Origin of the sequence: Egicoccus sp. AB-alg2 (assembly GCF_041821065.1) — a bacterium.
Lineage (GTDB): Bacteria > Actinomycetota > Nitriliruptoria > Nitriliruptorales > Nitriliruptoraceae > Egicoccus.
Genome location: NZ_JBGUAX010000002.1, coordinates 227,338 through 283,119 on the forward strand (window position 1 = coordinate 227,338; position 55,782 = coordinate 283,119).

Below are 55,782 nucleotides of genomic sequence, written 5' to 3' on the forward strand. Positions count from 1 at the left end.
GACGTCACCGAACGTCTCCGGGTCCGCGGACACGACCGGCAGGTTCGGATGCCGCTCGCGAACCTCGTCGCGTATCCGTGCGACGGCGACCTTGCCCATCGCCATCGCCTCGAGCGACAACACGCCAGCGTCGCCGCCCAGCACCTTCTCGACGACGATGTCCGCGTCCGCCATCGCCTCGAGCAGTTGGCCGTGCGAGGCATTCTCGACCAGGCGGAACTCGAACCGACCCGATCGGCGGGCGACCTCGACGCCCTGTTCGATGAAGGCGGTCCCCTTGGTGGCCCGCCGCCGGGTCGCATGGAGGACCACTGGCCGACGTCGCCGCCGCAACCCGACATGCCGGTAGGCGTCCGGATCGACCGGCTTCGGCACGTAGATCGCGTCGGGCGCGTAGGGCAGGTCGAGCACGCTGCCGACGGTCATGTGGTCGGCGTAGGCGGACACCAACTCGAGCCGGGCCTTGATCCGGGCTTCGTCACACGGGATGTCGGCGTGGTTGTAGAACGACCAACGATCATCCGCGGCGTGGTGGCTGGCGAGCCGGATGTCGGAACCGTGGAACGTGAAGACGAGCCGTTTCCCGAGGCTGCTGAGCAGCGGCAGGTCCCACATCGCGGGTAGCTGGCGCCGGCCGGCGACCAGCGTCCTCGGACCATGGAAGTGGAAGATCTCGAAGCCGGCTTCGAGCGCCTCGTTCAGGCAGTCGAGGTAGGGGCCGGGCTCGCGTCCGACGTCGAAGACCCGGTCGAGCGGGAACCCATTCGGGCTCGGCCCGTGGTTCCACACCTCGACGTGGTGCCCCCGACCGCGCAGACCTCGAGCCATGGCCCAGGCGATGTTGGCGATGTTGCTCGGGGCCTGGAGCACCCGCATCGGCTTTCCCTCACGCCTCTCCGCCGCCGCAGCGTAGTCGCGCCCAACGCGAGTGCGTGGGCGCTGCGGCGAACGGTGAGCGCCGCCAGGGTCGCACCCGACCGCTGCAAGCCCTACCACTCACGACAGCGCTGGAGCCTCGTCGGGCGAAACCGATGGTCTGTCGTCGCGGTCACCGCGTTGCTGACGGCCGTCGCCGGGCTGGACCTCGAAGACGGCTTTCGTCGACGTTTCTCCACAGCTCACGAGCAACCCATCCGGGCCATGTCACACGCATCGCCGATACTGGGCCGATGCTTCGCACCGTCCCCACTCCGTCGCTGTCGGCCGCTCCGGCCGGCCGCTACCGGGCTGCCGGTGGGGCCGCGCGTCGGGGGGCGCGGCCGCACACGGTCGGGCGGGTGCTGGCGGCCGATCACGGTGCCGGCTACTCCACCGCGACCGACGGCTCGGCGCCTGCCACCCGCCCCGCACCCGTCGAGCCGGTGGACGTCGCCGACGGTGCGGATGCGTTTCCGGTGTTGGCGGAGGTGCCGGGGCTGGCCGGGATGCTCGACGAGCTGCGCCTGGTCGATCGGCTGCTCGCGTCGGTGCTGGACACGATCATCCAGCTCCAGGACAGCTCCGCAGTCGAAACCGTCACCGGGGTGCCGTTGGAGCAGTGGCTGCTGAGCGAGGCCCGCCGCACGTCCGCGGATCGGCGGATGCTGCTGACCGCCGCCGACGTCCTGCGCCGGCTGCCCGGCCTCAAGGCCGCATTCGACCAAGCCCGGATCTCGTGGGCACAGCTGCGCATCATCGCGCTCGAAGTGCAGCGGCTGCCCCGCCGGCTCGACCCCCAGCTGGACGCTGCCGTCGACGAGCTGGTCGACCGGCTGGACCGCACGGACCCGGATGCCGTATCGGGGCTGGTTCGGTGGCTGGCCGCCGACCTCACCGCCGCCGACACCCCCGACGAGCCTGACGAGGAACCGGCGGAGATGCTGGTGCTCCAGCCGCGGCTCGACGGCACCGGCGGGAAGTTCTTCGGACAGGCCAACGCGGCCAACTTCGCGCTGCTCGAGGCCGCCACCGACCCGGGAAAGGCCGGCCCGGCCACCAAACCCGGGATCGGGCATGACCCGGATCCCAAGACGGTCCGACAGGCCGCCAAGGATCGTGGGCAGCGCCGGTTCGCCAAGCTCATCGACCTGCTCGACACCGCCGCCGGCGGTCAAGACGGGCGGGCGGGGGTCAAGGTGCTGGTCCGCATCCCGTTCGACACGCTGCTGGAGGCGGGCAGGTTGCCGGCCGAGGTGTTGACCCGGTTGGCTGGCGGCAAGCTGCGGCTCACGTCTGGGGCGGCGCGGCGGCTGCTCGACGAACGCGGCGCCGACCTGCGGACCGTGATCGTCGACGACGCCGGCCAGGTGCTCGGGGTCGGCCGTGCCCGCCGGTTCCCGCCCGGTTGGCTGTCCGACGCCGTGCTCGCAGTCCACGACACCTGTAGCGAACCCGGCTGCCACACCGCCGCGCTGGCCTGCGACATCGACCACGCCCGCCCCTGGCGCCCCGTCCGGCCCGGTGACCTACCGGGACGGACGGATATCGACCAGCTCGCGCCGCTGTGCCGGCCCACCAACCACACCAAAGATGCTGCCGGCTGGACCGTCACCCAGACCGCCGACGGCATCCGGGTCTGGCACCACCCCCGCAGCGGACTGCGGATCCGGACCCTGCCCGGCACCACCCGCATCCCGCTCCCACCCACAACTGTCGACCGCAGCGCGTCCGGCGGCACAGACCCGCCCACCCCACCTCGCGGCGGGCCAGCCGGCGGTGCCGACCCGCCCGCCGTGCCCGGTGGTACGGACCCGCCGGCCCCATCTGGCAAGCCGCGCATCGGCGGTGCCGACCCGCCCGCCGTGCCCGGCGACACGCCCAGCGCCGGCTGCGATCCACCCGCCGTTTCCGGGCTCACGCCGGTCGTCGATGACTCTGGCGACACCATCCCGTTCTGACGCGTGCCAACCGCAGCGCGGCCAGAACCGCATCTCCTACGTCGACTGCCCACCACGCCGAACCCGCCTCCAGCGGGACGTCGCGTGGTGGGCTCGACGTGCGCCCACCGGGTCACCACCCCGGGCGTCCTCGCCGGCTGCCACGCGCGCGCCCGCCGGGCTGCGACGGCGGACGAGGCGCCATCGTCAGCTCGTCGTGGCACGGACTAGCCGCCAGCGCTTGTGCGCCTCGCTCACCAGGATCACCAGCACCGCCACCAGCACGATCCGCGGCCACCCGGCGCCCGGGACGGGGGCGATCTGCAGCAGACGCTGCGTCGGGCCCCAGTACGTCGCGGCGAGATGGACCACCAGCGCGACGGCGGTCGCGACGAGCAGGAACGGGTTGCCGCGCAGGCCGCTGCGCAGGATCGATCGACGTTCCGACCGCACGTTGTAGACGTGGGCCGCCATCGCGACCACCAGAGCGGTCAAGGCCGCGCCCCGCGCGGCGTCCGGCTCGGCCGCGATGCCTCGTGCCCACGTGAACACCCAGAGGCTGCCGGCCGCCATCGTGACCCCGGTCAACACGGTGCGTACCCACAGCACCCGCGTGACCAGCCCCTCGGCCCGCGGGCGTGGTGGCCGGTCGAGCACGTCCGGCTCCCCGGGCTCGAATGCCAGCGCGACGTCCTGGACGCCGTTGGTGACGAGGTTCAGCCACAGCAGCGCGGCCGGCGCGTACGGCAGCGGCAGCCCGAGTGCGATGGAGGTGATGATGGCCACGATGGCCGCCACACCGGTCGACAGCAAGAAGTAGGTCACCTTGCGCAGGTTGTCGAAGACGACGCGCCCCTCTTCGACGGCATCGGCGATCGACACGAAGTCGTCGTCGGTCAGCACCATGTCGCTGGCCTCTCGCGCCACGTCCGTGCCGCTACGGCCCATCGCCACCCCGATGTCGGCCGCCTTCAGGGCCGGGCCGTCGTTCACCCCATCACCGGTGACGGCGACCACGTGACCGTGCGAACGCAGCGCTCGCACCACCCGCAGCTTGTGCTCCGGCGTGACACGGGCGAACACGTCGACGTCGCCGACACGAGCCGCGAGCGTGTCGTCGTCCATCACCGCGAGCTCCTGGCCGGTGACCACCTCGACGGCCGGAGTCATCTCGGCTGCGGGCGCGTCGCCGGCCCCGAGCGCGCCATCGACCGGCCGCGCCCGGCCGGCCGGGGTCGCGCCGCCGATTCCGACGTCCGCAGCGATGGCACGAGCCGTGGCCGCATGGTCGCCGGTCACCATGACGACGCGGACACCGGCCTGCCGGCAACGCGCGACGGCTTCGCGGACACCGTCACGCGGCGGATCCTGCATGCCCACCAGGCCGGTGAGCAGGAGTTCCTCGGCGGCGGGAGGCGCGTCCGGGTCGATGGCCCCGGCATCGACGTCGAGGCGACGCTCTGCGGTGGCGAGCACCCGTAGCCCGCGGCGCGCCAGCGCGTCCGCAGCGGCGAGGACCTCCTCCGCCACGAGTGGCGCCACACCTCCGGCGGCCCGTACGCCCGCACACCGCTCCAGTACGCGCTCAGGCGCACCCTTGCAGCGCAGCACGGGTCCGTGCTCGTCGACCACCACGTAGGCGTACTGGCGATCGGGTTCGAAGGGAACCGTGGCGAGCAGCGGGGCGGTGGCCCGTACGTCCTCGGGCGGCAGACCGGCTACGAACGCTGCCTCGAGCAAGGCCGACTCGGTGGGGTCCCCGACGTGCTCGACGATCGCCGCGTCGTGGACGACGAGGTCGGCCTCGTTGCTCAGCACCGCGGTACGCAGCGCGGCGGCGAAGCTGCCGTCGGCCGCCTCGGCGACCACCTCTGCCGCGGTCCGGACCGCTGGGTCGTCACCGGCGTCCGCCGTTGTACCGGCCACCGTGACGGGATCATGCATGGCGGCGCCGCCGAAGACGACGGTGCCGTCGGCGGTCCAGGCCCGGAGGACCGTCATCCGGTTCTGTGTGAGCGTGCCGGTCTTGTCCGACCCGATCACGTCCGTGCTGCCCAACGTCTCCACGGCCGGGAGCGACCGGACGATCGCCCGGCGGCGGGCCATGCGCCGCACGCCGAGGGCCATGGCGACCGTGAAGGCGACGGGCAGCCCCTCGGGGACGACGGCCACGGCCAACGCGACGGCGGTCCGGAACATCGTCGTCGCTGGCTCACCGAGCGCCACCCCGAGGGCGAAGGCCACCGCCGTCGAGGCGAGGACGACGACGCCGATGAGGTTGGCGAATCGTCGCAGTCGGCGCTGCAACGGTGTCTGCGGCTCGGCCTCGTCACGGATGCTCTCCGCGATGGCGCCCAGCTGCGTCCCGCTACCGGTCGCCGTCACGAGTCCGCGGCCCCGCCCACTCGCGACGACGGTGCCCATGAACGCCATGCAGGTGCGATCGCCGGTCAGCGCCGCCCCGTCGACGACGTCCGGCCGCTTTCGGGCCGGCAGGCTCTCGCCGGTGAGGAGCGACTCGTCGACCTCCAGGGCTTCGGTCCGGACGAGGCGCAGGTCGGCGGGCACCCGGGTGCCCGAGGTCAACAGCACGACGTCGCCGGGGACGAGTTCGGCGGCGTCCACCTCGCGTGTCCTGCCGCCACGGACGACGGTGGACCGGGGAGCGGCCAGTTCCATCAGCGAGGTGACGGCGCGGTCGGCGCGGTACTCCTGCACGAACCCGATGACGGCGTTGATGATCAGCACCGCCGCGATGACGGCCGCGTCGGCGTACTCCTCGATGATCACGGTGACGATCGCGGCGACGACGAGGATCGCGATCAGCGGGCTGCGGAACTGGTCCGCCAGCAGGGCTGCGATGCTGCGCCCCTCGGCGGCGGGAAGTTCCTTGCGGCCGCCGCTGGCAAGACGTCGCCCGACCTCGTCGTCGTCGAGGCCGGCCGTCATGGACGTGGCCAGTGCGACCTCCACCTCTTCCGGTGACCGCGCGTGCCAGGTCGGTGCGGCGTCGTCCGGGCTCGTGGATGCGCGCCCGGTGGTCCCGGTGCCGGCGGTCACCATGGCTCGCCGACCGGCACCCGGCTGACGGGAGCGACGGTGACGGTGGCACCGTGCAGCAACGGCTCGGCCTCCGTGCGTACGGACTGCCGTTGGCTGCCGGCCGCGAAGGTGACCCTGGCATGCTCGAACACGGCCGGGTCGACGACCACGGGCACGTGCAGAAGCGACGGCAGGGCCGGCAATGCGCCGGGCTCGAACTCCGGGAAGTGTGCCAGGACCTCGTCCTCGCTGGCCAGGCGGGCGTGCTTCTCGTCCAGCGCGTCACGCACGAGGTCGAGGTCGAGGCGGCGGGTCGCGGGGATCACGGCCAGGGCCGGCCCGGTCTCCAGTTCGAGGACGAGCACCTTCAGGACCTCGTCGGCGTCCAGGGCGAGCGAGCGCGCCTCGGCGAGCGCGCTCGCGGCCGGCGCATGTGGGAGGAACTCGAACCGCACGCCCAGACGTTCCAGGTGTTCGGTCACCATCGACATCGCGGCACCTCCTCGGGGCTCGCCTCCCACGTTCCGGAGCGCACCGGAACCCACCCAGAGGCGAAGGTCATGGCCGCACCTGCAGGACGGCCGCGCCGGCGAACCGGTCGTTGGCGAGGTCGTCCAACGCGACGTCGGCAGCCTCGAAGGGGTACGGGCGCACGGTCGCGTGCACCCCGATGCGCTCCGCCAACGCGAGGAACGCCTCGCCATCGGCGCGGGTGTTCGCCGTCACGGAACGAAGCTCGCGTTCCTGGAACAGGTGCCGTTGATAGTCGAGCGGCGGGATTTCGGTGACGTGGATGCCAGCAAGGGAGAGCACCCCACCACGGTCGAGGCTGGCGAGCGCCTGGGGGACCAGGTCACCGGCCGGCGCGAAGGAGATCGCGGCGTCGAGCGACACCGGCGGGTGCTCCCCGGCCTCGCCGACCCAGATGGCGCCGAGCTCCGTGGCCAGCTGTCGCGCCGCCGCACCGCGGGTGACGACGTACAGCTCCGCGCCCATCGCCAGGGCGACCTGGGCGGTCAGGTGCGCGGAGCCGCCGAACCCCCACATCCCGAGGCGGTCACCGGGACGGAAGCCCGAACGCCGCAGTGCCCGGTAGCCGATGATGCCCGCACAGAGCAGCGGCGCCGTCTGCTCGTCCGGACGCTCACGCGACAACCGGTAGGCCCATCCCTGTGGGGCCAGCACCTGCTCGGCGTACCCGCCGTCATGGGTCCAACCGGTGAACTGCGGGACGACGCACAGGTTCTCCGCGCCGCGGCGGCAGGGCCGGCACGACCCGCACGTGTGGCGCAGCCACGCGACGCCGACGCGATCGCCGATCGCGAACCGCTCCGCTCCCGGTCCCAGCCGGTCGACGTGTCCGACGACCTCGTGCCCGGGCACGACGTGCGGATGCACGGTCGGCAGGTCGCCGTCGACGACGTGCAGGTCCGTGCGGCACACCCCGCACGCGTCGACGCGGACGCGCACCTGGCCGGGACCCGGCTCGGGGTCCGGCCGCTCGACCAGCCGCAACCCGCGGCGGGTGTCGGCCTCCTCGTGATCGACGATCCAGGCCCGCACGTCGCGTCCTTTCGCCGTGTCCACCGGCTCGACGGCCCCGGGACGCCGCTCCCCCGGGACGCCGGTTTCCCGGATCGGCGGCGATCAGCGACCGGTCGGCGGGGTGGCGTCGTGCCGGATCTCCGCGTCCGCTCCGGGCGAGATGATGCTCTCGTGTCCGTCGGACCAACGCACCAGGTAGGGCGGCTCGCCGTCGCGGCCATGGACCTCGAGGATCTCGGCCTCACGCACGACCCGGTGGGTGTGGTGGCCCTGGATCAGGAGTCGGTCGCCCACGTGCGCCTTCATCGTCCTCGCCTCCGACTCGTCGGCCGCAGCCACACATGACGGCGTCGCCGGTCGGCGGCCGCCGCATGGGGGGTCGTCCTCCTGCTGTCAGTACACCGCGGCCAGGGTCGGCCGGGAAGGGGCGATGGGCCTTCACCGTGGGGCGTTCGCCCCGTGCCCGGGGCGGGCGGCGCGGGTTGACTGCACGCATGTGCCTCGCCCGTCGAGGCACCGTGATCGACGATGAGCAACGAGGCCGACATGAAGGTCGACGAGGTACTGCACGCCGCCCAGGACACGCTGACCGTCCGCCGCGTCTACGGCGAGCCGCTCCAACAGGACGGGTTGACGGTGATCCCGGCTGCGGCCGTCGCCGGAGGTGGCGGCGGAGGCGGTGGCCACGACAACGAGGGTCAGGAGGGAGAAGGTGGCGGCTTCGGAATGGCTGCCAAGCCGGTCGGCGCCTTCGTGATCTCGCAGGGTCGGTTGACCTGGCAGCCCGCCGTGGACGTGAACCGACTGCTCGGCACCGTCGCCACCGTCCTCTGCATCGCGCTGCTCACCTCACGGCGCGGCCGTCGCCGCCGGCGCGAGGCGGGGAGCAGCGAGGCGGCGCGGTGGCGCCGTCGGGCCAGCTGAGACCCGGCCGGTGACGGGTGCGCGTGTCCGTCACCGGCCGACCAGCTCACCCACGACGTCGACCAGGCCGAGTACCTCCTCCTCGACCAGTTCCTCGCGGGTGGCGACCGTCCCGACCGCCCCCCGCGGCGGCCTCGCCGGTCAGGCGGGACTGGAGGCGGACGCCAGCCCCGACACGTCGGCGACCAGCAGCGCGCCCCAGGCCCGGGCGCGCTCGAGTTCGCCCTCGACCAGCGGCCCGCCGGTGCCCTCGACCCAGAAGCTCTCCGGCGGCTCCTGCAGCCGGAACTCCAGGGCCCGCAAGCGGCGCGCGGCCGCCCTGGCCGCCGAGCCGGGCAGACGCGGCCGCGCGATCCGGGTGTCGAACACGGCCACCGGCAGGCCCTTGGGCCCCGAGACGTCGGCCAGCCATTCGCGCAGGCCGCGGCGGCGGAGCGACGCACCCGCGGGAGCGCCCTGCTGCTGCGCCGACTCCCGCGTCGAGGGACGGGTCAGCCCGAACGCATGGGTCGGCCCGCCGACCACGACGAGGTCCCACGTGACCGCCAGGGCAGTGGGGGCCTCGACGACGTCCACCGTCTCCACACTCAGACGTCCCCGCGGCCCGTCGGCGATCGCGCCCGCCACCTCGCGGGTGTTGCCGAACAACGACTCGTACACCACCAGCGCTCGCATCGTGTCGCCCTCCATGTGAGGACCGTGTCGCTGGATCGCGACACTTCAGCGTGCGCCCGCGGGCCTGCAGCCGCCCGGGGCGTTCGGCCCCACCCGGTGGCGTCGTCGGACCCGGATGCGTCTCGCCCGTGCGCGTGACGGGACGGTGTGCGCGTTCCGGTCTGGTCGCGCGCGAGCCCGTTTGTCATGCTGTGAATCGCACGATGGGAGGTGTGCGATGGACAACGTCGCCGACCTGCACGCGCTCGTGCCCGCGGGCAGGCGCGATGCCTGCGAAGCGGCGCTGCGCGTCAGGATCTTCGCCAGGGATCTCGTCGTGCGCGACGCGCCACCCGGCACGTACCTCGTGCGCGACGACCGCTTCTACGACGACGCGACGGCCGCTCGGCGCGGCGCCGCGCTGGGTGCCCTCGTGGGTCTGGCGCTGGGTGTGCTCGCGGCCGTACTCGGCGTGTTCGCCGGCGGCGCGACGCTGCTGCTCGTGGCCGGGGCGGCGGTCTTCGCGGCGGGCGTCGGGGCGGTGATCGGCCTGCAACGCCACGAGGTGTTCGACGCCGACCCGGTCACGACCTTCGAGGTCGAGCCGGGCGCGTACAGCCTGTTCACCGTGCACACGGCCCACTGGGACAGCTTCGCCCACCGCACCGTCTGCCGGCACGGCGCCCGCCTCGTCGAGCAGGACCTGCCACTACCGGCCCCCAGCTGACCGCGAGCGGACCACGATCAGCCGGTCGCGCGGTCAGCGGCGCCGGACGGGCGGCGCGGCGGCGAAGGCGATCGGGTCGGCGCCGACGGCCACGGCGTCGGCCATGCGCTGCAGGGCGTCGACGGCCACGTGCCGAACGTGCGGTGCCGCCGCTTCACGTCGCCGCACGACCGATGGGTCGACGTGACCCAGCCGCACCACGATGCCACGCGGTGCCGAGGTGCTCTGGATGCGCAGGAAGCCGTGGGTGAGCGCCCGCTCGGGCTCCTGGCGGGCATCCACGACCGCGATCGCGACGTCGTCGGTCATAAGCAGGTCACCGTCGACCTGCACCGTGCGACCGCCGGCCTCCAGGATCGCACGCAGGACGTCGGTGACCCGGTCGGGCTCCCGGACGCGGGACCGGATCGCCGGCGACAGCTCGAGCCGGTCGGCCAGCGGCAGCGCGCTCACGCTGACGTCCTCACCGCCGTCGCCGACCGGGTGCGGGTGGTGCGGTTCGGGCCGCTGCACCACCGAGGGGCCGCGGCTGCGGCGCACGTGGGGCTCGTGCAGCTCCTCGGGGATGGCGACCTCATCCAGGGGTTTGGGCCGCTCCTCACGACCGAGCACGCGGCCGTCCCGGTCCACCACCTCGACGTGGTCCACGGACGCGTCCGCACGTAGCGCCCGCAGTGCGGCGTCGTGGACGAGACGTTCCACGGCCGGGTCGTCGGGGTCCACCCCGGTGACGTCCAGGACGACCCGCGCGCCGGTGGCCGTGGGCGTCGCGCTCCACGGCTCTCGGCGTGGGGGCGGGCGGTCCGGGCGCCGCCAGACGAAGATGCCGATGGCAGCCGCTGCCAGCACCATCAGCACCACGACGAAGATCGTCACCGCATCCATGCCACGAGGATGGCGACGGCGACGACCGACGTCCAGGGAACAACGACCCTGGCCTCGGGGCCGCTCAGACGCTCAGCACGGCGTCGGGCGCGTCGGCGTAGGCACCCGTGATCTGCTCGGCGTCCGGCTCGGTCAGCCATTGCCCGCCGTCGGCGAGGTACCGGAAGCGCAGCGACGTGCCCGCGGGGACCTCGACCACGGCAGACCGGGTGCCGTTGCTGCGGCGGCGCATCGGCGTCGCGTACGGGTCCCAGTCGTTGAAGTCGCCGACCACCGAGGTGGGCGGGGTGTCGGCGGGCAGGGCGAACGTGACCTTCACGGTGCCGGTCCGCGTCGGGATGGTCTTGAGCATGGCGAGGCACTCCGGACATGAAGAGGGCCGCTTCCGCGGCGGCCGCGCGAAGTCTCACACAGTCCGGCGCGGACGTGCCCTACCCGGCGCCCGAAGTGTCCGGTGTGCGCCTACGCGGTGGCCTCGTCGCGGCGTCGCGTGACCCAGCGCAGGGTGCCGAGTCCCGTGCCGACCAGCAGCGCTCCAAGACCGACCGCGAGGCCGCGCAACTGCAGCCCCAACGCGGCGTCGAGGGACCAGCGGCCCGGCCCGGTCACGGCCAGGCCGAACGCGACGGCCATCAGGTAGTAGTTGAGCTCCCAGCCGTTGCGTACCGACCAGAACCCCTTCTCGCGGGCGTTGACGTGTGCCGCGACGGTCATCACCCCGATGACGCCGGCGGCGGCGAACGGCGTCAACAGGCCGGCGGCGAGCCCGAGGCCGCCGCAGATCTCCGTCGTACCGGCCATCGCGGCGGCGACGCGCCCGTCGCCGAACCCCAGGGAGCGGAACCAGCCCGCGGTGCCCTCGAACCCGCCACCCCGGAACCAGCCGAACAGCTTCTGGAACCCGTGGGCGGCGAACACCACCCCGACGAGCACGCGGAGCAGGAGCAGGCCCGCGTCGACGGCGGCGGCATCGGCTTCCATCAGCGCAGCAAGCCGATCAGCCACCCGGCGATCAGCAGGGCGACCAGCACGATCGCGACGGCCGCGACCGGCCCGCCCTGGGCGATGCGGTTCATGAAGCCGCCGGCGTGGTCGACGTCGCGGTCCTCGGCGTTCGGGTCGGTCACGAGGCGAGCTCCTCACGGGTCGGGACCAGCGCCTCCACGGTCACCTCGTGGACGACGCGGTGGGCCTCGCGCAGGCTCGCCGGCTCGACGCCGTGACGCACGACGGCGACGGTGAACATGCCGGCCGCCCGACCCGCCGCCACCCCGACACCGGTGTCCTCCACGGCGGTGCAGGCGTCGGCCGGCAGCCCCAGGCCCCGGGCGGCGGCCACGTACGGGGTCGGATCCGGCTTGTGCAGCGGTACGTCGTCGGCGCCCACGATCACCGGCACCAGGTCGAGCAGGTCGCCGCGGCGCAGCACCTTCTCCACGTGCTCGTGGCTGGAGGACGAGGCCATCGCCAGCGCGACGCCTGCCGCCGCGAGTGCCCGCATCGTCGTCACCGTGTCGTCGTGGAGGTCGAGGTCCTCCTCGAACAGACGTTGGAAACGGCCCCGCAGGCGGCCGATGAAGTCGTCGCGGTCGCCGAGGTCGGCGCGCTGCGCGAAGTAGTCCCAGCACCAGGGGAACGGCCGGCCGATGACCGCGGCGAAGTCCGCACGGGTGGGTTCGTAGTCGTGCTCGCGCAGCGTCAGCTGCCAGGCCCGGTCGGCCAGGCGTTCGGTGTCGGCGAGGGTGCCGTCGCAGTCGAACACGACGGCGGTGGGCAGGTCGCGGGGCAGCTCGAGGTCCATGCCGCGAGTCTAGGAGCCGGCGACGTACCGACGGCCACCCCGACGGCCCGCCCGGTCGGGCACGACCCGGCGGGTGCGACGGGGGCTCAAACCGGCGGTCGCGGGTCGTACTGCATGTTGCGCCGGACCTCGCGGGCGCGGTCGCCGCCGGCGAAGCGTGCCACCAGGTGCAACGCCACGTCGATGCCGGCGGACACACCGGCGGCCGTGACGACGTCGCCGTCGTCGACGAACCGGTCGTCCGGGCGCACCTCGACGTCGCGGCCCAGCTCCGCCAGCAGATCCAGCGAGCGCCAGTGGGTGGTCGCCGGCCGCCCGTCCAGCAGGCCGGCGTCGGCGTACACCAGCGACCCGGTGCACACGCTGGCCATCGTCGTCCCGCCGGCGTGCAGATCACGGACCCAGCCGCGGACCGCCTCGTCGCCGAGGTGGTCCCGCGTGCCGCGACCGCCGGGGTAGACGAGCAGGTCGACCGTGCCGAGCTCGCGCCAGTCGGTGGCGGGCACGACCTCGACGCCCTTGGCGCAGCGCACGACCCCCGGCTCGCGGGCTACGGACACCAGCTCGACCTGCGGGTCGAGCAGGGACCACATGCCGAAGACCTCCCAGGGGCCGACCCAGTCGAGTTCCTCGACGCCGTCGAAGACGTGGATGCCGATCCTCATCGTGTCGTGTCCTGTCCCGCGCGGGCGTAGGCGCCGGGGCCGGCGAGGTCGAGGATCGCCTCGGCCACGGCCAGCGGTGCCTCCTCCTGCACGAAGTGACCGGCGCCCGGGATGCCGACCAGCGGGGCGTCGAGGTCGCGGGCCACGCCCTCGGCCAGGGAGATCGGGGTGACGGGATCGTCCTCGCCCCAGATCACGCTCGCGGGCACGCGGAGGCGGTTGGGCGGCTGCGGGTCGGGCAGGAATCCGGTGCGCCGCCGCACGCGCCGCACCGTCGCCTCCAGGACGGCACGCCGGGACAGCTCGCGGTAGTACGGCAGCCAGCCGCGCGGGTGGCCGGCGATCGCGCCCGCGTACTGGTCCACCACCTCGGAGGTGAACGCCTCGGGACGTGCCGACGCGTGCCGCAGGCCGGCGGCCACGAGTTGTCTCGGTGCCAGCTTGAAGGCCAGTTCCGGCACGAGCGGGAGGTTCAGCAAGGGGATGTGCCACGCCCGCCGCAGGTCGATCCGCCGGATCGGCGCCGACGCCACCACCAGCGCACGGACCATGCCCGGATGCCGGAACGCGGTGGCGACCGCCACGGGGCCGCCCCAGTCGTGCCCGACCAGCACGGCCTTGCGGGCGTGCAGGTTGCGGATCAGGCGGCTGATCTCGTCGCCGAGCGTCTCCGGGTCGTAGCGGGTGCCGCGCGGCGCCATCGTGCGTCCGAAGCCCTTGAGGTCCGGGCAGGCGACCCGGTAGCCGGCATCGGCCAGCACCGGCGCCACGTACCGCCAGCTCGTGCCGTCCTGCGGCCAGCCGTGCAACAGCACGATCAGTTCGTCGTCACGCTCCGCGGACGCCTCCCCGGGCGCCCAGCCGGGCGTGCCCAGCACACGCACGAAGAACCTGGTGCTGCCTCCGAGGACATAGCCCTCACGCCACACGTCGGCCTCCTGGTCCGGACGCCGAGACTACGGCCTCGCCGCGTCCGGACCGGCGTCGGCGACTCAGCGTGGCGGCCACCGCTCCGCCGTCGACCGTGCCGCCCGGGGCAGCGTCCCGCCGAGGCGGCCGGTGAGCGTCGTGGCCCGCGCGACCGCCAGGTCCGCCAGGTCGCGGCGGGAGGCGGCGTCGTGCTTGCGGTCGCGGAACGTCACCGCGAACGCGGCCACCGGCCGGCCCGCGTGGTCGAACGCGGCCGCCGCGACCGAGGCGAAACCGGCCGTCACCTCGCCGTCCTCCTCGGCCCAGCCGCGGGTGCGGTCGGCCGCCAGCAGGCGTCGCAGCGCGGTCAGCGAGGTCGGTCCGCGGTCGGTGCGGCGCGACAGCGACGCGGAGGTCGGGAACAGGGCCGTCAACTGCTGCCGCGGCAACCACGACAGCAGCGCCCGGCCGGACGCGGTCAGGTGTGCCGGCAGGCGTACGCCGACGTCGGTGACCAGCACGTCACCGACGGGTGAACGGTGCTCGAGCAGGTAGAGGGTCTCGCGCCCGTCCAGGACGCCGAGGTGCCCGGTCTCCCCCGCCTCGTCGACGAGCGTGGCCAGCAGCGGGCGGGCCAGCCGCTCGAGACCGTCGTGGCGCAGGTAGGCCGAGCCGATCTCGAACGCCGCCACCCCCAGCGCGTAGCGGCGCTCCTCGGGCAGATGGGTCACGAACCGTTCCCGTTCCAGCGCGGCCAGCAGGTGGTAGGTGGTCGACCGCGGCAGACCGAGCGCGCGTGTGATCGCCGACGCCGGCACCGGCCGCGGCTGGGAGGCGAGATAGCGCAGGACCGCGAGGGCGCGCGCGGCACCGGGAACCTGCTCGCCGGCCACCGCACCACCTCGAGGTCTCGTATGCCAGACATCGGAGCGTAGCTCCGGGCCGACGTCGACGGGTGCGCACCCGACTACCGTCGCCCGCCCCGATCCGTTCGAGGTGCCCATGCCCGCCGACGCCCGTGACGCACACCGTGGCGACCGTCGCCCCGTGGTCCTGACCGTCTGCCTCGGCAACATCTGCCGCTCGCCCACGGCCGAGGCCGCCATCCGCGAGGTCGCGGCCGAACGTGGCGTGGACCTCGAGGTGCGTTCCGCCGGGACCGGCGACTGGCACGTCGGTTCGCCCCCCGACGAGCGGATGCGGACGGCCGCCGCGGCCGTCGACCTGGTCCTCGACGGCGTGGCCGAGCAGGTCACCGCTCGCCACCTGGCCGACGCCGACCTGGTGGTCGCGATGGACCGCACGAACCTCGGCGACCTCGAGCGCCTGGCCGCGCGCGCCGGCGCCGACACCCCCATCCGCCTGTTCCGGGCGTTCGACGACGACAGCCTGGCGCGCGGCGACCTCGAGGTGCCCGACCCCTACTACGGCGGCGAACAGGGCTTCCACGAGGTGGTCGGCCTGTGCCGGGCCGCGGCCGCCGGGGTCGTGGCCTACCTCGCGGGCGAGCGCGACGACCCCGGACCCCGCTGACCGCCCTTGTCTCGCATCCCAGACGGACGGTCGTGGGTGAAGGTCCGTGGCCGGCCGCCGCTGTGCTCCGATGTGCCCATGGAGACCTTGGAGCTGGGAGCCCGCCCGCTGCGCCTCGACGACGTCGTGGCCGTCGCCCGCGGGATCACCGACGTGCAGCTGCACGCGGACGCGCGCGCACGTCTGAAGGCCGCACGCGCCCACGTCGACCGACTCGCCAGCCGGGACACGCCCGTCTACGGGGTGTCCACCGGCTTCGGTGCTCTGGCGACGCGCCACATCCCCGTCGACCGGCGCGCACAGCTGCAGCGCTCGCTGGTCCGCTCGCACGCCGCCGGCAGCGGGCCGGCGGTGGAGCGCGAGGTGGTCCGCGCGATGATGCTGCTGCGGCTGAAGACGCTCGCGTCCGGCCACACCGGCGTGCGCCCCGAGGTGGCGGAGACGCTGGCCGGGCTGCTGTCGGCCGGGATCACGCCGGTCGTGCACGAGTACGGCTCGCTGGGCTGCTCCGGCGACCTGGCGCCGCTGGCGGCCGTGGCGCTCGCGCTGATGGGCGAAGGCGAGGTCGACGACGCCGACGGCGCTCGCCGTCCCGCGGGCGAGGCGATGGCCGAGGCGGGCATCGCGCCGGTCGAGCTGGCGGAGAAGGAGGGACTGGCCCTCATCAACGGCACCGACGGGATGCTGGGGATGCTGGCGCTGGCGATCGCCGACCTGACCCGGCTGCTGCGGGTCGCCGACGTGGCCGCCGCCATGAGCGTCGAGGCGCTGCTGGGTACCGACCGGGTGTTCGCCGCCGACCTGCAGGCGCTGCGGCCACATCCCGGGCAGACCGCCAGCGCCGGGAACCTGCGCCGGCTGCTGGACGGCTCGGCCATCATGGACAGCCACCGCACGCCGGACTGCACCCGGGTGCAGGACGCCTACTCGCTGCGCTGTGCCCCGCAGGTCGCCGGCGCGGCCCGCGACACGCTCGACCACGCCCGGCTGGTGGCCGAGCGGGAACTGGCCGCCGCCATCGACAACCCGGTGCTGACCGACGACGGCCGGGTGGAGTCCAACGGCAACTTCCACGGCGCCCCGGTCGCCTACGTGCTGGACTTCCTCGCCATTCCGGTGGCGGACGTCGCGTCGATGTCCGAGCGGCGCACCGACCGCTTCCTCGACGTGGCCCGCAACGGCGGGCTGCCGCCCTTCCTGGCCGACGACCCGGGTGTCGACTCGGGCCACATGATCGCCCAGTACACCCAGGCCGGCATCGTGTCCGAGCTCAAGCGCCTGGCCGCGCCCGCGTCGGTCGACTCGATCCCGTCCTCGGCGATGCAGGAGGACCACGTGTCGATGGGCTGGTCGGCGGGCCGCAAGCTGCTGCGCGCCGTCGACGGGCTCGCGCGGGTGCTGGCCGTCGAGGTCCTGACCGCCGCCCGTGCCATCGACCTGCGCGCGCCGTTGACGCCCTCTCCCGCAACCGGCGCCGTCCGCGACCTGCTGCGCCGGCGGGTCGACGGGCCGGGGCCGGACCGCCACCTCGCCCCCGAGGTGGCGGCCGCGTACGAGCTGGTGCGCTCCGGCGCGCTGCTCGAGGCCGTACAGGCCGTGACCGGCCCGCTGGACTGAATCCGCTGCGGGCGCGACGCGCCCGACCCGACCCGCGAGGAAGCGCCATGACCACCACGTCCGGCCCCCGCCCCGTCCGCGCCGCCCGCGGCACCTCGCGGTCGGCCCGTGCCTGGCCGCAGGAAGCGGCGCTACGGATGCTGCACAACAACCTCGACCCCGAGGTCGCCGAGCATCCCGACGAGCTGGTCGTCTACGGCGGCACCGGCAAGGCCGCCCGCAACTGGGCCAGCTTCGACGCCATCGTGCGCACGCTGACCGACCTGCGTGACGACGAGACGCTGCTGGTGCAGTCCGGCAAGCCCGTCGGGGTGCTGCGCACCCACGAATGGGCACCACGCGTGCTGCTGGCCAACAGCAACCTGGTGCCGGACTGGGCGACGTGGGACGAGTTCCGGCGGCTGGACGCGCTCGGACTGACGATGTACGGCCAGATGACGGCCGGCTCCTGGATCTACATCGGCACCCAGGGGATCCTGCAAGGCACCTACGAGACGTTCGCGGCCGTCGCCGACAAGCGCTTCGGCGGGACGCTCGCCGGCACCCTGACCCTCACCGCGGGCCTCGGCGGCATGGGCGGCGCGCAGCCGCTGGCGGTGACGCTCAACGGCGGGGTGGCGCTGGTCGTGGAGTGCGACCCGTCGCGGATCCGCCGCCGGCTGGAGACGCGCTACCTCGACGTCGAGGCGAACGACCTCGACGACGCGCTGCGCCGGGCGGAGGCGGCCGTCGCCGAGCGGCGGGCGCTGTCGATCGGGCTGCTCGGCAACGCGGCCGAGGTGGTGCCCGAGATCCTGCGTCGCGGCGTGCACGTGGACGTCGTGACGGACCAGACCTCGGCGCACGACCCGCTGGCCTACCTGCCGGTGGACTGCGCGTTCGAGGACTGGCACAGCGAGCGCCAGGCCGACCCGGTCGGGTTCACCAAGCGCGCCCGCGCGTCGATGGCCCGGCACGTGGAGGGCATGGTCGGCTTCCTCGACGCGGGCGCCGAGGTGTTCGACTACGGCAACGCACTGCGGGGCGAGGCCGAGGCCGGCGGCTACGACCGCGCCTTCGCCTATCCCGGTTTCGTGCCCGCCTACATCCGACCGCTGTTCTGCGAGGGCAAGGGCCCGTTCCGGTGGGTGGCGCTGTCCGGCGACCCCGAGGACATCCGCGCCACCGACGAGGCCGTGCTGGAGCTGTTCCCCGACGACGACAAGCTGCAGCGCTGGATCCGCGCGGCCCAGGACCAGGTGGCGTTCCAGGGGCTGCCGGCCCGGATCTGCTGGCTCGGCTACGGCGAGCGCCACCTCGCCGGCGAACGGTTCAACGAGCTGGTGGCCGGCGGCGACGTCGAGGCACCGATCGTGATCGGCCGCGACCACCTCGACTGCGGTTCGGTCGCCTCGCCGCAGCGCGAGACCGAGGGCATGCTCGACGGCTCGGACGCGATCGCGGACTGGCCGCTGCTGAACGCGATGGTCAACGTGGCCTCCGGCGCCGCCTGGGTGTCCATCCACCACGGCGGCGGGGTCGGCATGGGCCGCTCGATCCACGCCGGGCAGGTCACGGTCGCGGACGGCAGCGACCTCGCCGCCCAGAAGCTCGAGCGGGTGCTGACCAACGACCCCGCGATGGGCGTGATCCGGCACGTCGACGCCGGCTACGACCGCGCCGCCGAGGTGGCCCGGGAACGCGACGTCCGCGTCCCCATGCAGGAGACCGGTCCCGCACCCGCCGCCGCGGAGCGCTGAGCCGGTGGCGCGACGCGGGCACACGTTCGAGGCGATGTGGGCCGACCTGGCCGGGATCGGCCGCGCCCCTGGCGACGCCGGCGGCTACCGCCGGTTCGTGTGGTCCGACGCCGACCTGACCCTGCGCGAGTGGTTCGTCGGCGAGGCCAACGCCCGCGGGCTCGGCGTCCACGAGGACCGGGCCGGCAACCTGTGGGCGTGGTGGGGCGATCCCACGGCCGGCGACGCCGTCGTGACCGGCAGCCACCTCGACTCCGTGCCCTCGGGTGGGGCGTTCGACGGTCCCCTGGGCGTGGTGTCGGGCTTGCTCGCCGTCGACCGGCTGCTCGAGACCGGCACCATGCCGGACCGGCCGATCGCGGTGGTGGCGTTCTCCGACGAGGAGGGCGGCCGCTACGGGATCGCCTGTGGCGGCTCGCGGGTGCTGACCGGGCTGCTGCCGGCGGAGCGCGCGCTCGCGCTGCGCGACGACGACGGGGTCACGCAGGCCGAGGCGTTGCGCGCGTCCGGCCGCGCGGAGGCGGCCTTCGGTGCCGATCCGGAGGTGCTGCGGACGGTCGGCACGTTCGTGGAACTGCACGTCGAGCAGGGCCGCGGCCTGGTCGACCTCGACGCGCCGGTCGGGGTGGCCTCGGCGATCCGCGGCCACGGCCGGTGGCGTTTCGACCTCGCCGGGCGGCCCGACCACGCCGGCACCACGCGGTTGGAGGACCGCGACGACCCGATGCTGACGCAGGCCCGGCTGGTGCTGGCGGCGCGCGACGCCGCCGCCCGCCACGACGCCGTGGCGACCGTCGGCAAGGTGCTGGTCGAACCCAACGCCGTCAACGCGGTCCCGGCGCGGGTGCAGGCGTGGCTGGACGCCCGCGCCGACGACGACGAGGTCGTGCGTGCCGTCGTGGCGGAGGTCGCCGGTGCGATCGGCGTGGAGGCGGTCGAGGAGTCCTGGACCCCACGCGTCGACTTCGCTGCCGGGCTGCGCGATCGGCTGGTCGAACGGTTGGGCGGCGTACCGGTCCTGCCCACCGGAGCAGGGCACGACGCGGGAATCCTGGCCAGCGTCGGCGTACCGTCGGCGATGGTGTTCGTGCGCAACCCGACCGGGGTGTCGCACGCCCCGGACGAGCACGCGGAGACCGCCGACTGCCTGGCCGGCGTGGACGCGCTGGCCACCGTGCTGGAGGAACTCGCGTGGGAATGACCGCCTACGTGTGCGACCTGGCGCTGCTCCCGGGCGGCAAGGTCGCGTCCGACGTCGTCGTCGAGGTGGCCGACGGGCGCTTCACCCGGGTCGCCGTCGGCGGGCACGCCCCCGCGCGGGCGCGTCGCCTGGCGGGCCTGGTCCTGCCCGGCCTGGCGGACGCGCACAGCCACGCGTTCCACCGGGCCCTGCGGGGGCGCACCCACACCGGCCGCGGGTCGTTCTGGACCTGGCGCGAGCAGATGTACGCGATCGCGGGCCGGCTCACCCCGGACACGTACCTGTCGTTGGCGCGCGCCGCCTTCGCCGAGGGCGTGCTGGCCGGCTTCACCACCGTTGGCGAGTTCCACTACCTGCACCACGCACCCGACGGCACGCCGTACGACGACGCGAACGCGATGGGCCACGCCCTGGTGCAGGCCGCCCGGGAGGCGGGCATCCGCCTCACGCTGCTCGACGCCTGCTACCTGACCGGCGGGGTGTCCGACGACCTGTCGCGAGGTGGGCTGGTCCAGCCCCTCACCGGCACGCAGGTCCGGTTCGGCGACGGTGACGCCGACGGCTGGGCGACGCGCGCCGAGGCGCTCGCGTCCGCCCATGCCGCCGCGGACGACGTGGTGGTCGGTGCCGCCGTGCACTCCGTACGGGCGGTCCCTGTCGACGCGCTGGGCGCCGTCGCGGGGTGGGCCGCGGACCATGGCGCGCCGGTGCACGCCCACGTGTCCGAGCAGCCGGCGGAGAACGAGGCCTGCCACGCCATCCACGCGACGACACCGAGCCAGCTGTTGTACGACCACGGCCTGCTGGGCGAGCGCTTCACGGCCGTGCACGCCACTCACGTCACGCCCGAGGACCTGACGGTCCTGGGGCAGACCCGCTCGACGGTGTGCCTGTGCCCCACGACCGAACGCGACCTCGCGGACGGGATCGGCCCGGCCCGCGCGATGCTGGAGGCCGGGATCCGTCTCGCGTTCGGCTCGGACAGCCGGGCGGTCGTGGACCCGTTCGAGGAGGCTCGCGCCGCAGAGCTGGACACGCGGCTGCTCACCCTGCAACGTGGGGTGCTGACCGTGGAGGACCTCGCCACCGCCCTGACCGTGGACGGCCACGCCTGCCTGGGGTGGGCGGACGCCGGCCGGATCGCCGAGGGCGCCCGCGCGGACCTGGTGGCGGTGCGCCTGGACTCGGTGCGCACGGCCGGCGCCGACGCCGCCAGCGCCCTCGACACGGCCCTGTACGCCGCCGCCGCCCCGGACGTCACCGACGTGGTCGTTGGCGGGCGCGAGGTCGTGCGTGACGGCCAGCACGTGCTGGGCGACGTCGGTCGCCTGCTGGCCGACGCGATCGCGTCGGTCGTCGAGGAGACCTGATGGGAAGCGTGCTGTACGACCGGATCGGTGAGCTGGTCACCAACGACCCGTCGCAGGGCGACGGGTCGCTTCTCGGACGGCTGCACGACGCCGCCGTCGTGGTCGAGCACGGCCGCGTGGCCTGGCTGGGTGCCAGCGCAGCGGCGCCCGCCACCGATCAGCGCGTCGACCTGGACGGACGGTGCGTACTGCCCGCGTTCGTCGACTGCCACACGCACCTGGTCTTCGCGGGCGACCGTTCCGAGGAGTTCGCCGCCAGGATGGCGGGTCGGCCGTACGCGGCGGGCGGGATCCGCACCACCGTGGCCGCGACGCGGGACGCCTCCGCCGACGCGCTGCTGAGCCGGGCCCGCCGGCGCCTGCACGAGGCGCGCCGGCAGGGCACCGGGCTGGTCGAGATCAAGTCCGGCTACGGCCTCGACGTCGCGGCCGAGGCCCGGATGCTGCAGGTCGCGCGGCAGCTCACGGACGAAACGACGTTCCTCGGCGCCCACGTCGTCCCCACGGAGTGGCAGCACGACCCGGACGGCTACGTCGACCTCGTGTGCGGTCATATGCTGGACGCCTGCGCCCCCCACGCCAGGTGGGTCGACGTGTTCGTCGAGGACGGCGCGTTCGGTGCCGAGGCGGCCCGCGAGATCCTGCTCGCCGGGCGGAAGAAGGGCCTGGGGTTGCGGGTCCACGCCAACCAGCTGCAGAACGGTCCGGGCGTGCAACTGGCCTGCGAGCTCGGCGCCGCCAGCGCCGACCATTGCACGCACCTGACCGACGACGACGTCACGGCGCTGGCGGACAGCGGCACCGTGGCGGCCCTGGTGCCGGGCGCGGACTTCTCGACCCGCTCCCCCGTCTACCCCGACGGTCGTCGCCTGTGGGACGCCGGCGCGACGGTCGCGCTGGCGACGGACTGCAACCCGGGCACCTCGTTCACGACCTCCATGCCGTTCTGCGTCGCGCTGGCCGTGCGCGAGTGCGGCCTGACCCCGGCCGAGGCGGTGTGGGCCGCCACCGCCGGGTCCGCCCGGGCACTGCAGCGCGACGACGCCGGTCACCTCGTCGTCGGGTCGCCGGCGGCCATGACGCTGCTCGACGCGCCCAGCCACGTCCACCTCGCGTACCGCCCCGGCGTGCCGCTGGCGGGCCCGCTCGTCGCACCGGACGCGGCGCCGTAGGCACGGCCGTCCGGCGCCCTCGCACGGCGTGCGCAGGCGGGACCGCCGTGTTCACGTGCGGCCCGCCGGGGGGTGACGGCTCAAGTCGGGCCGCCGTTCGGCCGTCAACCAGGGGCACGGGCCGGACGCCGACCGGCCGCCACCACGGGGTCGGCCGCCGCACGGTCGCCGCCGCCCACCGATCGACACCGCGAGGATGCCCGTGCTGCTCCGCCGGATGACCGTCTCCCTGCTCGCCGCCGCGCTCCTGGCCGCGCCGCTGACCGCCACGTCGGCGGCGGTCGCACCTGCCGAAGCCCACGCCGCCGCGAAGAACGGCTGCAAGGTCGTCGCCAAGCCCGAGGCGGCGTCGCGCGACTTCATCGCTGCCCAACGCAAGAAGGCCAAGGTCGGCGCGATCAAGCACGCCGGCGACCTTCGCGACGTGGCCCGCGACCACGCCATGCGCATGTGCACCAGGGACCGCCTGTACCACAACCCCAACCTGACCAAGGAGGTCAGGAACTGGCGCTCGGTCGGGGAGAACGTCGGTCGCGGCACGACCATCGACCGCCTCAACCGGGCGTTCATGGACTCGCCCGGACACCGGGCCAACGTGCTCGACAAGCGCTGGACCCAGTACGGCGTCGGGGTGGCCGTCAACGGCCAGGGCAAGGTCTACGTGGTGCAGGTCTACCGCCGCCACCGGTGACCATCACCGTTCGGCACGGAAGGGTCGCGCAACCCGCCACGCTCAACCGGCGAGCCGAGTGTGCCGACATCGACCGCGCCGCCCCCGCCGTCGGCGACCAGCGTGGAGCCGGTGACGAACGACGACTCGGGACCGGCGAGGAACCGCACGCACGCAGCGATCTCGTCGGGATCCGCGGCCCGCCCCAGTGGCAGCGGCGCGACCAGTCGCGTCCACAGCGCCTCGGCGGTCGTGCCCTGCTCGGCAGCGATCGCCGCCGTCTCGCGTTCGCTCATCTCGGTCCGGGTCCATCCCGGGCACAGGGCGTTGACGCGGATCCGGTCGGGGCCGAGGTCGACGGCCGCCGAGCGCACCAGGCCCAGCACGGCGGTCTTCGAGGTGACGTACGCCGCGTAGTCGGGGCCGGCGGTCAGCCCGGCCACCGACGACACGACGACGATGCTGCCGCCACCGCGCCGGCGCAGCAGGGGCGCGACGGCACGGATTCCCAGCAGCACTCCGTCGACGTTCGTGCGCTGGACGGCGTGCCAGTCGTCGAGCCGGACCGACTCCACCGACCCGAATGCCTCGACGCCCGCGTTGGCCACGAGCACGTCGGCGCCGCCGAAGCGGTCCTGCGCCGTCGCGGTGACGCGCGCCCAGTCGCCCGGCTCGGTGACGTCGGCGACCACGGCGATCCCGCCGCACGATGCCGCCACCGCCTCGAGCGGTGCCGGACGCCGGCCCGTCAGGATCACCGCGGCGCCGTCGGCCGCCAGCCGCCTGGCCGTCGCGGCGCCGATGCCGCTGCCTGCCCCGGTGACGATCGCGATCCGGCCTGCCAGCGGTGCCGTCATGCCATCAGCTCCTGCACACGGCTGACGACCCGGCGACAGAACGCCGGCAGCTGGCTCGGGTCGTCGAGGAACTGCGACGGTTTCACACAGATCGTCCCGAAGCCACGCGCGATCTGGACGGGCACCTGCTCGAGGGCCTCGTCGAGGTCGGCCGGCGCGTGCTCGTCGGGGAACCGGCCGCGGATGCCGCCGATCCACTCCAGCGACGCCGGGTCGCGGCCCGCCGCGCGCAGGGCGTCGCGCAGGTCGGCCAACGCGTCGTCGGACGGCTGACCGAGCGGGTGGAAGCCGTCGGCGTGCTCGACCAGTCGTCGTCGCACGGCCGGGTGGACCGAACTGCCGCCGATCCACAGCCACGGCCCGGTCGGTCGCGCGGGCTTGGGTTCGAGGTAGACGTCCTCGAAGCGGTAGTGGCGGCCGTGGAACGTGGCCGGCGACTCGCGCCACGACGCGCGCCAGGCGGCGAGATGCTCGTCCAGCCGCGCGCCGCGCTCCCGGAACGGCACGTCGAGAGCCCGGTACTCGTCCTCGTGCCAGCTCACGGTCGGCTGCACGACCAGGCGCCCGCCACTGAGCAGGTCCAGGGTCGCGAGCTGCTTGGCGAGCAGGAGCGGGTGGCGAAGCGGCGCGATGATGGCTGCCAGTGCGATCCGCAGGGTCGTGGTGGCGGCGGCGACGGCGCTCGCGACCACCAACGAGTCGGGCCACGGCATCGCCGGGTCCTGGTTGCCGGGCAGCGCGTAGTCGCGCGGGTTGCCCATCACGCCGGCGGCCCCGGCGGACGGTCCGAGCACGACGTGTTCGGACAGCATCACGGTGTCGATGCCGGCGTCCTCGGCGATGCGAGCCACCTCGACCAGTCGTCGCGGCTCACGCGGGTCGATCAGGGTCCAGTTCTCGGACAGGACCAGGACGACGCGCGGCGATGTGGGGATCATGGGCCACCAGCCTGCGGGAGACGCCCGAACTCTACGGCCGGCGCCGTTCGGCGACGTCCGGGGCGCGCGATGGCGCCGCGCTCGCGAGTTCTCCGCCGGCCGGACCGGGCTGCTTTCCTCGGTCGCGGACGGCGTGCGTCCGGCACGTCGGACCGGACACGAGGAGTGCCCATGGACGGGCTGGAGACGATCCGCTACGAGCGTGACGGCCACGTGGCGCGCATCACCCTGGACCGTCCGGAACGGGGCAACGGGCTGACCCGGCGACTGATCGACGAGTTGGCGGCCGCGGTCGAGTACGCCGACCTCGACCCCGAGGTGCGGGTCGTGCTGCTGGCGGGCAGCGGCAGCGGCTTCTGCGGTGGCTACGACCTCGTCGACGCCGCGGAAGAGCTCGGCGAGGACGCGCCCGACGATTCCGCCCTCCCCCGCGGTGCCCCGCCCGTCCCGGACGGCGCCCCCACCGACCCGCGGGTCATGGCCGCCAACCACGATCCGTCGCGGCCGTGGGACCCGATGGTCGACCACGGGATGATGAGCCGCAACGTGCGCGCCTTCATGACGCTGTTCCACGTCGCCACGCCGGTGATCTGCAAGGTGCACGGGTTCTGCGTGGCCGGCGGGACGGATTTGGCGCTGTGCTCCGACCTGCTCGTGATCGCCGAGGACGCCAAGATCGGCTACCCGCCGGCACGGGTGTGGGGCTCGCCGACGACCGCCATGTGGGCGGCGCGGCTGGGCCCCCAGCGCGCGAAGCGGCTCCTCTTCACCGGCGACTGCCTCTCGGGCGCCGAGGCGCTGGAGTGGGGACTGGCCATCGAGGCGCCGCCGGCCGACCGCCTCGACGAGCGTGCCGACGCCCTGGCGGCCCGGATCGCCCGGATGCCGCTGAACCAGCTGCAGATGATGAAGTTGCTGGTCAACCAGCAGGTGTACGGCCAGGGACTGCACGCCACCCAGCTGCTCGGCACGGTCTTCGACGGCATCACCCGCCACACGGCGGAGGGGTACGCGTTCCGCCGGCGCGCCGCCGAGGCCGGTTTCCGGCAGGCCGTCCGGGAACGCGACGAGCCGTTCGGTGACGCGGGACGCTCCACCTTCAAGGGCTGAGAAGCGGCGGCAACCCGCGTCGGCGCGGACGCAGCAGGGGCAGCGCACCCGGCGTGCGCTGCCCCTGCCGTCCGGGCACCGGGCTCAGGCGAGCGCGCGACCGATCGCCATCACCCCGTCGGGGTCGTAGCTGCGGATGGCGGCACGGATCCGCGCGAGGGCGCGCGCGTCGAACGCGTGGACCAGGTCGTCCGCGTCGAACGTGAAGTTCGGCATGCGGGGACCGCCGATCCATGGCGCCAGCGCGACCAGGACCTCGGTGGCATGGGCCGTCACGTCGGGCTCGTCGAGACCGACCGTGAGCAGGCAGTAGGCGGCGGAGCGCGACGAGAAGGCGGCTTCGTGGGCACCGCCGCGCGCCGTCGCGCCGCCCATCTGCCGGATCTCGACCAGCAGCTGCGGCGAGTCCGACCCCGGCCCGGTGGCGTCCAGCAGGGCCGCCGCCGCCTGCGCCGGGAAGTCGGTCAGCACCGCCGCGGCCTCGCGCACGGGCATCGGGTCCAGCGGGTCGGTGTGCACGGAGTCGATGGCCGTGAACGGCTTGTGGGCGACGTCGTCGAGGAGGACGGGTGCGGCGGCACGCATCGGTGCGAACCGGCGCGCGCCCTCCGCAGGGTCGCCGGTCCACACGTAGCGGATGGACAGCGTGAGGCGGCCGGCCAGCTGCGGCGGCGTGTCCGGGCCGTTCGGCAGGCGGAACAGCGCGAAGGAGGTCGTCGCCTCTTCCGGGAGCCGTGCGCACCACTCCCGCCAGCGGGCGATCACGGCGGCGGCGTCCTCACCATCGAACCAGAGCGAACCGCCGTAGAAGGTCGGCTGGTGGACGAGGTCGAACTCGACGGCGGTGACGATGCCGAGGCTGCCCTTGCCGCCGCGCAGGCCGAAGTACAGCTCGGGATGCTCTGACGGCGTCACGCGGCGCAGCACGCCGTCGCCCGTGACGACCTCGAAGGCACGCACGCGGTCGGCCGCCAGGCCGTAGGTGCGGGCCATGGGACCCAGGCCTCCGCCGGTGGTGTAGCCGACGATGCCGACGTCGGTGATCGAACCCGACAGCGGGGCCAGACCGTAGGGCGCCGCAGCCTCGACGACGCGGATCCACTTGACCCCGGCGCCCACCCGGGCCCAGCCCTCCGGGTGGACGGTGCACTCGTCGAGGTCCTTCGTCGTGACCAGGAGCTGCCCCACGAGGGCGGAGATCGCCCCGTGCCCGGTGGCCTGCGGGGTGACCAGCAGGCCGTGCTCGCCCGCGAAGCGGACGGCTTCGACGACGTCCTGTGCCGTCCGGGCCGCCAGCACGGCGGCCGGTTGCACGGCCACCGCCAGGTTCCACGGCGACACGAGTGCCTGGTAGGCGTCGTCGCCCGGCACGGCCAGCGTGCCCGTGGTACGTGCGTCGAGGTCATCGAAGGGCACGCGCGTCGGCGTGAGATCGCCCTGCGGCCGTTCCAGCAGTTGTCCGATGAAGCTCATCTCAGGTCCTCCGTGGTGATCGGTGCCGATGTGGGCGCACGATGCGACGGCGGACTTGCGAGGCGGTTGTGAGCGACCTGAGACGGGACTTGAGACCCGGCGTCGGGGCGAGCACGCGGCCGGCCCGTCTCCTCGGGTCGGTCAGGCGTCGGCGGGCTGCGCCGCCGAACCCTCGTGCGGGACGACGAAGCGGCCCTCGGGATCGGCGGCGGCACGGATGGCGGCCAGACGCTCCCAGGCCGTCGGCGACAAGCCCCGTCGCCCGTCGTTGGCCTGGTCGACCATCGGCAGGTAGAGCCCGCTGGAGGCCCACCGCGCCAGCGCGGCGAAGATGCGGGTCGTGTCCCGGCGCAGCGAGGCGAGCCCGGCCGGCTCGTCGGCGATGCCGACGCCCAGCACCAGGAAGGCGCCGTCGAGCCGGTCGAGAGCGCCGCCTCGCGGGGACGGACGGGCCAGGGCACCGCCGAGCTGGCGCACCTCGAGGTCCACCAGCCCGGAACCGGAGCGGGGACCGGCAGCCGCGACCAGCGCCTCGACGGCCTCCTCGGGCAGGTCGTCGAGGAGCACGCTGCTGGCGTGCGCGACGGTCGGCGCCTCCGGGTCGAGGTGCAACCGCGGCAGGGAATCGGCGCGGGCGACGTGGAAGGTGTCCAGCTCGGGCCGCAGCGCCCGCAGCGGTGCGAGGAGCTGGGCGGCCCGTCCCGGCGGGCCGAGGACGGCACCGTCCACCACGACCACCTGACGACCGCGCAGACCGGCCGGCAGGTCCGGCTGGTCGGGTGCCTGGAACAGGCGGGCGACCGTGGTCACGTCCTCGGGTGTCTCGCGGGTCCAGTCGGCCCACGCCCGCAGCACGCGCTCGGCATGCCGCCAGTCCCAGGCCAGCAGCCCCGCGAACGCCGTGGCGATCGGCAGCAGGTCGAACTCGACCGCCGTCACGACGCCGAAACCACCGCCCCCGCGGGCCGCCCACAGCAGGTCGTCGTGCCCGGTGGCACGCACGAAGCTGCCGTCGGCCAGGACGACCTCGATGGCGGTCAGCGCGCTGCACTGCAGCCCGTGGCGTCGCGCGTACCAGCTGATCCCCCCGCCGAGGGACGAACCGACGACCCCCACGCTGGGACTGGACATGTGGCGGGCGGCGAGCCCGACCTCCCCGGCCCGCTCGACCACGTCCCCCCACAGCACACCGGCGCCGACCCGTGCGGTCTGCCGGTCGGTGTCGACGTGCAGCTCGGTGAGGGCCGACGTGCGCAGCAGGACGGCGTCACCCAGGCGGCCGGACAGCGGCGGTGCGCCGTGTCCGGTCCCCATCGGCGCGACCCGGAGGCCCGCCGCCGCGGCGGCACGCACGACGGTCGCCACCTCGTCGGGGAACGCGGGATATGCGACGGCCGCGGGACGGGCGTCGACCTGCAGGTTCCACGGCAGGCGCGCACGGTCGTAGCCGGCATCGCCGGGCAGGTGCACGGCGCCCCCGCACAACCCCCGCAGCAGGTCCAGCCGGCTGCCACGCTCGGCGGTGGGTGGCGTCGCGGCCATCGCGGGTCCTGACGTCGACGAGGCGATCGTGCACCGGGAACTTGAGTTTCACTTGAGCCGTATTCGGGCCGGGGCCGGCACCTGAACGCGGCGATGGGTCACGGGCCTGCGGCGGTGGTCGGGGCGAGGACGGCCAGGACGGTTCCCGGGGTCAGCAGCAGGCGCTGCGCCACCTCGTTGATCCCGAGTCCCGCTGCGGCCAGCTCGCGGATCTGCTGGTCCCGCGCGCTGGTGCGGCGCACCGGGGCCCGTTCCGACGCGGCCGCGTCGCCCCGCGCCGCGAGGGCGGCGACGGTCTCACGGTGCACCCCGTCCGCACCGCAGGCGCTCGCCACCTGCAGCGCCTGCCGCAGCAGCGGCAGGGCCTCGGCGGTGGTGACGTCGTCGGCGCGCCCGAGCGCGAGGCGTGCACGGGCCAGTTCGAGCGGCGCGTGGCCGGACTGCAGGTGCTGCACCGCTTCCCGGAGGTGTCCCGTGCCGCCCGCGCCGACCAGTTCGCCGAGCCGGTGCAGGGACGCGCCCAGCGCCGACGGGGCACCCCAGCGCCGCAGCAGCGCGACCTCCTCCCGAGCCAGCGCCACCGCCGCGGCGTGGTCGCCGATGTCGGCGAGGGCGCGTGCCTTCAGCCCGCGCCAGGGCGCCCAGGCGGGGTTGCGGATCCCGAAGGGGTCGGTCGCCATGCCCAGCTCCGCCAGCGCGTCGGCGGGTCGGCCCTCGGCGAGCAGGAGGCGGACCGCGGATTCGTGCAGCAGCCGTGTCCCCTCGCCGACCGGCGGCAGCCGGCGCGCGGCGTCGATCACGTGGCGGGCCGCCCGGAGATCCCCCCGGTCGAGATGCGCGCCGGCCGTGAAGGCGGCGACGTAGGTCGCGCCGACCGGTGAGCCACCCCACATGTCGTTCTGATCGGCCGCGTCCGCGAAGGACTGCAAGGCGTCGTCCAGCACGCCGGTTCGCCACTGGAAGTAGCCCCGCCACAGGTTGGCCGACAGCGCGGCGAACAGACTGCCGGTGGCATAGGCGTGCTGGCGGGCGCGTTCCCAGAAGGCCCCCAGCCCCTCCCCCGGGCGAAGGTCGCGGCCGTGCCCGGTGAGGTCGCCATCGGCCACCAGCAGCACGGTCGCGGCGAACACCCAGAACAGGCCGTTGTCCACCTCGAGCAGACGATCGTCGGCCAGCGCGAACCGCGCCAGGTCGATCGTGCCGACGCGGTCCTCGCCGTCCAGGAGCCGCTCGTAGCTCGAGGTCGCCGCGAGCATCCTTGCGCCGTCGCCGTCACCACGCGGCGTCGGTGTCGGGCCGTCGCGGTACGACGACGGCGCGAGCCCGCCCATCGAGCCGCTGATGCGCTGCAGCGCCACCAGCGCCTGGCGTGCGTCGTCGACCTCGTCCGGCAGGCCGGCTGCCGCCTGGCCCGCGAAGGCGGTCGCGACGCCGGGCGGCGACGCGAACACGTGGGTCCGCGCCAGTGCGACCGCCACGCGGGCACGTGCGTCGGCATCCGGCAGGGCGCCGAAGGCCTCGGCCAGGTGCACGGTCGCCGCAGGGCCGTCCACGAACGTCTCCGCGAGTCCGAGCTCGACCAGCACGTCGACGGGCTCGGGTCCCTCGCCGGACTCGGCGAGCGCCCGGCGCAGCAGCTCGACCGCGCTGTCCGGGGCACCGCGGCGCAACGCCGTCCGCCCGGCCTCGCGCAGCGACGCGACACGGTCGGCCCGGCCACGACGCGGCGCACGCAACAGGTGTGCGGCGACCTGCTCGACCCCGCCGCCGCGACGCTGCAGGATCTCGGCGGCGTGCTCGTGGAGCAGCTGACGGTCGCCCAGCGGCAGGTCGTCGTACACGGCGTCGCGCACCAGCGGATGCGCGAACCCGAGGTCGTCGCGATCGGTGAGGACGTCACAGCGCAGCAGCGTGTCCATGGCGGCGGCAGCGGCGTCCTCGGTGAGGCCGGCCAGCTGCGCCACCGTCACCAGGTCGGCGCCCTCGCCCAGGACCGCCACCGCCCGCGCGACCGCGGTGGCGGTCGGCGGCAGACGCCGCAGCCGCAGAGCGACCAGGCCGGCGATGGCGCGCGACCCGACCGCGCGAACGGTGTCGACGTGGACCACGTCCGGCCGGATGCCGTCGGCTTCCAGCGCCCGCGACAGCTGATGCAGCAGCAGCGGATTGCCCGATGTCACCTGGTGGCACGCGGAGACGAAGGCGTCGTCCGCGTCGCTGCCCAGCCGGTCGCGCACGACGACGGCCGTCGCCTCCCTGGACAGCGGGCGCGGCCGCAGCACCGACACGGACGGCTCGAGCGCGAGTTCGCCGAGCAGCATCTCGTCCGCGTCGGCCTCACCCGTCCGCGACGCGAGCACGACCAGAGCCGGCACCGCCTCCAGGCGTCGCACCAGGTAGCCGAGGAAGCGCAGCGAGCCGGCGTCGCACCACTGGACGTCGTCGACGGTGATCAGCAGCGGGCTCTCGGCCGCCAGGTCGACCGTCAGCCAGTACAGGCCGTGCAGGACCGCGAAGGTGCCGTCGGCCCGCCGCTCCTCGGCGACGGTGTCGAACACGCCCGCGGCGCTGGCGGCGGCGCCGACCAGGAGGTCGGCGCGGCGGGCCGGGTCGAGGAGCGCCGGTTCGAACAGTTGGCGGACGGCCCCGAAGCCGAACGTCCGCTCCAGCCGACTGCAGCGCGCAGAAAGCAGCCGCACGCCGGCCTCGGCCGCGAGCCGTGCCGCCTCCGACAGCAGGCGGGTCTTGCCGATACCGGCCGGTCCCTCGACCAGCACGACGCCGCCCGTTCCCGTCCGGGCGGCGGACAGTGCGGCCGACAGTTCGGCGGCCTCCGTTGCCCGGTCCACGAGGTCGGCACGTGCGACGCGGACCGGCGACGTCGCCCGGTCGACGTCGGTCGCCCTGATCGCGGCATCGTCCGTGTCGCGTGAGGGCACGAGTGCGGGTGGCCGCGGCGGGTCCAACGTGGGCGACTGGGCGAGCACGTCGCGCTCCAGCATGCGCAGGCGCGGGCCGGGGTCGACCCCCAGCACCTCTGCGAGCGTCTCGCGCGCCCGGCGCAGCGCCGCCAGCGCGTCGGCCTGTCGCTGCGAGCGGTACAGGGCGAGCACCAGCAGCGCCCAGCGCTCCTCCCGCAACGGGTCCTCGGCCACGAGCGCCTCCAACTCGGACACGAGCAGCGGCGCGTCGCCGAGCTCGAGCCGGGCGCCGAGCAGCCGCTCACGGGCGACGGCCCGCAACGCGTTCAGGCGGACCACCTCGGCTCGGGCCCAGTCCTCGTCGGCGTACTCCGCATAGGCGGGTCCCCGCCACAGGCCCAGGGCGTCGTCCAGCACGGCGACGGCATCGACCGACGGCAGCGAGGCTCCCGACGCCACCGCACGCTCGAAGCGCCAGGCGTCGACGGCGTCCAGGCCGAGCCGGATGGCGTAGCCCGGACCGACCTTGGCGATGACCCCGTCACGGGTCCGTGCCGCGGCCTGCGGCTCCAGGCACCGACGGAGGTGGCTGACGTACGACTGCAACGCGCCAGTCGGGTTGCCGGGCGCGTGCTCGCCCCACACGCAGTCCGCCAGCCGGTCCGCGGGCACGGCCTCACCACGCGCGATCACGAGCGCGGCGAGCACCGCCCGCTGGCGCCGGCCACCGAGGCCGATGGGGCATCCGTTCAGCGAGCCGCTCAGCTCGCCCAGCACGCCCAGACGCAGGTCGCTGGCTTCGTCCACCCGGACCCTCCCGCCGTGCACGGCGGCGAATGGGCCAGCGTATACGGACGACCGCCCGCGACGGGGCGGAGCGCGCCCCCCGTCATGATGCCCGCCGGGTCAGCTGACGTCGGCCGCCTGCACCTCGGCCAGGACGATGGTGACGTCGTCGGGGAACCGGGCGGCCTCGACCATGCCGTACAGCTGCGAGACGGCCTGGTCCGCCGGGCCGCGGAGGGCCTGCGCGATCGTGTCGGCGTCGACCACGTCCGTCAGACCGTCGCTGGCCAGCAGCAGGCGATCCCCGGCGGTGAGGTCGACCGTGCGCACGTGGGGGGCGAGGTCGCCGGTCGCCCCCAGGCACTGGCCGATCTGTGAGCCGCCGATGCGGTCACTGACGGTGAGCGGCTCGAGTTGCGCGTCCGAGTACCGCCACGCCGTCGTGTCACCGACGTTGGCCGTGACGAGGTGGCCGTCCAGGACGGCGAGCATCGCGACGGTGGCGCCCATGCCGGTCAGGGCGGGGTCGGTCGCCGTCGCGTCGTGCAGGGTCTGGTCGGCGAGTTGCAGCAGGGCTTCGGCCGCGGGTTCGTCCCGGGGGACGTCGGAAGCCGCCAGCAGCTTCGCCGCGAGGTGGCTGGCGACGTTGCCGGCGCTGTGGCCGCCGAGGCCGTCCAGGGCCGCCAGCATGGTCGGCGCCGACAGCTGGTGGTGTTCGACGCTGGCTGCCTCGGCAAGGACCGTGTCCGCCACGACGGCCCGGTCCTCGTTCTCCGTGTGGGTCAGCGACGCATGCGTCACGACCCAGACGTCGAGATGCATGGTCACTCCTCCAGGTGGGGGTCTCGGTCGGCAGTCTCGTGGATTGCAGATCGGAAGCATCGCGGCATCCGAGACGTTCCGGCGGCGGCGACTGCCACCGCGCGCTGGTGGCAGTTCGTGCCATGGCCGCCGGACCCGTCCCCCGCCGGCCACCGGCGGGCGGCCACCCCGGGCGGCAGGACCGGCGCGGCCTGGCACTCGGGCATAGACTCGATCGGTGACCTGCGGAGGATCGACGACGACATCCGAGGGACGCGGACCTGCGCCCCTCTGCCGGCGATATGGGCCCGATCGCCGTCGTCTGGGCCGGTGACCTGGCTCCTGGTCGTCGCCATCGCCTTCGCCTTCGTCAACGGGGTGAACGACGGCGGGGCGCTGCTGTCGGTCGGCCTCTCGGTCCGGGGCCACCGGCCATTGACCGGGTTGTTCATCGCCGCCGGGGCGGTCGCCGTCGCCCCGCTCGTCGTCGGCACCGCGGTGGCGACCACGCTGGCGGACCGTCTGGTCACCTTCGACGGTCAGGACGGACAGGTCGCGCTCGGGGTCGCGGTGGTCGCGGCCGTCGCCGTCACCTGGCTGCTGGCCGCCCGCGGCCTGCCCACCAGCCTCACCCTGGCTGTCGTCGGCGCGATCGCCGGTGCCGGCGTCGGCGCCCGGTTACCGGTGACCTGGGGCACGGTCGCGCTGGTGCTGCTGCTGGCAGCGGTCGCGCCGGTGATCGGACTGCTCGTCGCCCGAGGGCTCGGCCGGGTGGTCACGGCCTGGCCGTCGCGTGGCGTGCTGCACCGTCGTGTCCGCCGCTGGCACCGGGCCGGATTCCTGCTCCAGTGCCTGGCCTACGGCGCCAACGACGGACAGAAGATGCTGGCGGTGCTGGCGGTCGCCGTCGGCACGGTCGGCGCATCGGGGGTGCCGGTCGTCGGCTGGCAGCTCACCGCAGTCGCCGTGGCGTTCCTCGTGGGGGCGATGGTGGGTCTGCCCCGGGTGGCGCGGACCATCGGCGCCGGCGTGGTGCCGTCGCGGCCGCACGAGGCCGTGGTGACCGAGATGTCGTCCGCGACCGTCGTCCTGGCCACGGGGGCGGTGGGCTCCCCGGTGTCGATGACGCAGGCCATCTCCGGCGGGTTGGTGGGTAGCGTGCTGGACCGCGGCAAAGGCAGCGTCCGGTGGCGCACGGTGGCCCAACTGGGGCTGGCCTGGGTCGCCACCCTGCCGTCGGCCTTCGTGGTCGCCGGTGCGGCGACCGGTGTCGCCCTCGCCGTCTCGTGACCTCGACGACAGGAGCGTCCCCGTGACCGAGCGGGTCCGCCGGTTCTTCCGCAACCTGACCGGGCGCAGCGACGCGGTCCTGGTGTCGCACCTGCTCGCCCAGTTCGACGCCACCACGAAGGCGGTCGACCTGGTCCGCGCGCTGGCCGGCGGCGAGATCGACGCCGCGGAGGGCGACCGGCGGATGGACGCCATCGAGAGCGAGGGCGACGACGCCCGCCGCGAACTGATCGTGGAGTTGCGCCAGACCCTGGCGGCACCCATGGACCGCGAGGACCTCAACCGCCTGTCACGGTCCGTGGACGACGTGCTCGACAACCTGCGCGATCTCGCGCGCGAGTTCCACCTGTACGGGTTCGCCGCGGAACCGCTGCTCCTCGAGGGGGTCGACAACCTGGCGACCGGCCTCGCGATGCTGCGGACGGCGACGGAAGTGCTGGTCGACCATCCCGAGGACACCGCCAGACATGCCGCCGAGTCGAAGAAGAACGACGTGCGGCGCAGCTACCAGCACGCCATGGCCCAACTGCTGACCGGGTGCGACGACGTCGACACGCTCCTGCTGCGGCGCCGGGAACTGTTGCGTCGCCTGGACATCACCGGGCTGCGACTGGCCGAGGCGGCGGACGCACTCGTCGACGGCGCCGTCAAACGCAGTCACTGACGGCCGCGGCAGGGCTCGCCGGCAGCCTGCTCGTCAGGCGCTGCTCACCGCGTCACGCCGGGCCAGGAGAAAGCGGCGCTCGGCAGCGTTGGTCGTGAGGGCGGCGGCGGTGGCGTAGGCCGCCGCCGCCTCGTCGGCTCGCCCGAGCCGACGCAGCAGGTCGGCCCGTGTGGCGTGGAAGAGGTGGTAGCCGTCGAGCGGCAGGCCCTCGATGGCGTGCAGGCCCGCACCGGGGCCGCGGACCTCGGCCAGCGCGACGGCCCGGTTGAGTTCCACGACCGGCGTGGGCGCGATCGCCAGGTGCTGGTCGTAGAGGGCGACGATCTGCCCCCAGTCGGTGTCGGCCGCCGTCGGCGCGGCGCTGTGTACGGCGTTGACGGCCGCCTGCAGTTGATAGGGACCGGGACGGTTCCGCCGCAGGCACGTCCGCACGAGCGCCTGCCCTTCGGCGATCATGGCCGCGTCCCAGCGGGACCGGTCCTGATCGGCCAGCAGGATCGGCGTCCCGCCCGGTCCGACCCGGGCCGGCCATCGCGCGGCGACCAGCAGCATCAGCGCCAGCAAGCCCATCACCTCGGGTTCGTCGGGCAGGAGCGCCGCGAGCAGGCGTCCGAGCCGGAGCGCCTCGTCGCACAGTCCCTCGCGGACCAGCGCGTCGCCGCCGGTGGCGATGTGGCCCTCGTTGAAGACGAGATAGACGACCGCGAGGACGCCGGCGAGGCGATCGGGCAGTTCGTGGTCCTCGGGGACGCGGTAGGGGATGTTGGCGGCGCGGATCTTGCGCTTGGCCCGGACGATCCGTTGGGCCAGCGTCGGCTCGGGGATCAGGAAGGCGCGTGCGATCTCGCCGGTGTCCAGGCCGCACAACAGCCGCAGGGTCAGCGCGATCTGTGCGTGGGTCGCCAGGGCCGGGTGGCAACACGTGAAGATCAGCCGCAAGCGGTCGTCCTGCACGGATCCCACGCGCTCCGGCGGCCCGGCCGGCGATTCGATCACGGCTGCCTGCGCCTGCCGCTCGTCACGCCGCTTCTCGCGGCGCAGGCGGTCGATCGCCCGGCGTCTGGCCGTGGTGGTGATCCACCCACCCGGGTTTGGCGGGATCCCCCGCTCGGGCCAGGTCCGCTGGGCGACCAGGAAGGCCTCCTGGACCGCGTCCTCGGCGACGTCGATCTCGCCGAACACGCGGACCAGGCTCGCCACGACCTGCCCGTACTCGCGCCGGAACACGCCGGCCACCGTGGTCTCGTCGGTCGGCGCCACGGACCGGTGCTGCCCGGGACCGACGGCGTGGAACACCACGTCACACCTCGGGCTCGTCCTGGAACGGGCGCACCTCGACCGGCCCGCGACACGCGCGAGTGGCCTTCCTCGCCCAGTCGAGTGCCTCCTCCTCGTCCGCGACCTTCAGCACCCAGAAGCCACCGAGGTGTTCCTTGGCTTCCGGGAAGGGGCCGTCGGTGGTGACGACCCGTCCGTCCTGTTCCCGTACGACGGTGGCGAGGTGGGGTTCCTCGAGTCCCCCGGCGAACACCCACGCGCCGGCGGAACGCATCTCGCCGTTCAGTTCCTCGACGTCGGCGTACATCTGCTTCATCGTGTCGGCGTCCGGTTCCGGCTCGCCCGCCACGTAGTGGACCGACAGCAGGTACTGCTTCATGGTCTCTCGCTCCTCACGTCGGGGCCGTGGCCCGGCCCTCACCATCCCCACGAACGACCGGTGGCGTTTTCGACAGGCCGTCGAGGCGTCCTCACGCCCGCCCCGGATCATTCCGTCGACACGTCCTGGAAGGGGCGGACCTCGATCGGGCAGGTGGTGGCCAGCGACACCTGCTCGCCCCACCGCAGGGCGGCGTCGAGATCCGGCACCTCGATGACGCTGAAGCCGCCGATCTGTTCCTTGGTCTCCACGAACGGCCCGTCGGTGATCAGCACGTCACCACCGCGGACCGTCACCACCGTGGCGGTACCGGGATCGTGCAGTGCGCCGCCGAACACCCACACGCCGGCCACGACCATGGCGTCGTGGACGCGTTCGGTGTCCGTCGCGATCCTCGACAGTTCCTCCGGGGCGGGCGGCAGGCGGTCGGCCGGATAGCAGACGGACAGCAGGTACCTCGTCATAACCGTGCTCCTCGTGTGGGACCGGCCCGGTGCCGGTCCTCGTCCTCCCCACGAACGACGGTGCGCCACTTCGACATTCTGGGTCACGTCCCCCGCCGGTCGACGCCGGGAGCGCCTGACGGACACCGCACCGCAGGGCCACCGGGATCCACCGTGTCGACCGCGTGCTAGAAGTGCTCGGCGGACACCGACCAGCGCACCCAGGAGCGTGCCGTGGAGAAGGACGCCATGACGGACTGGGACGGGGCCGACTACCAGCGGCGGGTGGAGGCTCAACTGGCCGGGAAGGACCCCCACGGTGAGGTCCGGTTCGTCCTGCGGTACGCGCCGTCGTCGGTGCTCGACGCCGGCTGCGGAACCGGCCGGGTCGCCACCGAACTGGCCAGACGCGGTGTCGAGGTGGTCGGCGCGGACGTCAACGAGTCCATGCTCGCGGTCGCGCGGGAGCACCAGCCCGGGCTCCGATGGGTCCTGTCCGACCTGGTCGAGCTCGACCTCGGCCGGACCTTCGACGTGGTCGTCATGGCCGGCAACGTGCCGCTGTTCACGCCGCCGGGCACGACCGGCCGGCTGGTGGCCGGCTGCGCACGTCACGTCGCGCCGGACGGCGTCCTGGTCGCCGGCTTCTCGCTCGACCGCGGCTATGGCATCGAGCACTACGACCAGGAGGCCGCCGCCGCGGGTCTGGAACTGCACGAGCGCTACGCCACGTGGGACCGTGCCCCCTTCGCGGCCGGCGCCGACTACGCCGTCAGCGTCCACCGGCCGCTGGACGCCGCACGACCGTGAGGTGGTGGCGTTCCCTGCGCCCGCTCAGCCGCCGCGTCGATACGGCGCGAACTCGTCCGGGTGAGCCAGCAGGTAGCGGATCAGGTGCTCGATGAGGACGTCGCCGCGGTCCTCCAGGGCGTAGTAGGCGGCGTCGAACGCCTCGAAGCGCTCTTCGTGCTCGAGCACGAAGTCGCACAGGCGTTCGCGATCGTCTCGCGCGTCGGCGGGGAGCACCTGCTCGACGCGGCGGAAGAGGGCGGCGTGGGCGGCGGCTCCCACGTGGGCGGCTGCCTCGACCAGTTCCTCGGCATCGAGGTCGAGGTCGAGGTAGATGGCGGGGAAGCCGTCGCCGTCCGCGGCGTTGGCGGCCAGGTAGAGCACGACGACGGCCCGGGGTCCTGACGGCAGCTCGGCGCGCCGCTCCCAGTAGTCGGGGCCGTGGGCCCGCGGGACGTCCTGGCGCACGATCGCGTCCAGTGCTCGGTGGTGCTGGCTTCGCAGCAGATCCATCGGCGCTCCTGCCGGTGGCCGGTGTCGAAGTCGACTCAGGCGTCGCCGTTCGCGATGCGTACGTCGACGGGGGTGCCGGCCTCGACCGTGCGGCTCACGGTGCAGGTGCGGTCGTGGGAGGTGCGCAGCGCCCGCGGAAGCACCTCGCGGGCACGGTCACCGTCCTCGCCGTCCGGGAAGGTGACGTGGAAGGTCATCCGGATGTCCTCGAGCAGGTTGCCGACGTCGTCACGGATCTTCTCGGCCTCGACGACGACCTCGAACCGCTCCGGCGTCGCCCGACGGCCGGTGACCACGTCGACGTCGACCGCCGAGCAGCCGCCGAGGGCCGCGAGGAGCAACTCGACCGGCGAGAAACCGGACTCGTCCATGCTGCCGAACGTCAGCTGGACACCGCGCGGATTGGTCGCCCGGTACACGCCGGTGTCCAAGCGCTCGAGGGTCACGCGGCGGTGGTCGGCCTCCGTCATCACGGCTCCAGGGTCGGGGATGGCGCACGACCCTACTCCCACGACCGGCGGCGCCCTGCGTGAGGGGGCCGCCGGCCCTTGCCCGGCGACGGCGACGCCGGTTCAGGCCTCGTCGAGTTCGCCGGGGTGCGGTCGGATACGCGTACCGGCGGTGCCTGCCATGTTGGGTCACGCGTCCGTGTGCGTGCGGTTCCAAGAACGCGCCTGTACCCACACGCACGGGCGGGGCGCCGGCGTTCGGGGGCGGCGTTCGTGGGCGGCGAGGGGCCGCGATGCCCGGCGGACGCCCTCGGGCGGCATCGTCGTCACCCCACCGCTCGACTGCTTCCCATCCCCGGGCACAGTTCAACGTCTCGGGACCCGCACGTCAGACCAACGTCGTCGACCAGGACTCGTCGAGCCACGCAGCGTGATCGATGATCGGCCGAAGCCGCACGGCAACGACCCGCGCCAGGACATCGCCAGCAGCCGCTGACGAGGTCACGCCTCGTCGAGGGCCGCCAGCCAGTCGCCCCAGAAGGCCTTCCAGTGGGCGACGTCGTCCGGCGAGAGCAACTTGGCGTGCGCGACCGTGACGGTCGCGCGTCGCTCCCCCTTCGCGCTGACCTGGATCTCCGCCACGCCGTCACCCATGCCGAGTCGGACGTTCTTCGAGGTCGGCCGGGACCGCAGCTCGACGTCCATGTCGGGGAACAGCGCCGCGCGGCCGTCGGCGTCGCGCAGCGTTTCCCGGAGCACGACCGGGTCGACGCCGATGGTCGCCGACCGGCCGGCCGTGAACGTGCCGTCGGCCATCTGGTTGGGCAGTCGGCGCCCGGTGATGCGCTCCCAGCTGACGGTGATGTTCTGCGCCCACCAGCCGGGAACGTCGTGCTGGTCCTGGAGCCAGGTGGCAACGGCGGCGTGACCGTCGGCGTGTCCGGGCCAGGCGTCGATCAGCTCGCGCCACTCGTCCCAGCCGCGGCCGGTCTGCCGGCGGATGACGTCGTCGGAGTGTTCAGGATCCGACGCCCAGTTCGGCGCGTCCCGGTCGGCCGCCTGCTCGAGCAGGACGCGGCGGGCCGCGCCGTACTTCTCGCCGGTCTTGGCCATGCGCGACCGGATGCGGCGCTTGAAGGATTCGTTGCGGGTCATGTGAGCAGCCTCGTGTGTCCGGCGGCCACGATCGGCGACCCGCGCTCGCCGTCGCGGACGCACCACACGACAGCCGTACCACCCGTGTCGAGCACTCGAGGTCCCCTCTGCCTCCCCGAACTCGGCAGCGCGGGCGCCGAGGTGGAGGTCGGGCGTGACACACCGCCTGCCTCGCACGGTACTGCGTCGGCGCGCCCTGGTCACGGAAGACGCCGCGTGTCGGCGCGGGCCGCCATCGCCCGGACAGGCTGGTGGCGCCACGACGGCCGTATCGTCCGATGCAGTCCGACCCGAGACACGGCATGCAGGCCCTGCTGATCGGCGCGATCGGATCGAGCGCACTCGTGATCGGCGGCACGCTCGGGGCGTTGTGGCGTCCGCCCATGCGCTGGACCGGTGTGCTGCTCGCGTTCGCCAGCGGCACGCTGCTGAGCGCGTTGGCGTTCGAACTGTTCCCGGACGCCGTCGAGGACGGGGGCCTGATGCCGGCCGGTCTCGGTCTCCTGGCCGGCGCACTCACGTTCGTCGTCGTGAACACGCTGCTGGACGCGCGGGTGGCGCGCTCGGCCGGCGATCCGCATCAAATGCCCGCCGTGCCCGACGAAGCGGCCGAACGCCTACGCGGTGCAGAGGCGCAGCAGACCGAACGCGTCGAGGACGCGGCCCGCGGTGGCAAGCCCCTGGCGGTCGGCCTCGCCCTCGTCGCCGCCGTGACGCTGGACGGCGTCCCGGAGAACGTCGCCCTGGGCGTCTCCATGGCAACGGACGCCGGCGGTGGATTCAGCCTCGCGCTGCTCGTCGCGATCTTCTCGTCGAATCTGCCCGAGTCCCTGGCCGGAGCGGTCTCCATGCGCCGAGGCGGCCGGTCCGCCGCGTTCGCGATCGCGGTGTGGACCGTCACCGCGGTGGTGCTGACCTTCGCGGTGGTGGCCGGCCGTGCGACCGCCCTCGGGCTCGGCGCAGCGCAGCTGGCCTTCGCGGCCGCCTTCGCCGGAGGCGCCGTGCTGGCGTCACTGGCGGACACATTGATGCCGGAGGCGTTCGAGCACGGCCGGCCGCTGAACGCGATGGCGACGACTGCGGGCTTCTTCCTGTCGTTCCTGCTCGCGCAGCCATGATGGCAGCCATCACGGGCGGCTGCTACGCGGAGGCCCGTCCGCGGCGCCCGGGTGTGACCAGGCGACGCGATCACGACGAGCAACTCGCCTGCCCGGACGACCGGGCATTGCGTGCTTTGCCCCTCGGGCCGGGGCCGGCATCATGCCGCGCCATGCCGACCGCGACCCGCACGCTCCCCCGCTCCAAGAGCGACGTCCGCCGCGCTGCGGCCGCGGTGTGTGTCCGTCGCAGGCGCGGGCGTGTGCAGGTCCTGCTGGTGTCCACGCGGGCCGGACGCGTCACGCTGCCCAAGGGACGCGTGGAGGCGCACGAGGACCCTGCCGCGGCTGCTCTGCGCGAGGCGCGTGAGGAGGCGGGCGTGCACGGCGCCGTGCAGGCGCACGTGGGCTCCTGGCGGCACGGCGACGCCCGCCAGCACGTCGACGCCTTCGTCGTGGCGGTGCGGCGGCGGGGCCGGCCGGTGCCGTCGGAGCGTTGGCGCACCGTCGCGTGGGTCGATCTCGAGCACGCAGCCGACCGGCTGGCACGTCGCTGTGCCACACGGCGCGACCGCGACGCCGTCCGTCGCGCGCTGACCGCCGCCGCCAGCCGGCTGGGCTGACCGGCTTCCGCCCGGGCTCCCGACCCACGCCCGCAGGTGTCAGACTCCACGGCGATGGCGGCGTACGGAACGGCGATGGACGCGCGGGCGGTGGCGGACGCGTTGGAGCGCGACCTGGCGGAGCACGGCACCCCGGAGCGGGCCGAGAAGGAACGCCGGTATCTGAAGAGCGAGCTTCGCCACCTCGGTGCGAGCGTGCCGGCGACCCGTGCGGCGGTGAAACGGCTGGTCGCGGGGCTCCCCGAGCTCACCCATGACGACGCGGTCGACCTCGCCGTGGCGCTGTGGGACGCGCCCGTGCACGAGCGCCGCGCTGCCGCCGTCGAACTGCTCGACCTGCGCAGCGACCTGCTCACCGCCGCCGACCTGCCGGTGCTGGAACGGCTGCTGCGGGAAGCGCGGACCTGGGCGCTGGTCGACGGGCTGGCGGCCAGCGTCGTCGGCGCGGTCCGCGAGCGCCACCCCGACGAGGCCGAACCGACGCTGCGGGCGTGGGCGGGTGACGAGGACTTCTGGCTGCGCCGCGCCAGCCTGCTGGCCTACCTCGTGGCACTGCGGGCGGGCGCCGGCGACTTCGACCGCTTCGCCGACAAGGCGGACCGGCTGCTCGAGGACCGCGAATGGTTCGTTCGCAAGGCGCTCGGCTGGGTACTGCGCGACACCGGCCGGCGGCGGCCGGCGATGGTGGTCGACTGGCTCGAACCCCGCGTCGCGCGCGCCGCGCCGCTCACCCTGCGCGAGGCCGTGAAGCACCTGCCGGACGACGACCGCGCCCGGTTGTCGCGGGCCGCCGACCGGTGACCGACCGCTCCCCGTGCACCGCCCTCCTCAGTGGGCGAGTGCCCGGTCCAGGTCCTCCTGCAGGTCGGCAGGGTCCTCGAGGCCGATCGAGACGCGGATCACGCCGTCGGTGACCCCCATCTGCGCCCGGACCTCCGGCCCGATCCGGTGGTGGGTGGTCGTGGCCGGGTGGGTGACCAGCGTCTTGGCGTCGCCGAGGTTGTTGGAGATGTCGATCAACCGCAGCGCGTCGATCACCTCGAACGCCCGTGCCGTACCGCCGGGTACCCAGAACGTGATGACGGACCCGCCCGCGCGCATCTGCGCCCGGGCGAGGTCGTGCTGGGGGTGGGACGCCAGCATCGGGTAGCGGACTCCCTCGATGGCCGGGTGCTGCTCGAGCCACCGTGCCAGGGCCGCCGCCGTCGCCGTCTGCCGTTCCACACGCAGCCGCAGGGTCTCCAGGCTCTTCAGCACGACCCAGGCGTTGAACGGGCTCATCGTCGGGCCCGTGTGGCGCATCAGCGGGCGCAGCTCCTCCTGCACGAACGCGGCGGAGCCGAGGATCGCGCCGCCCAGCGTCCGGCCGTGTCCGTCGAGGTGCTTGGTGGTCGAGTACACGACCACGTCGGCGCCCAGCTCCAGCGGCCGCTGCAGCACCGGTGTGGCGAAGATGTTGTCGACGACGACCCGGGCACCGGCCGCGTGGGCCAGCTCGCAGACCGCGGCGATGTCGACCAGTTCCTGCATCGGGTTCGACGGCGTCTCGAAGAACACCGCCCGGGCCGGCTCCGACAGGGCGTCCTTCCACTGAGCGAGGTCGGCGCCGTCGACGAAGTCGGTGCGGATCCCCCAGCGCGGCAGGATCTGGTCGAGCACCTGGAAGCACGAGCCGAACAGATCGCGGGCGGCGACGACCCGGTCCCCCGCCCGCAGCGTCGCCGCCAGCGCGTTGAACACCGCGGACATCCCGCTGGCGGTCGCCCACGCCGCCTCGGCGCCCTCGAGCCGGCGCAGCCGTTCTTCCAGCATGGTGACGGTCGGGTTGCCGAGGCGGCTGTAGATGTAGCGGTCCTCGTCGCCCGCGAAGGCCGCAGCGGCCTCGGCAGCCGACCCGTAGACGTAGCCGGAGGTCAGGAACAGCGCCTCGGAGGTCTCGCCGAAGGCACTGCGCTCCGTCCCGGCCCGCACGGCCAGCGTGTCGGGCCGCCACGTCGCCGAGGGATCCTCGGCCGACGGGATCGGCGCCTGCTCGTCCGACACGGAACTCTCCTGGCGGGGGTGGAGGGCTGGCGTGCCATCCTGCCGAGTCGTTCGCGGCTTGGCCAGCCGGCAGCGCGCCAGGGCTTTCGGTGGCTGGCGCGGGCAGACCATTGCCGCCGCCGTCGACCACCCGCTACCGTGGCTGGCATGCAGCGTCACCAGCACGTCGTCGTACCGGGTCTTCGCGAAGGCCTGGTTCCCTGATGCGCTGACACGCACACACGCGTTTCGCGTTCGGCCCCGGGCACCCGCCCGGGGCCGTCGTCGTTTCGAGGAGCATCCATGGACGGCTCGTCCGCCATCACGACGCCCACCGCGGCGCCACCGGCGCACCCCACGCTGGACGGTCTGGAGGAACGCTGGGTCCGCCGCTGGGACCAGCAGGGCATCTACGCGTTCGACCGCACGCGCCCGCGGGAAGCGGTGTTCTCCATCGACTCCCCGCCGCCGACGGTCAGTGGCGTGCTGCACGTCGGCCACTGCTTCTCCTACACCCACACCGACCTGGTGGCCCGCTACCGCCGGATGCGCGGCGACGAGGTCTTCTATCCCATGGGGTGGGACGACAACGGCCTGAACACCGAACGGCGGGTGCAACTGCTGCGCGGCATCACCTGTGACCCGTCGCTGCCCTACGACCCCGATTTCGTCGCACCCGGTCCGACCGACGCGCCAGTCGCCTGCTCGCGCCGCAACTTCGTGGAGATCTGCGAGGAGGTCGCCGAGGAGCTCGAGGCGGACTACCGGCGGCTGTGGACGCGGCTGGGCCTGTCCGTCGACTGGGACCAGCACTACCGCACCATGGGTCACCGTGCCCACCGCGTTTCGCAGTACGGGTTCGCCGAGCTGTACCGGGCCGGGCGCGCCTACCGGGCCGACGCGCCGACCCTGTGGGACGTGGAGTTCGGCACCGCGGTCGCCCAGGCCGAGGTCGAGGAGCGCGAGATCCCGGGTGCCCTCCATCGGCTGTGGTTCGACGCCGGTGACGGCACGGGCATCGAGGTGGACTCGACCCGACCGGAGCTGCTGGCCGCCTGCGTGGCCGTGGTCGTGCATCCGGACGACGACCGGTTCGCCGGCCGGCTGGGCACGACCGTGCGCACGCCCGGTTACCGGGTCCCCGTGCCCGTCCTGGCGCACCCACTGGCCGATCCTGCCATGGGCACGGGGGCGGTGATGGTCTGCACCTTCGGTGACGCGACGGACGTCGTCTGGTGGCGCGAACTGGATCTGCCGACCCGGACGATCCTGGGCGCGGACGGCACCCTCCTCGACGTCGAGTGGGGCAGCGAACGCTGGCCGAGCGAGGACCCCGACCGGGCACACGAGCTGCACGCACGGCTCGTCGGCGCCACACCGGAGCAGGCCCGCGAGGTGCTCGCGACCGCGCTGGCTGCGACGCGTGAGCTGCGCGGCGAACCGCGCCCCACCACGCACCCCGTTCGGTTCTGGGAGAACGGGCGTCGGCCGCTGGAGATCCTGGTGACCCGCCAGTGGTTCGTCCGCACGCTCGACGAGCGCGACGTGTGGCGTCGCCGCGGTCGCGAGCTGCGGTGGCACCCGGCCGCGATGCGCCAGCGCTACGACAACTGGGTCGACGGCCTCAACGCGGACTGGAACGTCTCGCGGCAGCGCTACTTCGGGGTGCCCTTCCCGATCTGGTACCCGATCGACGCCGACGGCACGGTCCGCCACGACGAGCCGATCCTGGCCGCCGACGACCGGTTGCCGGTCGACCCGGCCACGGACCTGCCCGCGGGCTACCGCGCCGACCAGCGCGGCGCGCCGGGTGGCTTCGTCGCCGAATCCGACGTGATGGACACGTGGGCGACCTCGTCCCTGTCGCCCCAGATCGCCGGCGGCTGGCCCGACGATCCCGACCTGTTCGCGCGGGTGTTCCCGTTCGACCTGCGCCCCCAGGCACACGAGATCATCCGCACGTGGCTGTTCACCACGGTGGTCCGCGCTCACGCCCACCACGGCGTGCTGCCGTGGCGGCACGCCGCCATCTCCGGCTTCGTGGTCGATCCCGACCGCAAGAAGCTGTCCAAGTCGAAGGCCAACGCGCCGGACGAGCCGATGGCGCTGCTGGCCCGCTACGGCGCGGACGCCGTGCGCTACTGGGCCGCCGGCGCTCGGCTGGGCAACGACACCAGTCTGGACCACAACCGGCTGAAGATGGGTCGGCGGCTGGCCACCAAGCTGCTGAACGTCTCCCGCTTCGTGCACAGCGCCGTCACGCGCGCGGGCGGCCTCGTCGAGGCCCCCACCGTCGACGAGTCGCTCGACCGCGCCTGGCTGGCGCAGCTGGCCGCCGACGTCGACGACGCCACCCGGCACTTGGACGCACTCGAGCATGCCGCCGCGCTGCGCACGATCGAGGACGTGTTCTGGACTTTCTGCGACGACGTCGTGGAGCTGCTCAAGGGCCGGGCCTACGGCGACCTGGGCCCGGAGCGCGCCACCTCGGCGCACGCGACGCTGACGCGGTCGCTGTCCGTGCTCCAGCGGCTGCTGGCGCCCTACCTGCCGTTCGCGGCCGAGGAAGCCTGGTCGTGGTCCCGACCCGGGTCGGTCCACCGCGCGGCCTGGCCGACGGTCGACGAGCTCCGGGTGGCCGGTGCGGCCGGGGGCGCGGCCGGCATCGACGCCGTCCGGCACGTGCTCGCGGACGTCCGCCGCCGCAAGTCGGACGCCTCGGTGCCGCTGCGGACACCGGTCACGACCCTCGCGATCGTCGCACCCGACGCCCAGCTGGACGTGCTGCGGGAGGCGGCCGACGACCTCGCGGCAGCCGCGCGGGCGTCCGACGTCGTCGTGAGCGCTGGCGAGCGGCTGGCCGTCGAGGTGGAGCTGGCACGGACGTGACCGACGGCGTCGTCGCGGGTTCGTCCTGCACGGGCCGATGGCGGGCCGGAGGGCGCCGCCGGCAGGCGTCTACCTCGACGTCGGCGGCGGTGCAGCGTGGCGCAGGATGCCGGCGACGACCCCACTGACGGCCGCGCCCAGCAGGAAGGCCACGGCCAGGACGCCGCCGCCCAGAGCGACCATCGCCTCGGTCGTGCCACCCCCCGTGAACACCACCAGCGAGGCCAGCAGGGCCACGACCCCGGCGACGGTCGCGGCCACGCTGGCCCAGGCGAAGGGCCGCCAACGCCGGTCGGCCGGTAGCCGGCGCACGCCGACCACGAAGGCGGCGCCGGCGGGCCAGATCGCACCGGCCGCGCCGAGCAGCAGGAAGCCGTTGTCCACGTCGGACCTGCGGGTCGGGCCGGTGACGGGGACTACACCCGGTTCCCGAGGGCGCGCAGCAAAAGGTGCTCGCACAGTTCGGCGTGCGCGAGGCCGGCGGCTCGCGCCGAGATCGCGAAGCCGCTGGTGGGGGTGATCCCGGGCAGCGGGTTGACCTCGAGGAACTGGAAGCGACCGTCGGGACCCAGGCGGAAGTCGGACCGTGACGAGGTGTCACCGATCCCGAGGCATCGGTGGACCTCACCGGCCAGCCGCTGGATCTCGGCCGTCTGCTGCGGCGTCAGGTCGGCCGGCGCCTGCTTGCGGGACGCCCCAGGCGCGTACTTGGCCTCGTAGTCGTACAGACCGCGGTCGGTCACGAGTTCGACGGCGGCGAGGACCCGATCGCCCAGCGTCCCGACCGTGAGGTCCCGGCCTGGGACGTACTCCTCGACGAGCGCGTCCTCGCCGGCGGCGCCCGCTCGCGCCACGGCCGCGGGGAGCTCGCCGGCGTCCGTGACGTACGAGAGCCCGATGGTCGAACCACCGCGCACGGGCTTGACGATCCACGGCGGCGACAGCGCGAGCGCGGCCAGGTCGGACGACTCCCGGCCGCGGCGGACCCGGTGCCAGGCCGGTGTGCTGATGCCGTGGTCGACCAGCACGCGCTTGGTGGCCTCCTTGTCGAAGGTCAGCGCGCACACCTCGGCGCTCGGTCCGGTGTAGCGGATCCCGTGCGCGTCCAGTAGGCGCTGCGTCGCGCCCGCCTCGCCCTCGTCGCCGTAGACGGTCAGGAAGACCACGTCGGCGGCGGCCAGGAGCGGGAGCAGTTCCGGCGCGAGCACCCCGCCGTCCTGCCTGGCACGCAGGACCGCCAGCATCTCCGGATCGGGCGGTGCGCCGTGTCCGTCGCCGACCGGCGGGGTGGCGAGATCGGGGCCATCGGGGTCGCTGTGGAAGGCCCCGTCGACACGCCCGTCCCACCCGTCGGGCACCGCGGCGGAGTCGACTCCGGCCACCCGGTGCCCACGCGCTCGCAGGGCGCGTACGACGGCGACGCCACATGCCAGCGAGACGTGCCGCTCGCTGTTGGCACCACCCATCAGCACCGCCACGCGCAGCCGGCTCGCACTCGAAGCCGGGGCCACCCCGGGCGTGCTCATCGGCGCTCCGTCCACTGGTCGACTCCGTGTTCGAGAAGAAGGCGGAGTTTGTCGAGCCCGGCCCGCAGGTCTGCCACCTCGGCCCGCAGGCGGCTCGCCAGGTCGGGGCCGCGCAACCGGTCGCGCACCACGCGACACACGGTCGGGGCGCCGATCGCCAACCGCAGGGCCGCGCCGCCGTGCCCTCGCGGGCCGAGCGCGACGGGTTGGCCGAACTCGAAGCGTCGGCCCAGGGTGGCACGCGCGGCGGCTGCGACGCCTGGCGGGGCCTGTGCGGCGAGGTCCGTCCGCAGCAGCCGGTCGACGGTCCGCAGCGCCGTGAGCTCCAGTGGCTCCCCGTCGGCCAAGACGCGGAAGGTGAAGATGCTCGGTGCCTCCTCCAACGGCACCGGCCGCGCCGCTCCCGCGCCGGCGCCGGACGGCACGCTGGCCGCGACCGCGGGCGGGGTGTCGAGCGGCTCGGCAACAGGGCTGCGGTCGAGGGCGGCGCACGCGGCGTCGGTCAGGTGTGCCAGGACGCGCCGACGCAGGTCGACCGGGAGTCGAAGGTAGACGTCGGCCTGCGCCAGCGCGGCCGACCAGCGCAGCAGCAGCCCGGGGTTGGGTGCCGGCGACGCGACCCGACGAAGCGCACGCAGCGCCGGCGGGACGGCGCCGCGGTCGAGATAGACACCGACGCCCTCCGGCCAGGGCCGGGCCCGCACCCGGTCGATCAGCGACGGCGGGATCAGCAGCGCGCCGGAGAACGGCGGACCGGCCAGGAACTTCGAGCCCGTCACGACGACCTGGCGACCGGCCGCGAGATGCGTGCCGACCGTGGCCGCACCGACCCGCAGCTGCGCCGCGTCGATGACGACGTCGAGCCGGTCGCCGTGCGCGGCTTCCCAGCTCCGGAGCGCCGCTGGCCTGGGCAGGCGGACGCCGGTCTTGCTGCCTTCGACCACGTGGAGGACCGCCTGCCGACCGTCGGCGACGATGGCCGCCAGATGCGTGGCGATCTCCGCCTCGATCGCGTCGGCGTCGCGCAGCCGCCCGTCCTCGTCACGCACCTCGACCGCCACGCTGCGGACGTCGGCCGGCATGCCCGGCAGCAGCTTGCCGGTGCACAGCCGGCCGCCCTGCGGGGTCCGATCGGTGAAGGCGCGGCCGGTCGCGGCCAGTTCCGTGCCGCTGCCCAGCTCGAGCGGTGCGACGAGGACGGTCGTCGTCGCCCGGCCGGCGCTGGCCGCGACGGTCAACGCCAGCGTCTCTGCGTCGGTCCCGGACGGCGTCGGGACCACCGTCGTCCCTCGGGGTCGGCCGCGGCCGGCCAGCGTTCGTGCCAGGGCGTCGCGGAGGGCCGTCCACTCCCGGTCGAGCGTGGTCTCGAGACCATGGCACAGCGCCCGCGCGACCAATCGCCGCCGACGAGCGTCGGCGGCGGCGAAACCGGCCATGGACGACGACGATGCCGTGCACGAGGAGAACGAGACCACCTCCGGCCGTGGCAGCGGCGAGACCCCGTAGCGGTTCTCGACGCTCGTCCAGTCGACGACCACCCGGTCGTCCCCGCCGGAGCCCAACAGCACGGCCGTGGGCAGCGCCACGGGCAGCACGTCCGAGGCACGACGTGCCGCCGCGTCGAGGGTGGCGGCGTCCAGGCCGGCGATCCGAGAGGCGCCGTCCTCCCGGTCCCGGAGCGCGTGCAGGACGTCGGCCGCGACCGCGCGGGCGTCGTCGGGACCGATCCCGGGCACGGCATCCGCGAGGGCGTGCAGTGACCGGCGGGCGGCGGCGGAGGTCGCCGGCAGCGGCGCGTCGGCGTGCCCCCGGACGAGGTCGGTGTACACGACGGCCGCGGCGTGGGCGAGGATGCGACCGGCCAGTTCACAGACACCATCGGTGACCCCGGCCGAGGATTCGAGCCACGACCGTTCGAGCGCCTCACGGACGACCAGCGCGGCCAGCGCCGGTTCGCGCGCGAGCTCAGGCCGCAGGAGCACGTCGTCACCGTCGACGAGACACGGCTCGCTCTGGCCGGCGTGCGCCCGGAGGACGCGACCGCGAAGCAGGGGGCCGAGGTCTGGGCAGGCCCCCAGCGCCTCGAACGGCCGGCTCACCGGCGCACCACGGCCGCCGCCGGTGCCGATCCCCTCGGCCACCTCCCACCAGAACGCGCGCGCATCCACCCCCCGCTGGACCGACGTCGCCACCCGTCGCAGGAAACGCTATCGAGCGGCCCGTCCGCGGGAGGCTCGATGGCGCAGAGTGCTCGAAAGGTCGCCGGCCGGCACCGCGTTGCGACGGACGCACGTCACCGGCTGGCGGGATGCAACACCCCGGTCAGGCGCTCCGTGAGCTCGAACAACGCCCCCGCCACCTCGCCGTCCTGGGCCGCCCGACTCGGGCTCGCCGGTGCGGGCGCACCCCGCACGCCGGAGCTGGGTCCCCAGTAGCTGCCGCGGGGCACGTCCGGTGCGGTTGCCGCGTACAGCTGCGGGAGTGCGCCCGTGCGCGCCGGCTGGGCGAACAGCGTGTTCGCCGTGGCACTGAAGGTGCGGTTGACCAGGCCGGACAGGCCCCCCTGCAGCGCCGGCCCCTTCGTCTGCAACTCCGTGCGGGCGTAGCCGGGATGGGCGGCGGCGACCACGACGTCACGGTCCGTCGCATCGAGCCGGCGCTGCAGCTCGCGCACGTACAGCAGGTTCGCGAGTTTGGTCTGCCCGTAGGCCAGCCACCGCTGGTAGCGGCGACGTTCGAAGTGCGGGTCGTCGAGGTCGATCCGGCCGATGCGGTGCATCTCCGACGACACGACGACGACGCGGGGATCGACCGCGGCCTCCATCGACGGCAGCAGCTGGGCGATCAGCGCGGCGTGGCCGAGATGGTTGACGGCGAGCTGCAGCTCGAAGCCGTCGACCGTGCGCCGCAACGGTGTCGCCATCAGCCCGGCGTTGGCGATCACGACGTCCAGGACCGGGTACCGGTCACGCACCATCGTCGCTGCGGCCCGGACACTGGCCAGCTCCGCGAGGTCGAGCGGCACGTGGTCGAGGCGGGCACTCGGGACCGCCCGCCGGATCCGCTCCGCCGCGGCGACGGTCTTGGCCTCGTCGCGCGTGGCCATGACGACCGTGGCACCGGCCGCCGCCAGCGCCCGGGCGTTCTCCAGGCCGAGGCCAGCGGACGCCCCCGTCACCACGAACGTGCGCCCGTCCTGCCGTGGCACGTCGTGTTCGTCCCAGCGCACCGGCACTCCTCGCCGTCGTCGGCCGGCAGCCGAGCACGGCCGGCACCCACTGGCATTCGGAGGGGCCGGTCGTCCGGACGTGCCGCCCGCGTCGGGCCCCGTCGACCAGGTCCGGGTGGTGCCTACGCTGGCGAACGCCGACGCCGCCAGCGAGCTGGGGTTCCGATGTCCTCGCGCAAGCTGACCCTCGACCTGCATCCGATCTTCGACCGGGGCCGGGAGATCGACGCCGCCTTGGCGCAGGCGATGGACGAGGCCGAGGCGCGCAAGGCCAAGCAGCTCGAGATCATCTGCGGCAAGGGTTCGGGCGCGCTGAAGAAGCGGGTGCTGCGCTTCCTGGACCAGAAGCACGTCCGCCGGCGCTACCACCGCGTCGACAAGGACCCGGGCAACTCCGGCCACCTGTACGTGCACTTTCGCTGGTCACGCGGCCAGTGAGCCGCGCGCAGGCGGGCCTCCCCGCCCCCACGCCAACGCACCAGCCTGCCGGAGCCACCACGTGAACGCGCCACCGCAACTGCCCGACGACCTTCCCGCGATCCGTCACGCCACGCCGCTCGGTGGCGGGGACACGGCCCGGGCCTGGCGCGCCCAACTCGCCGACGGCCACCACGTCGTGGTCAAGGCCACGCCCTACGACGCGGGCCTGGAGGCCGAAGGGCTGCGGGTCCTGGCCGAGGCCGGCGGCCCGGTGCCAGCGGTGCTGGGTGTCGCGCAGCACGTCCTGGTCATGGAGCACGTCGCCGGGCCGGCGGACTGGGAGCGGCTGGGCGCGGCGCTGGCCCACGTGCACGGCCACCACGGCGAGGGTTTCGGCTGGTACCGCGACAACGTGATCGGCCCCCTCCCCCAGCGAAACGGCTGGCGGGACTCGTCCGGCGCGTTCGTGGTGGAACGCCGAATCCGTCCGTACCTCGACGACCTTCCGCACGAGGTCGCCCGGCGACTGGCCGCCGCCTGCGACGGTCCGCTGCCGGACCTGCTCGACGCGCACGCCCCCGCCCCGAGCCTCGTCCACGGCGATCTCTGGACCGGCAACGTCGTCGACGGTCGTTGGCTGGTCGACCCGGCCGTGCACCACGCCGACCGGGAGACCGACCTCGCCATGCTGACCCTGTTCGGCGCGCCGCCGCCGGCCTTCTGGAGCGGCTACGAGGCGGTGGCGCCGCTCCCGGACGGCTGGCGCCGGCGACGTCCGGCCCTGCAACTTCCGCCGCTGCTCGTCCACGTGCGTCTGTTCGGCCACGGCTTCGTCCCGAGCGTCGTTCGGGCGCTCGACGCCGCCGGCCTGCCCTGACCCGGCGCGGCGGCCTGGCGGTCAGACCGGCCGGCGGGCGAAGAACGGATAGCCGTGGACGTCGTAGCTGCGGGCGTTGGCCTCGCCGGGTGCGTCGGCGAACGTGTCCACGGGATCACCGACCTCGACGTCGACGAACCCGGCCGCGTGCAGCAGCGCGACCCAGCCGTCCACGGTCTGCCCGCCGGCGATGCAGTCGGTCCAAAGGTCGATGTTGCAGGCCGCCTCGGCAGGCACGGCGCGCCCCAGCGCGATGTCCGCGAACTGCAACCGTCCTCCCGGTCGCAGCACGCGGTGGATCTCGGCGAACGCGCGCCGCTTGTCGGCGACGAGGTTGATGACGCCGTTGGAGATCACGACGTCGGCCCACCCGTGCTCGACGGGCAGGTCCTCGATGATCCCCTCGCGGAACTCGACGTGGTCGTGACCGAGAAGACGCGCCGTGTCACGGGACTTCCTGAGCATCTCCGGGGTCATGTCGACGCCGACGACCGCGCCGCCCGGGCCAACGAGGTGAGCCGCGACGAACGCGTCGAAGCCCCCACCGGAACCCACGTCGACGACGTGGTCGTCCTGCCCGAGCGGACGCAGGCAGAACGGGTTCGCGACCCCGGCGAAGGATTCCACAGCACGGTCCGGCAACCGGTCCACCAGGGTTGCGTCGTAGCCGAGCCGCGCCGCCAGAGGCCGGCCCGTGTGGAAGTGGAACGCACCATCCGGGTCGGTCGCCACCGTCCGGTACTTGCTCCGGACCGACGCACGCAGCGCCTCGGGGTCGACTTCGGGTCGCTCGTGCTGGTGCACGTCGGTTCGTCGCAGATCACCAACGGTCATGTCCGCCTCCTCGGCTCGTCACGGGTCCCACATCCCGTAGGACGTCGAGCGGTGCCGGCGAATTGCACGACGTGGCGGATGCAATCGGTGCACGGCGCCGAACGTCCTCTCCGACACCGGGGGGACGACCCCGGGCTGCCACCGGCAGCACCACCGAGGGAGGGACCACCATGACCACCGTCACGGCACGCAACGGCATCGACGTCGGGCAACTCGTGGAGACCATCGAGGCCATTCGCGGCGACGAGGGGCTCGCCGCGTTCACGTTCCGGGCGAACAGCCGCTGGGAGGGCGGCACGCACAATGTCGGCACGATCGGTGCCTTCACGCACGCCGGCGCCACCGACGACACCCGCCAGGTGCCCTTCGTGCTCCACGGGGACGAGCCACCGGTGCTGCTCGGCAGCAACGAGGGACCCAACGCCGTCGAACTCGTCCTGCAGGCGCTGGCCTTCTGCTACGCCGTCGGCTACGTCGCCAACGCCGCCGCGCGTGGGATCGACATCGACCGGATGGAGTACGAGGTGGAGGGCGACTTCGACGTCCGCGCGTTCCTCGGCCTCGAGGGTGCGCGGCCCGGGTTCACGCGGATCCGTGTCACCGGTCGCGTCTCGAGCTCCAACGCGACGGACGAGCAGCTGCGCGACCTGTGTGACTACGTGCAGCAGACCTCGCCCGTGCGCGACGTTCTGGCCCACCCGACGCCCGTGGAGACCCACCTGGAGATCGTCTGAATCGCTGGACACGCCGCCCGGCGGGCGCCAGGGTGGGACGTGGGGGTACGCCGTGCTGCAGAGGAGCGAACGGGACGCGCTGCGACAGCTCGCCCACGCCGAGCTGCCGCGGCTGTACGCCCTCGCACGGCGGCTGGGCGGCGGCGACCCGGAGGACCTGGTCCAGGAGACGCTGCTGCGGGCCTGCCGGTCCTTCGGTTCGCTGCGTGACGTGCGGGCCGGCCCGAAGTGGCTGACCACCATCCTCACCAACGTCTGGCGGGACTGGCTGCGCCACGAGCACCGCGTCCCCGACGAGGTACCGGTCGACGACGAGGACGGCTTCTCGCTGTACCGGACGTTGGAGGAGGAGGACCCGTTCCCCTACTCCGACACCCTCCACGTCGACTTCCTCGGAGCCTTCTCCGAGCACGACGTCCACGTCGTCCTCCAGCGGATCCCGCCGCTGTACCGCGCCCCGTTGGTGCTGCGCTACGTCGAGGGGTGCAGCGTCGACGAGGTCGCGCGGATGCTCGAACGGCCGGCCGGCACGGTGATGTCCCAGCTGCACCGGGGCCGGCAGCGGTTCGAGCGTGAGCTGTGGCGCTACGCCGAGGAGTCGGGACTGCTCTCCGGCGCCGCCGGTGAACCGCACCTGCAGGAGGCCGCCCCATGACGCCAGCGATGGGTTGCGCCGACGCCGTCCGGAACCTGTGGGAGTACCTCGACGGCGAACTCGCTCGCCACGACCACGACGCGCTCGAGGCACACCTTGACTGGTGCCGCCGCTGCTGCGGCGAGCTGGCGCTGGCCGAGGAACTGCGCAGCCTGCTGACGGACCGAACCACGACCGAC

Annotated in this window: 55 protein-coding genes (2 of these 55 cut by a window edge); 23 read left to right on the forward strand and 32 right to left on the reverse strand. The window is 73.9% G+C overall.

The genetic code is table 11. From position 1 onward, the window contains the following. Positions 1-876, reverse strand: partial view of a glycosyltransferase gene (locus ACERM0_RS03725; RefSeq protein ID WP_373677167.1) — the 5' portion only. 171 nt of this gene lie to the left of the window's left edge; only the first 876 of its 1,047 coding nucleotides appear in the window; the start codon lies at positions 874-876; the stop codon falls past the left edge of the window. A gap of 293 nt (positions 877-1,169) precedes the next feature. On the opposite strand from ACERM0_RS03725, the gene ACERM0_RS03730 reads away from it, so the two are divergent. Further along, positions 1,170-2,876: a DUF222 domain-containing protein gene (locus ACERM0_RS03730; RefSeq protein ID WP_373677168.1), complete on the forward strand. Its 1,707-nt coding sequence runs from the start codon at positions 1,170-1,172 to the stop codon at positions 2,874-2,876. A gap of 186 nt (positions 2,877-3,062) precedes the next feature. On the opposite strand, the gene ACERM0_RS03735 is transcribed toward ACERM0_RS03730, so the two are convergent. From ACERM0_RS03735 to ACERM0_RS03750, 4 genes are all read right to left on the reverse strand, one after another. Further along, positions 3,063-5,915: a cation-translocating P-type ATPase gene (locus ACERM0_RS03735; protein WP_373677169.1), complete on the reverse strand. Its 2,853-nt coding sequence runs from the start codon at positions 5,913-5,915 to the stop codon at positions 3,063-3,065. After that, entirely contained in the window at positions 5,912-6,388 is a 477-nt protein-coding gene (locus ACERM0_RS03740; protein WP_373677170.1) for an aminoacyl-tRNA deacylase, read from the reverse strand. The genes ACERM0_RS03735 and ACERM0_RS03740 overlap by 4 nt, the downstream gene beginning before the upstream one ends. Positions 6,389-6,455: 67 nt before the next feature. Continuing rightward, positions 6,456-7,460 (reverse strand): zinc-dependent alcohol dehydrogenase family protein, encoded by a 1,005-nt coding sequence (locus tag ACERM0_RS03745; protein WP_373677171.1) that lies wholly within the window; start codon positions 7,458-7,460, stop codon positions 6,456-6,458. A gap of 84 nt (positions 7,461-7,544) precedes the next feature. Then, entirely contained in the window at positions 7,545-7,748 is a 204-nt protein-coding gene (locus ACERM0_RS03750; protein WP_373677172.1) for a DUF1918 domain-containing protein, read from the reverse strand. A 222-nt stretch (positions 7,749-7,970) separates the two neighbouring features. Here ACERM0_RS03750 and ACERM0_RS03755 point away from each other — a divergent pair, with 222 nt between their 5' ends. Further along, a complete protein-coding gene (locus tag ACERM0_RS03755; RefSeq protein WP_373677173.1) occupies positions 7,971-8,366 on the forward strand; it encodes a spore germination protein GerW family protein in 396 nt (131 codons plus the stop codon). Positions 8,367-8,507: 141 nt separating this feature from the next. Here ACERM0_RS03755 and ACERM0_RS03760 read toward each other — a convergent pair whose 3' ends face one another. Further along, positions 8,508-9,056, reverse strand: a complete 549-nt coding sequence (locus ACERM0_RS03760) for a flavodoxin family protein (RefSeq protein WP_373677174.1) — start codon at positions 9,054-9,056, stop codon at positions 8,508-8,510. A 202-nt stretch (positions 9,057-9,258) separates the two neighbouring features. Here ACERM0_RS03760 and ACERM0_RS03765 point away from each other — a divergent pair, with 202 nt between their 5' ends. Beyond that, complete coding sequence (locus ACERM0_RS03765; protein ID WP_373677175.1) at positions 9,259-9,747, forward strand: hypothetical protein; 489 nt, start codon at positions 9,259-9,261, stop codon at positions 9,745-9,747. 33 nt (positions 9,748-9,780) lie between these two features. Here ACERM0_RS03765 and ACERM0_RS03770 read toward each other — a convergent pair whose 3' ends face one another. The 8 genes from ACERM0_RS03770 to ACERM0_RS03805 all read right to left on the reverse strand — a co-directional run bounded on the left by ACERM0_RS03770 (position 9,781) and on the right by ACERM0_RS03805 (position 14,900). Continuing rightward, the gene (locus ACERM0_RS03770) at positions 9,781-10,632 is read right to left on the reverse strand and encodes a hypothetical protein (RefSeq protein WP_373677176.1); all 852 of its coding nucleotides are present in this window, start codon (positions 10,630-10,632) and stop codon (positions 9,781-9,783) included. A gap of 64 nt (positions 10,633-10,696) precedes the next feature. After that, on the reverse strand, positions 10,697-10,984 hold the full coding sequence (locus ACERM0_RS03775) for an isoamylase early set domain-containing protein (protein WP_373677177.1): 288 nt from the start codon (positions 10,982-10,984) through the stop codon (positions 10,697-10,699). Positions 10,985-11,094: 110 nt separating this feature from the next. Continuing rightward, positions 11,095-11,613 (reverse strand): DoxX family protein, encoded by a 519-nt coding sequence (locus tag ACERM0_RS03780; protein WP_373677178.1) that lies wholly within the window; start codon positions 11,611-11,613, stop codon positions 11,095-11,097. Further along, positions 11,613-11,759 (reverse strand): hypothetical protein, encoded by a 147-nt coding sequence (locus ACERM0_RS03785; RefSeq protein WP_373677179.1) that lies wholly within the window; start codon positions 11,757-11,759, stop codon positions 11,613-11,615. Before ACERM0_RS03785 ends, ACERM0_RS03780 begins: the two co-directional genes overlap by 1 nt. Beyond that, positions 11,756-12,433, reverse strand: coding sequence for an HAD family hydrolase (locus ACERM0_RS03790; RefSeq protein ID WP_373677180.1), 678 nt, complete (start codon positions 12,431-12,433; stop codon positions 11,756-11,758). The genes ACERM0_RS03785 and ACERM0_RS03790 overlap by 4 nt, the downstream gene beginning before the upstream one ends. Before the next feature lie 86 nt (positions 12,434-12,519). Further along, positions 12,520-13,098, reverse strand: a complete 579-nt coding sequence (locus ACERM0_RS03795) for a DJ-1/PfpI family protein (RefSeq protein ID WP_373677181.1) — start codon at positions 13,096-13,098, stop codon at positions 12,520-12,522. Continuing rightward, positions 13,095-14,027: an alpha/beta fold hydrolase gene (locus ACERM0_RS03800; protein WP_373677182.1), complete on the reverse strand. Its 933-nt coding sequence runs from the start codon at positions 14,025-14,027 to the stop codon at positions 13,095-13,097. Before ACERM0_RS03800 ends, ACERM0_RS03795 begins: the two co-directional genes overlap by 4 nt. 63 nt (positions 14,028-14,090) lie before the next feature. Then, entirely contained in the window at positions 14,091-14,900 is an 810-nt protein-coding gene (locus ACERM0_RS03805; RefSeq protein ID WP_373677183.1) for an IclR family transcriptional regulator, read from the reverse strand. A gap of 109 nt (positions 14,901-15,009) precedes the next feature. On the opposite strand from ACERM0_RS03805, the gene ACERM0_RS03810 reads away from it, so the two are divergent. From ACERM0_RS03810 to ACERM0_RS03840, 7 genes are all read left to right on the forward strand, one after another. Further along, a complete protein-coding gene (locus ACERM0_RS03810) occupies positions 15,010-15,540 on the forward strand; it encodes a low molecular weight protein-tyrosine-phosphatase (RefSeq protein ID WP_373677184.1) in 531 nt (176 codons plus the stop codon). Between the two features lie 78 nt (positions 15,541-15,618). Then, entirely contained in the window at positions 15,619-17,157 is a 1,539-nt protein-coding gene (gene hutH, locus ACERM0_RS03815) for a histidine ammonia-lyase (protein ID WP_373677185.1), read from the forward strand. A 47-nt stretch (positions 17,158-17,204) separates the two neighbouring features. Further along, entirely contained in the window at positions 17,205-18,896 is a 1,692-nt protein-coding gene (hutU, locus tag ACERM0_RS03820; protein ID WP_373677187.1) for a urocanate hydratase, read from the forward strand. A gap of 34 nt (positions 18,897-18,930) precedes the next feature. Further along, the gene (locus tag ACERM0_RS03825) at positions 18,931-20,097 is read left to right on the forward strand and encodes an allantoate amidohydrolase (protein WP_373677484.1); all 1,167 of its coding nucleotides are present in this window, start codon (positions 18,931-18,933) and stop codon (positions 20,095-20,097) included. Further along, on the forward strand, positions 20,094-21,467 hold the full coding sequence (locus ACERM0_RS03830) for a formimidoylglutamate deiminase (protein WP_373677485.1): 1,374 nt from the start codon (positions 20,094-20,096) through the stop codon (positions 21,465-21,467). The genes ACERM0_RS03825 and ACERM0_RS03830 overlap by 4 nt, the downstream gene beginning before the upstream one ends. After that, positions 21,467-22,639, forward strand: coding sequence for an imidazolonepropionase (hutI, locus tag ACERM0_RS03835; RefSeq protein ID WP_373677188.1), 1,173 nt, complete (start codon positions 21,467-21,469; stop codon positions 22,637-22,639). The genes ACERM0_RS03830 and hutI overlap by 1 nt, the downstream gene beginning before the upstream one ends. A 196-nt stretch (positions 22,640-22,835) precedes the next feature. Further along, positions 22,836-23,330, forward strand: a complete 495-nt coding sequence (locus ACERM0_RS03840) for a CAP domain-containing protein (RefSeq protein WP_373677189.1) — start codon at positions 22,836-22,838, stop codon at positions 23,328-23,330. Here ACERM0_RS03840 and ACERM0_RS03845 read toward each other — a convergent pair. After that, positions 23,312-24,166, reverse strand: a complete 855-nt coding sequence (locus ACERM0_RS03845) for an SDR family NAD(P)-dependent oxidoreductase (protein ID WP_373677190.1) — start codon at positions 24,164-24,166, stop codon at positions 23,312-23,314. The two genes, ACERM0_RS03840 and ACERM0_RS03845, sit on opposite strands and share 19 nt — an antisense overlap. Then, positions 24,163-25,104, reverse strand: a complete 942-nt coding sequence (locus ACERM0_RS03850) for a TIGR03619 family F420-dependent LLM class oxidoreductase (RefSeq protein WP_373677191.1) — start codon at positions 25,102-25,104, stop codon at positions 24,163-24,165. Before ACERM0_RS03850 ends, ACERM0_RS03845 begins: the two co-directional genes overlap by 4 nt. A 171-nt stretch (positions 25,105-25,275) precedes the next feature. Between ACERM0_RS03850 and ACERM0_RS03855 the strand changes: the two genes are divergently transcribed. Further along, complete coding sequence (locus ACERM0_RS03855) at positions 25,276-26,214, forward strand: crotonase/enoyl-CoA hydratase family protein (RefSeq protein WP_373677192.1); 939 nt, start codon at positions 25,276-25,278, stop codon at positions 26,212-26,214. Between the two features lie 84 nt (positions 26,215-26,298). Here the strand turns inward: ACERM0_RS03855 and ACERM0_RS03860 are convergent, their stop codons facing one another. The 4 genes from ACERM0_RS03860 to ACERM0_RS03875 form a co-directional block, all read right to left on the reverse strand. Then, complete coding sequence (locus ACERM0_RS03860; RefSeq protein ID WP_373677193.1) at positions 26,299-27,687, reverse strand: FAD-binding oxidoreductase; 1,389 nt, start codon at positions 27,685-27,687, stop codon at positions 26,299-26,301. 141 nt (positions 27,688-27,828) lie between these two features. Continuing rightward, positions 27,829-29,229 (reverse strand): FAD-binding oxidoreductase, encoded by a 1,401-nt coding sequence (locus tag ACERM0_RS03865; RefSeq protein ID WP_373677194.1) that lies wholly within the window; start codon positions 29,227-29,229, stop codon positions 27,829-27,831. Between the two features lie 98 nt (positions 29,230-29,327). Then, on the reverse strand, positions 29,328-32,957 hold the full coding sequence (locus ACERM0_RS03870; protein ID WP_373677195.1) for a BTAD domain-containing putative transcriptional regulator: 3,630 nt from the start codon (positions 32,955-32,957) through the stop codon (positions 29,328-29,330). 99 nt (positions 32,958-33,056) lie between these two features. After that, positions 33,057-33,758 (reverse strand): PP2C family serine/threonine-protein phosphatase, encoded by a 702-nt coding sequence (locus ACERM0_RS03875; RefSeq protein WP_373677196.1) that lies wholly within the window; start codon positions 33,756-33,758, stop codon positions 33,057-33,059. 309 nt (positions 33,759-34,067) lie between these two features. Here ACERM0_RS03875 and ACERM0_RS03880 point away from each other — a divergent pair, with 309 nt between their 5' ends. Both ACERM0_RS03880 and ACERM0_RS03885 read left to right on the forward strand, forming a co-directional pair. Beyond that, a complete protein-coding gene (locus tag ACERM0_RS03880; protein WP_373677198.1) occupies positions 34,068-35,027 on the forward strand; it encodes an anion permease in 960 nt (319 codons plus the stop codon). A 22-nt stretch (positions 35,028-35,049) separates the two neighbouring features. Next, complete coding sequence (locus ACERM0_RS03885) at positions 35,050-35,691, forward strand: DUF47 domain-containing protein (protein WP_373677199.1); 642 nt, start codon at positions 35,050-35,052, stop codon at positions 35,689-35,691. Positions 35,692-35,724: 33 nt separating this feature from the next. Here ACERM0_RS03885 and ACERM0_RS03890 read toward each other — a convergent pair whose 3' ends face one another. From ACERM0_RS03890 to ACERM0_RS03900, 3 genes are all read right to left on the reverse strand, one after another. After that, positions 35,725-36,951: an RNA polymerase sigma factor gene (locus ACERM0_RS03890; protein ID WP_373677486.1), complete on the reverse strand. Its 1,227-nt coding sequence runs from the start codon at positions 36,949-36,951 to the stop codon at positions 35,725-35,727. A 40-nt stretch (positions 36,952-36,991) separates the two neighbouring features. Then, on the reverse strand, positions 36,992-37,348 hold the full coding sequence (locus ACERM0_RS03895; protein ID WP_373677200.1) for a YciI family protein: 357 nt from the start codon (positions 37,346-37,348) through the stop codon (positions 36,992-36,994). A gap of 107 nt (positions 37,349-37,455) precedes the next feature. Further along, a complete protein-coding gene (locus ACERM0_RS03900) occupies positions 37,456-37,812 on the reverse strand; it encodes a YciI family protein (RefSeq protein WP_373677201.1) in 357 nt (118 codons plus the stop codon). Positions 37,813-38,040: 228 nt separating this feature from the next. On the opposite strand from ACERM0_RS03900, the gene ACERM0_RS03905 reads away from it, so the two are divergent. Continuing rightward, entirely contained in the window at positions 38,041-38,601 is a 561-nt protein-coding gene (locus ACERM0_RS03905; RefSeq protein WP_373677487.1) for a class I SAM-dependent methyltransferase, read from the forward strand. 24 nt (positions 38,602-38,625) lie between these two features. Here ACERM0_RS03905 and ACERM0_RS03910 read toward each other — a convergent pair whose 3' ends face one another. The 3 genes from ACERM0_RS03910 to ACERM0_RS03920 all read right to left on the reverse strand — a co-directional run bounded on the left by ACERM0_RS03910 (position 38,626) and on the right by ACERM0_RS03920 (position 40,697). Then, a complete protein-coding gene (locus ACERM0_RS03910) occupies positions 38,626-39,093 on the reverse strand; it encodes a hypothetical protein (RefSeq protein WP_373677202.1) in 468 nt (155 codons plus the stop codon). A 35-nt stretch (positions 39,094-39,128) separates the two neighbouring features. Beyond that, positions 39,129-39,563: an OsmC family protein gene (locus ACERM0_RS03915; RefSeq protein ID WP_373677203.1), complete on the reverse strand. Its 435-nt coding sequence runs from the start codon at positions 39,561-39,563 to the stop codon at positions 39,129-39,131. A 480-nt stretch (positions 39,564-40,043) separates the two neighbouring features. Next, positions 40,044-40,697, reverse strand: coding sequence for a hypothetical protein (locus ACERM0_RS03920; RefSeq protein WP_373677204.1), 654 nt, complete (start codon positions 40,695-40,697; stop codon positions 40,044-40,046). A gap of 278 nt (positions 40,698-40,975) precedes the next feature. Here ACERM0_RS03920 and ACERM0_RS03925 point away from each other — a divergent pair, with 278 nt between their 5' ends. The 3 genes from ACERM0_RS03925 to ACERM0_RS03935 all read left to right on the forward strand — a co-directional run bounded on the left by ACERM0_RS03925 (position 40,976) and on the right by ACERM0_RS03935 (position 43,218). Then, entirely contained in the window at positions 40,976-41,815 is an 840-nt protein-coding gene (locus tag ACERM0_RS03925) for a ZIP family metal transporter (protein WP_373677205.1), read from the forward strand. A gap of 152 nt (positions 41,816-41,967) precedes the next feature. Beyond that, positions 41,968-42,417, forward strand: a complete 450-nt coding sequence (locus tag ACERM0_RS03930) for an NUDIX domain-containing protein (RefSeq protein WP_373677206.1) — start codon at positions 41,968-41,970, stop codon at positions 42,415-42,417. Between the two features lie 54 nt (positions 42,418-42,471). Then, the gene (locus ACERM0_RS03935) at positions 42,472-43,218 is read left to right on the forward strand and encodes a DNA alkylation repair protein (protein ID WP_373677207.1); all 747 of its coding nucleotides are present in this window, start codon (positions 42,472-42,474) and stop codon (positions 43,216-43,218) included. A gap of 27 nt (positions 43,219-43,245) precedes the next feature. Here the strand turns inward: ACERM0_RS03935 and ACERM0_RS03940 are convergent, their stop codons facing one another. Beyond that, positions 43,246-44,460 (reverse strand): O-succinylhomoserine sulfhydrylase, encoded by a 1,215-nt coding sequence (locus ACERM0_RS03940; RefSeq protein ID WP_373677208.1) that lies wholly within the window; start codon positions 44,458-44,460, stop codon positions 43,246-43,248. A gap of 282 nt (positions 44,461-44,742) precedes the next feature. Here ACERM0_RS03940 and valS point away from each other — a divergent pair, with 282 nt between their 5' ends. Further along, positions 44,743-47,328, forward strand: coding sequence for a valine--tRNA ligase (gene valS, locus ACERM0_RS03945; RefSeq protein WP_373677209.1), 2,586 nt, complete (start codon positions 44,743-44,745; stop codon positions 47,326-47,328). A gap of 69 nt (positions 47,329-47,397) precedes the next feature. On the opposite strand, the gene ACERM0_RS03950 is transcribed toward valS, so the two are convergent. The 4 genes from ACERM0_RS03950 to ACERM0_RS03965 form a co-directional block, all read right to left on the reverse strand. Continuing rightward, positions 47,398-47,712, reverse strand: coding sequence for a hypothetical protein (locus ACERM0_RS03950; RefSeq protein ID WP_373677210.1), 315 nt, complete (start codon positions 47,710-47,712; stop codon positions 47,398-47,400). A 32-nt stretch (positions 47,713-47,744) separates the two neighbouring features. Then, positions 47,745-48,854, reverse strand: coding sequence for a D-alanine--D-alanine ligase (locus ACERM0_RS03955; RefSeq protein ID WP_373677211.1), 1,110 nt, complete (start codon positions 48,852-48,854; stop codon positions 47,745-47,747). Next, complete coding sequence (locus tag ACERM0_RS03960; protein WP_373677212.1) at positions 48,851-51,046, reverse strand: hypothetical protein; 2,196 nt, start codon at positions 51,044-51,046, stop codon at positions 48,851-48,853. The genes ACERM0_RS03955 and ACERM0_RS03960 overlap by 4 nt, the downstream gene beginning before the upstream one ends. Before the next feature lie 101 nt (positions 51,047-51,147). After that, positions 51,148-52,083: an oxidoreductase gene (locus ACERM0_RS03965; RefSeq protein ID WP_373677213.1), complete on the reverse strand. Its 936-nt coding sequence runs from the start codon at positions 52,081-52,083 to the stop codon at positions 51,148-51,150. A 165-nt stretch (positions 52,084-52,248) separates the two neighbouring features. On the opposite strand from ACERM0_RS03965, the gene ACERM0_RS03970 reads away from it, so the two are divergent. Together ACERM0_RS03970 and ACERM0_RS03975 are read left to right on the forward strand one after the other, a co-directional pair. Further along, positions 52,249-52,521: a Smr/MutS family protein gene (locus ACERM0_RS03970; RefSeq protein WP_373677214.1), complete on the forward strand. Its 273-nt coding sequence runs from the start codon at positions 52,249-52,251 to the stop codon at positions 52,519-52,521. Between the two features lie 61 nt (positions 52,522-52,582). Further along, positions 52,583-53,380: a fructosamine kinase family protein gene (locus tag ACERM0_RS03975; protein ID WP_373677215.1), complete on the forward strand. Its 798-nt coding sequence runs from the start codon at positions 52,583-52,585 to the stop codon at positions 53,378-53,380. A gap of 21 nt (positions 53,381-53,401) precedes the next feature. Here ACERM0_RS03975 and ACERM0_RS03980 read toward each other — a convergent pair whose 3' ends face one another. Beyond that, positions 53,402-54,214, reverse strand: a complete 813-nt coding sequence (locus ACERM0_RS03980) for a methyltransferase domain-containing protein (protein WP_373677216.1) — start codon at positions 54,212-54,214, stop codon at positions 53,402-53,404. A gap of 170 nt (positions 54,215-54,384) precedes the next feature. Here ACERM0_RS03980 and ACERM0_RS03985 point away from each other — a divergent pair, with 170 nt between their 5' ends. The 3 genes in view from ACERM0_RS03985 to ACERM0_RS03995 are tightly spaced (at most 52 nt apart) and all read left to right on the forward strand, a layout consistent with a single transcriptional unit that may run on beyond the window. Next, the gene (locus tag ACERM0_RS03985; protein ID WP_373677217.1) at positions 54,385-54,948 is read left to right on the forward strand and encodes an OsmC family protein; all 564 of its coding nucleotides are present in this window, start codon (positions 54,385-54,387) and stop codon (positions 54,946-54,948) included. 52 nt (positions 54,949-55,000) lie between these two features. Next, positions 55,001-55,603, forward strand: coding sequence for an RNA polymerase sigma factor (locus tag ACERM0_RS03990; protein ID WP_373677218.1), 603 nt, complete (start codon positions 55,001-55,003; stop codon positions 55,601-55,603). After that, positions 55,600-55,782, forward strand: the 5' portion of a protein-coding gene (locus tag ACERM0_RS03995) for a zf-HC2 domain-containing protein (RefSeq protein ID WP_373677219.1). Its footprint extends 78 nt past the window's final position; the window shows 183 of its 261 coding nt (coding positions 1-183); the start codon lies at positions 55,600-55,602; its stop codon lies off the right edge, out of view. Before ACERM0_RS03990 ends, ACERM0_RS03995 begins: the two co-directional genes overlap by 4 nt.

Coding starts and splice junctions, on each gene's coding strand:
- ACERM0_RS03730 (WP_373677168.1), top strand. CDS start 1,170: ATGCTTCGCACCGTCCCCACTCCGTCGCTGTCGGCCGCTCCGGCCGGC.
- ACERM0_RS03740 (WP_373677170.1), bottom strand. CDS start 6,388: ATGTCGATGGTGACCGAACACCTGGAACGTCTGGGCGTGCGGTTCGAG.
- ACERM0_RS03750 (WP_373677172.1), bottom strand. CDS start 7,748: ATGAAGGCGCACGTGGGCGACCGACTCCTGATCCAGGGCCACCACACC.
- ACERM0_RS03755 (WP_373677173.1), top strand. CDS start 7,971: ATGAGCAACGAGGCCGACATGAAGGTCGACGAGGTACTGCACGCCGCC.
- ACERM0_RS03760 (WP_373677174.1), bottom strand. CDS start 9,056: ATGGAGGGCGACACGATGCGAGCGCTGGTGGTGTACGAGTCGTTGTTC.
- ACERM0_RS03765 (WP_373677175.1), top strand. CDS start 9,259: ATGGACAACGTCGCCGACCTGCACGCGCTCGTGCCCGCGGGCAGGCGC.
- ACERM0_RS03770 (WP_373677176.1), bottom strand. CDS start 10,632: ATGGATGCGGTGACGATCTTCGTCGTGGTGCTGATGGTGCTGGCAGCG.
- ACERM0_RS03775 (WP_373677177.1), bottom strand. CDS start 10,984: ATGCTCAAGACCATCCCGACGCGGACCGGCACCGTGAAGGTCACGTTC.
- ACERM0_RS03780 (WP_373677178.1), bottom strand. CDS start 11,613: ATGGAAGCCGATGCCGCCGCCGTCGACGCGGGCCTGCTCCTGCTCCGC.
- ACERM0_RS03790 (WP_373677180.1), bottom strand. CDS start 12,433: ATGGACCTCGAGCTGCCCCGCGACCTGCCCACCGCCGTCGTGTTCGAC.
- ACERM0_RS03795 (WP_373677181.1), bottom strand. CDS start 13,098: ATGAGGATCGGCATCCACGTCTTCGACGGCGTCGAGGAACTCGACTGG.
- ACERM0_RS03810 (WP_373677184.1), top strand. CDS start 15,010: ATGCCCGCCGACGCCCGTGACGCACACCGTGGCGACCGTCGCCCCGTG.
- hutH (WP_373677185.1), top strand. CDS start 15,619: ATGGAGACCTTGGAGCTGGGAGCCCGCCCGCTGCGCCTCGACGACGTC.
- hutU (WP_373677187.1), top strand. CDS start 17,205: ATGACCACCACGTCCGGCCCCCGCCCCGTCCGCGCCGCCCGCGGCACC.
- ACERM0_RS03825 (WP_373677484.1), top strand. CDS start 18,931: ATGTGGGCCGACCTGGCCGGGATCGGCCGCGCCCCTGGCGACGCCGGC.
- ACERM0_RS03830 (WP_373677485.1), top strand. CDS start 20,094: ATGACCGCCTACGTGTGCGACCTGGCGCTGCTCCCGGGCGGCAAGGTC.
- hutI (WP_373677188.1), top strand. CDS start 21,467: ATGGGAAGCGTGCTGTACGACCGGATCGGTGAGCTGGTCACCAACGAC.
- ACERM0_RS03840 (WP_373677189.1), top strand. CDS start 22,836: ATGCCCGTGCTGCTCCGCCGGATGACCGTCTCCCTGCTCGCCGCCGCG.
- ACERM0_RS03845 (WP_373677190.1), bottom strand. CDS start 24,166: ATGACGGCACCGCTGGCAGGCCGGATCGCGATCGTCACCGGGGCAGGC.
- ACERM0_RS03850 (WP_373677191.1), bottom strand. CDS start 25,104: ATGATCCCCACATCGCCGCGCGTCGTCCTGGTCCTGTCCGAGAACTGG.
- ACERM0_RS03855 (WP_373677192.1), top strand. CDS start 25,276: ATGGACGGGCTGGAGACGATCCGCTACGAGCGTGACGGCCACGTGGCG.
- ACERM0_RS03860 (WP_373677193.1), bottom strand. CDS start 27,687: ATGAGCTTCATCGGACAACTGCTGGAACGGCCGCAGGGCGATCTCACG.
- ACERM0_RS03865 (WP_373677194.1), bottom strand. CDS start 29,229: ATGGCCGCGACGCCACCCACCGCCGAGCGTGGCAGCCGGCTGGACCTG.
- ACERM0_RS03875 (WP_373677196.1), bottom strand. CDS start 33,758: ATGCATCTCGACGTCTGGGTCGTGACGCATGCGTCGCTGACCCACACG.
- ACERM0_RS03895 (WP_373677200.1), bottom strand. CDS start 37,348: ATGAAGCAGTACCTGCTGTCGGTCCACTACGTGGCGGGCGAGCCGGAA.
- ACERM0_RS03900 (WP_373677201.1), bottom strand. CDS start 37,812: ATGACGAGGTACCTGCTGTCCGTCTGCTATCCGGCCGACCGCCTGCCG.
- ACERM0_RS03905 (WP_373677487.1), top strand. CDS start 38,041: ATGACGGACTGGGACGGGGCCGACTACCAGCGGCGGGTGGAGGCTCAA.
- ACERM0_RS03910 (WP_373677202.1), bottom strand. CDS start 39,093: ATGGATCTGCTGCGAAGCCAGCACCACCGAGCACTGGACGCGATCGTG.
- ACERM0_RS03915 (WP_373677203.1), bottom strand. CDS start 39,563: ATGACGGAGGCCGACCACCGCCGCGTGACCCTCGAGCGCTTGGACACC.
- ACERM0_RS03920 (WP_373677204.1), bottom strand. CDS start 40,697: ATGACCCGCAACGAATCCTTCAAGCGCCGCATCCGGTCGCGCATGGCC.
- ACERM0_RS03925 (WP_373677205.1), top strand. CDS start 40,976: ATGCAGTCCGACCCGAGACACGGCATGCAGGCCCTGCTGATCGGCGCG.
- ACERM0_RS03930 (WP_373677206.1), top strand. CDS start 41,968: ATGCCGACCGCGACCCGCACGCTCCCCCGCTCCAAGAGCGACGTCCGC.
- ACERM0_RS03935 (WP_373677207.1), top strand. CDS start 42,472: ATGGCGGCGTACGGAACGGCGATGGACGCGCGGGCGGTGGCGGACGCG.
- valS (WP_373677209.1), top strand. CDS start 44,743: ATGGACGGCTCGTCCGCCATCACGACGCCCACCGCGGCGCCACCGGCG.
- ACERM0_RS03955 (WP_373677211.1), bottom strand. CDS start 48,854: ATGAGCACGCCCGGGGTGGCCCCGGCTTCGAGTGCGAGCCGGCTGCGC.
- ACERM0_RS03970 (WP_373677214.1), top strand. CDS start 52,249: ATGTCCTCGCGCAAGCTGACCCTCGACCTGCATCCGATCTTCGACCGG.
- ACERM0_RS03980 (WP_373677216.1), bottom strand. CDS start 54,214: ATGACCGTTGGTGATCTGCGACGAACCGACGTGCACCAGCACGAGCGA.
- ACERM0_RS03985 (WP_373677217.1), top strand. CDS start 54,385: ATGACCACCGTCACGGCACGCAACGGCATCGACGTCGGGCAACTCGTG.